This window comes from Pseudomonas pseudonitroreducens (genome assembly GCF_021603645.1).
In the GTDB taxonomy this organism is placed as follows: Bacteria; Pseudomonadota; Gammaproteobacteria; order Pseudomonadales; family Pseudomonadaceae; genus Pseudomonas; species Pseudomonas pseudonitroreducens.
The window spans coordinates 226204-283874 of sequence record NZ_BQHJ01000008.1 but is presented as its reverse complement, the minus strand read 5'-3'; the positions used below and the strand labels follow the sequence as shown (position 1 = coordinate 283874).

49 protein-coding genes (2 of these 49 only partly in view) are annotated in these 57671 nt (G+C 61.7%); 33 read left to right on the top strand and 16 right to left on the bottom strand.

Annotated features, from left to right (window positions below):
* Together L6D89_RS20745 and L6D89_RS20740 are read left to right on the top strand one after the other, a co-directional pair.
* On the top strand, positions 1–515 hold the final stretch of the coding sequence (locus L6D89_RS20745; RefSeq protein WP_236201022.1) for an MFS transporter. The gene continues 1069 nt to the left of window position 1, outside the view; only the last 515 of its 1584 coding nucleotides appear in the window; the start codon falls outside the window, past its left edge; it ends in the stop codon at positions 513–515.
* A gap of 71 nt (positions 516–586) precedes the next feature.
* Entirely contained in the window at positions 587–2614 is a 2028-nt protein-coding gene (locus L6D89_RS20740; RefSeq protein ID WP_236201021.1) for a methyl-accepting chemotaxis protein, read from the top strand.
* 120 nt (positions 2615–2734) lie between these two features.
* Here L6D89_RS20740 and L6D89_RS20735 read toward each other — a convergent pair whose 3' ends face one another.
* Positions 2735–3934 carry an amidohydrolase family protein gene (locus L6D89_RS20735; RefSeq protein WP_196912379.1) on the bottom strand — a complete coding sequence of 400 codons (1200 nt, stop codon included), beginning with the start codon at positions 3932–3934 and terminating at the stop codon, positions 2735–2737.
* A 215-nt stretch (positions 3935–4149) separates the two neighbouring features.
* On the opposite strand from L6D89_RS20735, the gene L6D89_RS20730 reads away from it, so the two are divergent.
* From L6D89_RS20730 to L6D89_RS20685, 10 genes are all read left to right on the top strand, one after another.
* Positions 4150–4887, top strand: coding sequence for an SDR family NAD(P)-dependent oxidoreductase (locus L6D89_RS20730; protein WP_196912377.1), 738 nt, complete (start codon positions 4150–4152; stop codon positions 4885–4887).
* A gap of 201 nt (positions 4888–5088) precedes the next feature.
* Entirely contained in the window at positions 5089–5604 is a 516-nt protein-coding gene (locus L6D89_RS20725; RefSeq protein ID WP_236201020.1) for a MarR family winged helix-turn-helix transcriptional regulator, read from the top strand.
* A gap of 107 nt (positions 5605–5711) precedes the next feature.
* A complete protein-coding gene (locus L6D89_RS20720; RefSeq protein WP_236201019.1) occupies positions 5712–6779 on the top strand; it encodes a phosphotransferase family protein in 1068 nt (355 codons plus the stop codon).
* Positions 6780–6823: 44 nt separating this feature from the next.
* Positions 6824–8122: an acyl-CoA dehydrogenase family protein gene (locus L6D89_RS20715; protein WP_236201018.1), complete on the top strand. Its 1299-nt coding sequence runs from the start codon at positions 6824–6826 to the stop codon at positions 8120–8122.
* Positions 8123–8137: 15 nt separating this feature from the next.
* The gene (locus L6D89_RS20710) at positions 8138–8896 is read left to right on the top strand and encodes an SDR family NAD(P)-dependent oxidoreductase (protein ID WP_236201017.1); all 759 of its coding nucleotides are present in this window, start codon (positions 8138–8140) and stop codon (positions 8894–8896) included.
* Positions 8897–8952: 56 nt separating this feature from the next.
* Positions 8953–9729: an SDR family NAD(P)-dependent oxidoreductase gene (locus L6D89_RS20705; protein WP_236201016.1), complete on the top strand. Its 777-nt coding sequence runs from the start codon at positions 8953–8955 to the stop codon at positions 9727–9729.
* 34 nt (positions 9730–9763) lie between these two features.
* A complete protein-coding gene (locus L6D89_RS20700; protein WP_236201015.1) occupies positions 9764–10609 on the top strand; it encodes an SDR family NAD(P)-dependent oxidoreductase in 846 nt (281 codons plus the stop codon).
* A complete protein-coding gene (locus tag L6D89_RS20695) occupies positions 10606–12258 on the top strand; it encodes an AMP-binding protein (protein WP_236201014.1) in 1653 nt (550 codons plus the stop codon). Before L6D89_RS20700 ends, L6D89_RS20695 begins: the two co-directional genes overlap by 4 nt.
* A 92-nt stretch (positions 12259–12350) precedes the next feature.
* Complete coding sequence (locus L6D89_RS20690; protein WP_196912367.1) at positions 12351–13676, top strand: MFS transporter; 1326 nt, start codon at positions 12351–12353, stop codon at positions 13674–13676.
* A gap of 10 nt (positions 13677–13686) precedes the next feature.
* Positions 13687–14139, top strand: coding sequence for a PaaI family thioesterase (locus tag L6D89_RS20685; RefSeq protein WP_236201013.1), 453 nt, complete (start codon positions 13687–13689; stop codon positions 14137–14139).
* A gap of 30 nt (positions 14140–14169) precedes the next feature.
* Here the strand turns inward: L6D89_RS20685 and L6D89_RS20680 are convergent, their stop codons facing one another.
* Complete coding sequence (locus L6D89_RS20680; RefSeq protein ID WP_236201012.1) at positions 14170–15198, bottom strand: FAD-binding protein; 1029 nt, start codon at positions 15196–15198, stop codon at positions 14170–14172.
* A gap of 159 nt (positions 15199–15357) precedes the next feature.
* Between L6D89_RS20680 and L6D89_RS20675 the strand changes: the two genes are divergently transcribed.
* Positions 15358–16221 (top strand): acyl-CoA thioesterase, encoded by an 864-nt coding sequence (locus tag L6D89_RS20675; RefSeq protein ID WP_196912364.1) that lies wholly within the window; start codon positions 15358–15360, stop codon positions 16219–16221.
* Between the two features lie 6 nt (positions 16222–16227).
* Here the strand turns inward: L6D89_RS20675 and L6D89_RS20670 are convergent, their stop codons facing one another.
* Positions 16228–17070: an alpha/beta fold hydrolase gene (locus L6D89_RS20670; protein ID WP_236201011.1), complete on the bottom strand. Its 843-nt coding sequence runs from the start codon at positions 17068–17070 to the stop codon at positions 16228–16230.
* Positions 17071–17164: 94 nt separating this feature from the next.
* Positions 17165–18790, bottom strand: coding sequence for an AMP-binding protein (locus L6D89_RS20665; protein ID WP_236201010.1), 1626 nt, complete (start codon positions 18788–18790; stop codon positions 17165–17167).
* Positions 18791–19093: 303 nt separating this feature from the next.
* On the opposite strand from L6D89_RS20665, the gene L6D89_RS20660 reads away from it, so the two are divergent.
* The 7 genes from L6D89_RS20660 to L6D89_RS20630 all read left to right on the top strand — a co-directional run bounded on the left by L6D89_RS20660 (position 19094) and on the right by L6D89_RS20630 (position 27182).
* Positions 19094–20275: a thiolase family protein gene (locus tag L6D89_RS20660; RefSeq protein ID WP_196912359.1), complete on the top strand. Its 1182-nt coding sequence runs from the start codon at positions 19094–19096 to the stop codon at positions 20273–20275.
* A gap of 51 nt (positions 20276–20326) precedes the next feature.
* The gene (locus L6D89_RS20655; RefSeq protein WP_236201009.1) at positions 20327–21529 is read left to right on the top strand and encodes an ABC transporter substrate-binding protein; all 1203 of its coding nucleotides are present in this window, start codon (positions 20327–20329) and stop codon (positions 21527–21529) included.
* Between the two features lie 89 nt (positions 21530–21618).
* Positions 21619–23295, top strand: coding sequence for a GMC family oxidoreductase (locus tag L6D89_RS20650; RefSeq protein WP_236201008.1), 1677 nt, complete (start codon positions 21619–21621; stop codon positions 23293–23295).
* A gap of 40 nt (positions 23296–23335) precedes the next feature.
* Positions 23336–24826 (top strand): aldehyde dehydrogenase family protein, encoded by a 1491-nt coding sequence (locus tag L6D89_RS20645; RefSeq protein ID WP_196912354.1) that lies wholly within the window; start codon positions 23336–23338, stop codon positions 24824–24826.
* 28 nt (positions 24827–24854) lie between these two features.
* Positions 24855–25622 (top strand): enoyl-CoA hydratase-related protein, encoded by a 768-nt coding sequence (locus L6D89_RS20640; RefSeq protein WP_236201007.1) that lies wholly within the window; start codon positions 24855–24857, stop codon positions 25620–25622.
* Between the two features lie 17 nt (positions 25623–25639).
* A complete protein-coding gene (locus tag L6D89_RS20635) occupies positions 25640–25852 on the top strand; it encodes a hypothetical protein (RefSeq protein WP_236201006.1) in 213 nt (70 codons plus the stop codon).
* 130 nt (positions 25853–25982) lie between these two features.
* Complete coding sequence (locus L6D89_RS20630) at positions 25983–27182, top strand: CaiB/BaiF CoA transferase family protein (protein WP_196912350.1); 1200 nt, start codon at positions 25983–25985, stop codon at positions 27180–27182.
* Between the two features lie 15 nt (positions 27183–27197).
* Here L6D89_RS20630 and L6D89_RS20625 read toward each other — a convergent pair whose 3' ends face one another.
* The 4 genes from L6D89_RS20625 to L6D89_RS20610 all read right to left on the bottom strand — a co-directional run bounded on the left by L6D89_RS20625 (position 27198) and on the right by L6D89_RS20610 (position 30579).
* Positions 27198–27809 (bottom strand): TetR/AcrR family transcriptional regulator, encoded by a 612-nt coding sequence (locus L6D89_RS20625; protein ID WP_196912348.1) that lies wholly within the window; start codon positions 27807–27809, stop codon positions 27198–27200.
* Positions 27810–27940: 131 nt separating this feature from the next.
* Entirely contained in the window at positions 27941–28768 is an 828-nt protein-coding gene (locus L6D89_RS20620; RefSeq protein WP_236201005.1) for an SDR family NAD(P)-dependent oxidoreductase, read from the bottom strand.
* Positions 28769–28792: 24 nt separating this feature from the next.
* The gene (locus L6D89_RS20615) at positions 28793–29653 is read right to left on the bottom strand and encodes a MaoC/PaaZ C-terminal domain-containing protein (protein WP_236201004.1); all 861 of its coding nucleotides are present in this window, start codon (positions 29651–29653) and stop codon (positions 28793–28795) included.
* A gap of 23 nt (positions 29654–29676) precedes the next feature.
* The gene (locus tag L6D89_RS20610; RefSeq protein WP_236201003.1) at positions 29677–30579 is read right to left on the bottom strand and encodes an alpha/beta fold hydrolase; all 903 of its coding nucleotides are present in this window, start codon (positions 30577–30579) and stop codon (positions 29677–29679) included.
* Between the two features lie 177 nt (positions 30580–30756).
* On the opposite strand from L6D89_RS20610, the gene L6D89_RS20605 reads away from it, so the two are divergent.
* The 4 genes from L6D89_RS20605 (at position 30757) to L6D89_RS20590 (ending at position 34910) form a co-directional block, all read left to right on the top strand.
* Entirely contained in the window at positions 30757–31908 is a 1152-nt protein-coding gene (locus L6D89_RS20605) for a thiolase (protein WP_196912341.1), read from the top strand.
* Positions 31909–31968: 60 nt separating this feature from the next.
* Positions 31969–32787: an enoyl-CoA hydratase-related protein gene (locus L6D89_RS20600; protein ID WP_236201002.1), complete on the top strand. Its 819-nt coding sequence runs from the start codon at positions 31969–31971 to the stop codon at positions 32785–32787.
* 58 nt (positions 32788–32845) lie between these two features.
* Positions 32846–33979: an epoxide hydrolase family protein gene (locus tag L6D89_RS20595; RefSeq protein WP_236201001.1), complete on the top strand. Its 1134-nt coding sequence runs from the start codon at positions 32846–32848 to the stop codon at positions 33977–33979.
* A 124-nt stretch (positions 33980–34103) separates the two neighbouring features.
* The gene (locus tag L6D89_RS20590; protein ID WP_196912338.1) at positions 34104–34910 is read left to right on the top strand and encodes a metal-dependent hydrolase; all 807 of its coding nucleotides are present in this window, start codon (positions 34104–34106) and stop codon (positions 34908–34910) included.
* Positions 34911–34966: 56 nt separating this feature from the next.
* Here L6D89_RS20590 and L6D89_RS20585 read toward each other — a convergent pair whose 3' ends face one another.
* The gene (locus tag L6D89_RS20585; RefSeq protein WP_236201000.1) at positions 34967–36046 is read right to left on the bottom strand and encodes a glycerol dehydrogenase; all 1080 of its coding nucleotides are present in this window, start codon (positions 36044–36046) and stop codon (positions 34967–34969) included.
* A gap of 219 nt (positions 36047–36265) precedes the next feature.
* Here L6D89_RS20585 and L6D89_RS20580 point away from each other — a divergent pair, with 219 nt between their 5' ends.
* From L6D89_RS20580 to L6D89_RS20565, 4 genes are all read left to right on the top strand, one after another.
* Entirely contained in the window at positions 36266–37060 is a 795-nt protein-coding gene (locus L6D89_RS20580) for an enoyl-CoA hydratase/isomerase family protein (RefSeq protein WP_196912334.1), read from the top strand.
* A gap of 5 nt (positions 37061–37065) precedes the next feature.
* Entirely contained in the window at positions 37066–37962 is an 897-nt protein-coding gene (locus L6D89_RS20575) for an alpha/beta fold hydrolase (RefSeq protein ID WP_236200999.1), read from the top strand.
* Positions 37955–38734, top strand: coding sequence for an enoyl-CoA hydratase/isomerase family protein (locus L6D89_RS20570; protein ID WP_196912331.1), 780 nt, complete (start codon positions 37955–37957; stop codon positions 38732–38734). The genes L6D89_RS20575 and L6D89_RS20570 overlap by 8 nt, the downstream gene beginning before the upstream one ends.
* A 105-nt stretch (positions 38735–38839) precedes the next feature.
* The gene (locus tag L6D89_RS20565) at positions 38840–39895 is read left to right on the top strand and encodes a dihydrodipicolinate reductase (RefSeq protein ID WP_196912330.1); all 1056 of its coding nucleotides are present in this window, start codon (positions 38840–38842) and stop codon (positions 39893–39895) included.
* A gap of 124 nt (positions 39896–40019) precedes the next feature.
* On the opposite strand, the gene L6D89_RS20560 is transcribed toward L6D89_RS20565, so the two are convergent.
* Genes L6D89_RS20560 through L6D89_RS20530 form a run of 7 tightly spaced genes read right to left on the bottom strand, consistent with a single transcriptional unit; the run spans position 40020 to position 49789 of the window.
* Positions 40020–40463, bottom strand: a complete 444-nt coding sequence (locus L6D89_RS20560; protein ID WP_196912328.1) for a nuclear transport factor 2 family protein — start codon at positions 40461–40463, stop codon at positions 40020–40022.
* A 26-nt stretch (positions 40464–40489) separates the two neighbouring features.
* Positions 40490–42718 carry an acyl-CoA dehydrogenase family protein gene (locus L6D89_RS20555; RefSeq protein WP_236200998.1) on the bottom strand — a complete coding sequence of 743 codons (2229 nt, stop codon included), beginning with the start codon at positions 42716–42718 and terminating at the stop codon, positions 40490–40492.
* Between the two features lie 28 nt (positions 42719–42746).
* Positions 42747–43760 (bottom strand): Rieske 2Fe-2S domain-containing protein, encoded by a 1014-nt coding sequence (locus L6D89_RS20550; RefSeq protein ID WP_236200997.1) that lies wholly within the window; start codon positions 43758–43760, stop codon positions 42747–42749.
* Between the two features lie 50 nt (positions 43761–43810).
* The gene (locus tag L6D89_RS20545) at positions 43811–45370 is read right to left on the bottom strand and encodes a class I adenylate-forming enzyme family protein (protein WP_236200996.1); all 1560 of its coding nucleotides are present in this window, start codon (positions 45368–45370) and stop codon (positions 43811–43813) included.
* Entirely contained in the window at positions 45363–46529 is a 1167-nt protein-coding gene (locus tag L6D89_RS20540; protein WP_236200995.1) for an acyl-CoA dehydrogenase family protein, read from the bottom strand. Before L6D89_RS20540 ends, L6D89_RS20545 begins: the two co-directional genes overlap by 8 nt.
* A 2-nt stretch (positions 46530–46531) precedes the next feature.
* The gene (locus L6D89_RS20535; RefSeq protein WP_196912322.1) at positions 46532–47734 is read right to left on the bottom strand and encodes an acyl-CoA dehydrogenase family protein; all 1203 of its coding nucleotides are present in this window, start codon (positions 47732–47734) and stop codon (positions 46532–46534) included.
* 45 nt (positions 47735–47779) lie between these two features.
* The gene (locus L6D89_RS20530) at positions 47780–49789 is read right to left on the bottom strand and encodes an oxidoreductase (protein ID WP_236200994.1); all 2010 of its coding nucleotides are present in this window, start codon (positions 49787–49789) and stop codon (positions 47780–47782) included.
* 572 nt (positions 49790–50361) lie between these two features.
* On the opposite strand from L6D89_RS20530, the gene L6D89_RS20525 reads away from it, so the two are divergent.
* From L6D89_RS20525 to L6D89_RS20505, 5 genes are all read left to right on the top strand, one after another.
* Positions 50362–52086, top strand: coding sequence for a DUF1302 domain-containing protein (locus L6D89_RS20525; RefSeq protein ID WP_236201079.1), 1725 nt, complete (start codon positions 50362–50364; stop codon positions 52084–52086).
* A gap of 36 nt (positions 52087–52122) precedes the next feature.
* Positions 52123–53505 carry a DUF1329 domain-containing protein gene (locus L6D89_RS20520; RefSeq protein ID WP_236200993.1) on the top strand — a complete coding sequence of 461 codons (1383 nt, stop codon included), beginning with the start codon at positions 52123–52125 and terminating at the stop codon, positions 53503–53505.
* Between the two features lie 104 nt (positions 53506–53609).
* On the top strand, positions 53610–54674 hold the full coding sequence (locus L6D89_RS20515) for a YCF48-related protein (RefSeq protein WP_196912318.1): 1065 nt from the start codon (positions 53610–53612) through the stop codon (positions 54672–54674).
* 34 nt (positions 54675–54708) lie between these two features.
* On the top strand, positions 54709–57213 hold the full coding sequence (locus L6D89_RS20510; protein WP_236200992.1) for an efflux RND transporter permease subunit: 2505 nt from the start codon (positions 54709–54711) through the stop codon (positions 57211–57213).
* Positions 57214–57343: 130 nt separating this feature from the next.
* Positions 57344–57671 carry the beginning of an SDR family oxidoreductase gene (locus L6D89_RS20505; RefSeq protein ID WP_236200991.1) on the top strand. The gene runs 467 nt beyond the window's last position, so the window shows 328 of its 795 coding nt (coding positions 1–328); it begins with the start codon at positions 57344–57346; its stop codon lies beyond the right edge, outside the window.

Genomic DNA, 57671 nt, shown 5'->3' with positions numbered 1-57671 from the left:
GGGCCCTGGCCATCGGTGGCGCAGCTTGGGGCGCGGTGGCGAGTCACTTCGGCACGCGCGTGGCGCTAATGCTGGCGGCGGCGGTCACGTTGCTTTCGCTGTGGGTGATGCAGCGCTATCAAGCGCGTTTGGGCGAAGAGTCCGAGGTCACTCCTTCGACAGGTGAACTTCCACTTTTCTCCTTCGCGCATCTTGAACCATCGGAGGGCCCGGTAGCGGTACAGATCGCCTACCAGGTGCGGCCGGAGGATCGCGAAGAGTTCCTGCGGCGCATCCAGGTCATGGGTATCCAGCGGCGGCGTGATGGCGCCGGGTTTTGGCGGGTCTACCGGGAGCTGGAGCGTCCTGCCTGGTACATGGAGCGCTTCATCGTCGACTCCTGGTCCGATTACTTGCGCCATCAGGCGCGAACCACCATGGCCGACCGCGAGGCAGAGGCGCGAGTGCGTGACCTGCATTGCGGAGAGCAACCGCCCACTGTCTCGCACTACATCAGCGAGGCCGCGGCGAGCTAACTCGCTGCAGCCGCGCCCCTGCTGCAGCCGGATTGCCGGCCATTCATAACAACAAGAACAAGGAGTTGCCCATGAAGGAGATACTCAAGCCTGGAATCCTGCTGATGAATCGCCTGAGCTTCGGCAAGAAGTTCGGGTTGATCTGCGTGCTCTTCCTGGTGCCGCTGGTGGCGACCAACTACTACCTGGTTCGCGACAGTCATCAGCGTTGGAGTGATGCCAGGCAGTTACTCGATAGCCTGCCGTTTCTTCAGCGGGCCGCGGCTTTGCACCGTCAGCTTGACCAGTTGAAAGATTTGAGCCTGGTGCGCCTGCGGGTCAGCCAGGTAGAAAAGAACAGCGACATCGACCAGCGTATCCGGGCCGGAGAGCGGGAAGCCCTGGCACTGGTCAAAGCACTCGCTTGGCAGGGTGGTGATGCTCTGCAGCGCAGCGATTTTCAGCGCAAACGTGATGAGCTGCTGCAAAGCGTTGAGCGTCTTGGCACGACTCCCGGGGCAGCGCCAAAGATGGAGCTGGCTGGGCAATTGGCCAAGCGTAGCGAGTTGTTTCTGGTCTACAGCGTCGGTCTTGTGGGATTGAATAAGGATGACCAGGCGCTCGTGCGTCAGGCTGGCGATTTGCTCAGTGTCAGCATGCCGACCTTGCAGCGTCTGCTGAGCGCCGTCCGTGGGCCGGGCTCGGCTGCTCTGGGGCAGGGCTTCGTCGGGTCCAACGACAGCGTCAGTCTCGACACGGCGGTGGTCGACCTCGGTCAGTTCAGTGCCGAATACTCGCTCAAACTGGACGACCTGGTGCTGGCCGCGCGCGGCCAGGAGTCATTGCAGGAATCTGCCAAGCGCAGTCTCGACAGCCTGGCTCAGGCCCGCAGCCTGGTAGATCAGCGGCTGCTCGATGGAGCCGAGCTAGATAGCCGTTGGACTGGTTTTTTCGACGAAATCACGCGTCTGGGTGACGCAGGCCAGCAGTTGCAGGAGCAGGCCTTCAATCTCCTGCAGGAAGATCTGCAGGCCAGGGTCCGGCTGGCTGGTCGGCAGACTCTGGTCTTGTTGCTGGTGCTGGTCACGGTATTCAGCGCGATTATCTATTTGTACTTGGCGTTTTATGCCAGCACCCGATCGATGATCGCAGGTCTGGGAGTGGCGTTGGCCAAGGTGGCGGCGGGTGACATGACCGCGCAGCTCAGTGTGCAGGGGCGCGATGAGCTGGCTGAGCTGGGACGGGTATTCAATGTCAGCATCGGGCAGATCCAGGATCTGGTGCGCCGGGTCAGCGTCGTGGCTTCCCAGGTGGGGACCCAGACCGAGCGCGTGCAAAGCGCTTCCGCCGAAAGCTCGCGGGCGGTGACTGACCAGCGGGGGCAGCTGGAGTTGGTAGCGACAGCCATGAATCAGCTATCGGCCAGTGCCCAGGAGGTTGCCCGCAGTGCTGTGGCTGCCGTTGATTGCGCGCGCAGTGCCAATGACGAAACGGTACGCGGCAGCGGGATGGTTCGCCAGCAGGTCGAGAACATCCAGGTGCTGGCGGGTGAAATCGACAAGTCCATGGGGGTGATCCACGAACTGGCCCAGGACAGCGACGCGATAGGCCAGGTGTTGGATGTGATCAAGAACATTGCCGACCAGACTAACCTGCTGGCCTTGAATGCTGCTATCGAGGCGGCGCGGGCTGGTGAGCAGGGACGAGGCTTCGCGGTCGTGGCGGACGAAGTGCGGACGCTGGCGGTGCGCACACGCAACTCCACCGCGGAAATCGAACAGATGATTGGCAGTCTGCGCAGTCGTGTCGCAGCGACAGTCAGGTCGATGGGGGAGAGCCACCAGATCGCCGGCAGCACTGCTAGCCAGGCGGGGGATGTGCAGGAAGTGCTGGAGCGCATTCTCGGCGCCATCGGTACCATCGTCGAGCAGAGTCAGCAGATCGCTTCGTCGGCGGAGCAGCAGACATCGGTCTCAGTGGATATCGACCGTAACCTGGTGGAGATCAGCCAGGCCAGCGAGCAAACAGCGCAAGGTGCCGAACTCGCAGAGCGCGCCAGTGAGGAGTTGCACGGTCAGGTTGGCCAATTGCGCCAAGTGATCAACACCTTCCAGTACTGATGGTTAAAGCGCTGTCGCTGCGCTGATAGCGCTGGCGTGGTTGCCAGGTGATGGATAGGTTGGGCCAACAAAAAGGGCATGGATCGCTCCATGCCCTTGATGTGCGCGGTGGGATCTGAATCAGTCGCGCACGCCCTCCAGCAGACCTTTCAGGTTAGTGCTCATCACCCGCTGTGCCTGGGCATCGCTGAGGTCTTCGATGTCTTTGAAGAAGTCCCAAGGATGGCTGAGGCCTTCTGGATGCGGCCAGTCGCTGCCGAACAGCACTCGGTTGTCGCCCATTACTTCGCAGATGCGCAGTACTGGGTCTTCGTAGAAGGGCGAGATGAACACGTGTTTCTTGAAGCTGGCCACTGGGTCCTGCTTGAAGGCCTTGGGCATCTTCTTGTAGTTGAGCGCCAGACGTTCGAGCAGGGGCTCCAGCCAGTTACTGCCGTTTTCCAGCGACGCTACACGAACATCGGGGAAGCGGTCGAACACGCCATGGCACACCAGCGACGCCAAGGTGTCGGAGATGGCGCGCCCCATCCAATCCAGGACTTCACCGAAAGGTTCCTTCTCGAACGGACGGAATTCGCCCTTGCCGCCGGCAGTCCACCAGCGATTGACCTTGTCGTAGCCAGAGTCGGAGACGTGCAGCATGACGAAGATCTTCGCTTCGTTGACCCGGGCCCAGAAGGGGTCGAACTCGGGGTGACCGGGAGCGCGCCCTTCCAGTGGATTCTTGGTACCAGCTACGGGAGCCGGACGGATGCCCACCACGCGTGCACCGCTCTTGAGCACGAATTCCAGCTCTTCGACTGCACGATCAACATCGTACAAGTTGACCATGGGGACCGGGAACAGCCGGTTTTCGCGGGCGAAGCCACAGCCTTCGGCGAGCCAGCGGTTGGATGAGTGCATCAGTGCGGCGATGACTTGTGGTTTGTCAGCCAGGCGCTCCTCGATGACCGACGCCAGGGTGGGGATGAACAGACCAGCGTGGATTTTCTGCTCGTCCATCACCTTCAGGTGCGCTTCTCCATCGAAGAAGGCCGGGTCAGAGGGGATCGGTTCGCCGCCGACTTCCCGCAGAGACAGGCCTTCGGGGTTATCTCCGCGATACCACTTCTCGTGGGAGCCTGGTGCGGCGACCACATCGAAGGTCGGGTTGGGGATGTAGTCGCTGAGAACACCGCCGACAGCCAGCTTGGTGCGGCCATTGACCTGCACGTATTGGAACTCCTTGCGGAACTCCTTCGGCAGGTGGGTCAGGAAGGCTTCCGGCGGTTCATAGAAGTGCCGGTCGACATCATAGATCGGGTAATTGACGTTGCGCATGCTGACCTCTTTTGTGGTCGGGGTTTGTAAGTAAAGCTGACTCTATGTTAGTTATTTGTCGTGGTCAACACTCACATATGGTGCGGTTATTGACCAGGATCAATGCCGCCTTCATCAGATTGAAAGCCCTCCTGTTGAAGCGGTGTTAGCTGATTGCTGATTATTTTTCCTAGTGGAACAAGTTCCACGCGGATGCCTGAGGAGAGGACTGACAGATGGGCATGGACCTGAGCGGTAAGAAAGCAGTGGTGGTGGGTGGTAGCAGTGGTATCGGTCTGGCAACGGTTTCGGCTCTGCTGGAGGCGAACTGCCAGGTGTGGGCAACCGGGGTAACTGAAGCGGAGATTCGTGCCTGCCGAGATGACGCCCGTCTGGCGAGCGTGTCGTTCGCTCTGCTGGATGTGCGCGACTCCGCGGCGGTGACCCGCTATTTCCAAGCGTTCGATGGCCTGGATATCCTGGTCAACTCCGCAGGTATCGGTCGCGGTGCTGCCGAGTTTGAGGAGGAGGGTTTCCTGCAGACGCTGGAGATCAACCTTAACGGCAGCATGCGTTGCTGCTATGCGGCTCGAGAGATGCTCGCGCGCAGCGGCGGGAGCATCGTTAACCTCTGCTCGGTGATGAGCTTCTTCGGCAGCCCGACTGCGCCGGCCTATGCGGTCAGCAAGGGGGGGGTGGCTCAGCTGACTCGCAGCCTCGCCGTGGCTTGGGGCAAGGATGGTGTACGGGTCAACGGGGTTGCCCCAGGCTGGACTGACACGCCGATGACCCGCGGCATTCAGGAGCACGCTTCTGAGCGCAACGCCCGGGTCTTGGCGCGTACACCATTGGGGCGTTGGGCGCGCCCGGAGGAAATTGCCGCGTGCATTCTATTCCTGGTTTCGCCAGCAGCATCCTTCGTCACCGGTACGGTGCTGGCAGCCGATGGTGGCTACATGGCGAATGGGCTCTGAGCGCTATTCTTGGATAACTGCTTTACCCAGACAGGTCCCGGTTCGCCGGGCTTTGTCGTTTCTGCCTGGTGGATGCGGCAACGGTTGCCCGGACGCCGCCCAGCACATACCGTGCTGCTGGTTCGCTGAGAATGGATTGGGGGAAATCTTGATGAGCTATAGTGACAATATATTGTCAAAGTGGAATAGGGGTGTCATAGTTTGAAGAAGACGTCCGGGAAGGGGTCGGAGAACACCTTCGACCATTCGGTGCACAGCGAGCAGGGCGCCTGCCTGGCTGAGCTGGTGGATGAAATCCTGCGTCTGCATGGGCGGGTGATGAGCGCGAGCAAGCCCGGTGCACTGGGTAGCTCGGCACAGACCATCGTGCTGGCGTCAGTGGTGCTGGCGGCGGAGCCGCCGACGGTGGCTCGCATAGCGCGTAGCCTGGGATACAGCCGGCAAGCGGTGCAGCGAGTCGCTGATGTACTGGCTGACGACGGCCATGTGGTTTACGCGGATAACCCGCACCACAAGGTTTCCAAGCTACTGGTTGCCACCGAGAAGGGGCGGGAGGCCTATGCCCAGGCCAACCGCGAGAGTGCGCAGTGGACCGCGCGCATCTCCAGGGGCCTGGAGACTGTCGAGTTGGAACAGACGTTGAGTGTGTTGAGGCAAATACGCCGCAACCTCGAGCAGGACAAGCAAGCGTCCGCAGGAGGGGCGGCCGAACAATAAGCCATGTGAGGGAGGTTGTAGATGGTCGCCGATTTGCCAATATGCCCCAGCCCCGCCGTATCCGTGTCGGCAGGTATGAAGCACGGATCGAGCGGGGGCAGCCCCCGATGACCAGCACACTTCCTGACTTCGACGGCCTGCTCGACTGGCGCACGCTGGGGCCGTGGATCGAAACCGCTGGCCTACCCGGTAGTGGTCCGGTCAGCGAGGTTCGCCAACTGACCGGCGGATCGCAAAACAACCTGTTCCTGATGCGGCGCGGTGAGGCCAGCTTCGTACTGCGCCGGCCGCCACGCCACTTGCGCAGTAACAGCAACGAAACCATGTTGCGCGAGGCTCGGGTCCTTAAAGCGCTGGCTGGCAGCGAAGTGCCGCATCCAGCCCTGCTGGCTGCCTGTGCAGATCCCGAAGTCCTCGGCGTCAATTTCTTTGTCATGGCGCCACTGGAAGGCTTCTCTCCCGCCGGACCGTTGCAGGGGCGCTACGCCACCGATGCCAGTTGGCGCCAGCAGATGGGCGAAGAGTTCGTTCGCGCTGCCGCCGCCCTGGGCCGTCTTGACCACCAGACTCTTGGGCTCATCGATTTCGGCCGGCCGGACAATTGGCACGGTCGCCAGGTTGAGCGCTGGCGTTCCCAGCTCGACAGTTATCGAGATACCCCCGGCTACGGCGGGAACTCCCTGGTCAACGTCGACCGGGTCGGTCGCTGGCTGACCGATAACCTGCCCCAGGACCGTCGCATCGGCATCATCCATGGTGACTTTCAGTGGCCCAACGTCATGTTTTCGTTGCAGACGCCGCGTATTTCCGGGCTGATTGACTGGGAGCTATCAACACTCGGCGATCCCTTGCTGGACCTGGCCTGGGTGCTCACCTCCTGGCGCGAGCCTGGTGATCCCGAGGTTGGCGGCGCAGGCAGCAAGCCAGTAGTTGAGCCCTGGAGCGGTTTTATGAGCCGTGCCGAGCTGATTTCCCTGTACGGCGAGCTCAGTGGCCGCGACATGGGTGCAATGCCGTGGTTCTTCGTGCTCGCCTGCTACAAGCTCGCCTGCCTGCTCGAGGGCACCTACGCCCGCTCGCTGATCGGCAAGGCGCCAAGGGAAATGGGCGCCTACCTGCACGATTACGCCACCTGGCTGATGGCCAAGGCCGACCAATTGATCGCTGCGGCCTGAAGCCGCTTCGCGTAAGGCATCCCGAACAGACGGAGAACGACACGATGTGGGGCTTTTCGACCGACCCTGAGTTTCAGGCCAAGCTGGACTGGATCGACCGCTTTCTGGTCGAAGAAGTGGAGCCGTTGGATGTGCTCTATCCCTCGGTGAGCGTGGTTTACAACACACGCCATGCGAAGTCGCGGGCCATCCTTAAACCGCTGCAGGAGAAGGTCCGCCAGCAGAAACTCTGGGCTTGCCATCTCGACCCGCACCTTGGTGGGGAGGGCTACGGCCAGCTCAAGCTGGCGTTGATGAACGAGCGCCTGGGGCGTTCACTGTGGGCGCCGACGGTGTTCGGCACCGCTGCACCAGATACCGGTAATGCCGAGATCCTCGCCATGTTCGGCACGACTGAGCAGAAGGCTCGTTACCTGCAGCCGCTGCTCGATGGCGATATCGTCTCGTGCTTCTCCATGACCGAACCTCAGGGCGGCGCCGATCCCAAAGTGTTCACCACTCGCGCCGTGCGCGATGGCGATCATTGGCTGATCAGCGGCGAGAAGTGGTACTCCTCCAATGCGCGCTATGCGGAGTTCATCCTGGTGCTGGCGGTGACTGATCCCGATGCACCGATCCAGCGACGCATGTCGATGTTCATCGTGCCGCGGGAAACCCCAGGGCTGGAAATCATCCGCAACGTGCCGCACATGGGCGAGCGCCTGGAGATGGATGAAGCCACCGAGGGCTACCTGCGTTACGACAATGTGCGGGTGCCGCTGGATCATATGCTTGGCGAGTTGGGCGGCGGTTTCGCCGTGGCTCAGGCACGCCTGGGAGGCGGGCGCATCCATCACGCCATGCGTACCGTTGGGCAATGCCAGCGAGCCCTGGACATGATGTGTGAGCGCGCGCTCAGCCGTTATACCCAGGGCACGCAGCTGGCCGAGAAGGGCACGGTGCAAGCCATGCTCGCCGATACCCAGATCGAGCTGGAACAGTTCCGACTACTGGTCCTCAAGACCGCCTGGATCATCGATGGAAGCCACGGCGATCCACGTCAGGCGCGCAGCCATATCGCCATGGTCAAGGTGGCGATGGCCAAGCTGTACTACGAGGTGGTGCGGCGGGCCATCCACCTGCACGGCTCTCTAGGCGCGACCTTCGAGACGCCTCTGGCCTACATGTGGAACAGCGTGCCGACCATGGGCCTGGCTGACGGCCCGACCGAAGTCCACCAGGTCACTGTGGCCCGTGAACTGCTGCGCAAGTACAAACCCGCCGCAGGGTTGTTCCCCAGCGAGCATCTACCGCCAAAGATTGCTGCCGCTCGTGATCGCTACGCCCACATTCTCGACGGCTGAGCCACGGATACCATGATGAGCAACGATGCGAAGACAGACCGCTGGTTTGATCTCAGTGGCAAGGTGATCCTGGTTACCGGCGGTAGTCGCGGTTTGGGATACCAGATGGTTCGGGCATTCGCCGAGCACGGCGCCGATGTGATCATCGCCAGCCGCAAGTTGGAAGCCTGCGAAGCGGTGGCTGAGGAGGTGCGTGCGCTTGGCCGGCGCGCACTGGCGGTGGCCTGCCATGTCGGAAAATGGCTCGAAGTGGAGCGCCTGGTCGAGGTTGCCTACGCCGAATTCGGGCATATCGATGTGCTGGTCAACAACGCCGGCATGTCGCCGGCGGTGCCGACCCACGAGGTCAGCGAAGAGCTGTTCGACAAAGTCATTGGGCTCAATTTCAAGGGGCCCTTCCGCCTCAGTGCGCTGGTCGCCCAACGCATGGTCGAGGGTGCCGGTGGCTCGATCATCAACGTCAGCAGCACGGGGGGGATTCGCCCTTCGCCGCAGATCATCCCCTATGCCGGCGCCAAGGCGGCCCTCAATGCCATGAGCGTCGGTCTGGCTCAGGAGTATGGGCCGAAAGTGCGAGTCAACACCATCTCCGCAGGCCCCTTCCTCACCGACATCGCCAAGGCCTGGAGCGAGGAGATGCGCCAGAGTTGCGCCAACGCCCTGGGCCGGCCAGGGCGCCCGGAGGAGGTCGTGACTACGGCGCTGTACCTGGCCAGCCCGCATTCCAGCTACACCACTGGTTCGCTGATCAAGGTTGACGGCGGCCTGCCCTGATTGTTGCTGCCATATAGATCATCGCTGCAAACCAACAAGAACAAGAGGACAGCGTCATGCTTCTCGAAGGCAAGAGAATCATTGTCACCGGCGGTGCGCGAGGTATCGGCGCCTGCGTGGTGAAAGCTTATGTGGAGGAGGGCGCGCGAGTTGCCTCCTTTGATGTGCTAGACGACCTCGGTCGCGCTGTGGTCGAGGAACTGGGCGCGAGGTTTAGCGGCCGTGTCCGCTATTTCCACTGCGATATCGCCGATGCAACGCAGGTCCGTGGAGGCTTTGATCAGGCAATCCAGTGGCTGGGCGGACTCGATGTGCTGGCCAACGTCGCTGCGGTCGAGCGCACCGCGCCGGCGGAGTCTATCGGCGGTGACGACTGGAATCTGATTTTCGACGTTAACGTGCGCGGCACCCTGCACACCAACCAAGTAGCCTTCCCCTTCCTGCGTGATGCCGGTGGAGGACGGATTATCAACTTCGGTTCGGCTGCCGGCCTAAACGGCATGCCGGGGGCGGCTCACTACGCGGCGTCGAAGGGGGCAGTGCTGGCGTGGACTCGTACCCTGGCTCAGGAGTGGGCGTGCCACGGGATCCGGGTGAACGCCGTAGCACCGATGATCTGGACACCCATGTATGACGCCCATCGGGCCAAGATGAGCGCCGATGAGCTGGCTGCCCATGACCAGATGATGAGTCGCATCGTGCCGCTGGGGGGCAAGCTTGGCGACGCAGAGCGCGATCTGGCCCCGGTAATGGTGTTCCTTGCCGGCGAGGGTTCGCAATTCATTACCGGCCAGACGCTGTGCGTTGACGGTGGCACCATCCCTATCCGCTGAAGGGCGGTAACTCGCACCTTTCGAGTGAATTCGCATGATCGAACTGAACCGCAAGACCGCCGTGGTGACCGGCGCTGCGAGTGGTCTGGGCTTGGCTATGGCACGTGCCTTCTGCCGTGAAGGGATGCGTGTGGTGCTCGTCGACTTACCCGGAGTGGCTTTAGAGCAGGCTCTGGCCAGCTTGCTAGAGGAGGGCGGCGACGCACTGCTGATAGCTGCTGATGTCGCCGATGCCCGCGCTGTCGAGGTCCTGGCAGAGCAAATCGATGCATTAGGCGGGGTCGACCTGCTGTGCAATAACGCTGGGATAACGGGCGACCGCCCGCGAGCCAGTTGGGCTCATGACCTGGGCAACTGGCGACGGGTGCTGGACGTCAATCTTATGGGTGTTATCCACGGCCTGCACAGTTTTGTCCCCCGAATGATCGCCAGCGGTCGCCCGGGACACATCGTCAATACCGCTTCGATGGGCGGGTTGATGGCGATTCCCTTCATTGCTCCGTACGTCGCTGCAAAAGCTGCGCTGGTGGCGCTTTCCGAATCCCTGGCCATCGAACTGCGCACTGAGGGCGCCGCCATCGGCGTCTCGGTGTTGTGTCCTGGCATGGTACCCAGCGGCCTGACCGGGCCAGGTCGCGACCACCCGCAATCCACCGCACAAGAACCTTCCGCGGCCGCGCGGCAGTTCCAGGCACGCACCCAGGAAACCCTGGAGAACGCCCGTCTGAGCGCCGATGACGTGGCGATAGCATTGATCGCTGCGATCCGCGAGGAACGGTTCTACGTACTGACCCATGAAGGCTCGCTGGAGCTTGCCGGGCAACGATGGCAGCGCCTCAACCAAGAACAGTCGACCCGCAACAGGAGTCAGCAAGCATGACCCGCTTCACTTACCCTCTGAATGACAAAGCGTTGCCCGGTTGGAGCATCGGCGAGCTGGACACTGTTAACGCGGTCGTGCGCCGAGCCGCGGAGGCCTATGGCGACCGGCCGTTCCTTGACGTGCAAGGGGACATTTATAGCTTCGCCGATATCCAGCGCGAGAGTTGCCGCCTGGCGAACGGCCTGGCTGGTCTTGGGGTTGCCAAGGGGCAGACGGTCGTCAGCATGCTCGACAATAGCGCCGATGCGGTGCTGCTCTGGTTCGCGCTGAATAAGTTGGGGGCGATCAGCGTGCCGGTAAATACCGCGCTGAAGGGTGAGTTCCTGCGGCACCAGGTCAGTGACGCCAATGCCACGCTGGTCATCACTGAGACCGAATACGCCGAACGCATCTCTCTGGTAGTCGAGCAGTTACCACACCTTCAAGTCATCGCCTATCGAGGCGCGGCGCCCACGGCAGCGCTGGCAGGTAAACGCCTGCTCTCTCTGGAGACCCTACGCAGCAATGATTGCAGTGACCCGCAGGTAGAAGTGCTACCGCGCGACTTGACCATGCTGATCTATACCGGCGGCACCACAGGGCCTTCCAAGGGTTGCATGATCAGCCACAACAATGCCTGCAATGAGGCTCGGCAGATCAACGAGGCGCATGGGCGTACCCCGCAATCGATCACCTGGACGCCGCTGCCGTTGTTCCATCTCAACGCCACCGTGACGACTGTATTGTGCAACCTGATGATCGGCGCCCGCGCGGTGATCTATCCACGCTTCTCCGTTTCCGGGTTCTGGCCAGACATCGAACGCAGTGGCGCCAATGAGGCCAACCTGCTGGCCTCCATGGCACCATTGCTTGCCGAGGCACCGGAGAACGATGCCATGCAGCGCTGCATCGGCCAGCTAAACAAGGTCTACAGCGCACCTTTTACCAGTGAAGTCCAGCGACGCTGGCGAGAGCGCTTCGGTGTGCGACATACCGTCGGCGGTGCCGGCTTCGGTCTGACTGAGTGCGCCATCGTCACCATGCTGCCATTCGGCGCGCCTGAGAAACCTGGTTGCGCGGGACGGCGTTGCGACTCCTTCGACATCCGGGTGGTGGACGACAACGATATCGAATTGCCCTATGGCACGCCTGGCGAGCTGATCGTCCGCCCGCTCAAGCCCCACGTCATGTTCGAAGGCTATTGGAACCGCCCTGCAGACACACTCAAGGTCATGCGCAATATGTGGTTCCACACTGGCGACATCGGCAAGATCGATGAGGATGGTTTCTTCTTCTTCCTTGATCGCAAGAAGGACTACATGCGTCGCGGCGGCGAGAACATCTCCGGATTCGAGATGGAAAGGACATTCATTGCCCACCCGGAAATTGCCGAGGTTGCGGTGCACGCGGTGTTCTCCGAGCTCTCTGAAGACGAAGTCAAGGTCACTGCAGTGCTGCACGAGGGTAGCCGCCTGGATGAGGAAGCGCTATGCCGCTGGGCCATCGAGCGCGTGCCCTACTATGCGGTACCGCGCTTCATCGAGTTTCGCCGCGAGTTACCGAAAAGCCCGGTGGGGCGAGTACTCAAGTATCAGCTGCGCGACGACGGAATCACCGCAAAGACCTGGGATCGGGTGCGTGCCGGCGTTACTTTCGACAAACGCTGAAACAGCTTGGTTGCGCAATAAATAAATAAGTGTCATTTATTGCGCGTCCCTGTATAGAATGCGAAAAACAACAATAACCGCGGAGCTGCCCCATGTCGCACTCGCAAGAGTCTCAGCGCCCGTCGATGGCTATCGACTTCACCGAATTCCATCTCGGGTGGAGAATCCTGATCCTGGCGCTGATCGGAATTCTCACCTCGGTCAGCGTCGCTCCGCTGTATTCGTTCGGCGCGCTCGTATTGCCCCTGCAAGATGCCTTCGGCTGGCCGCGCGCGGAAATCCAGCCGGCGATTTCATTCCTGTTTGCTGCTGCTGTCGTTTCGGTACAGATCAGCGGCTGGCTGATCCGTCGCTACGGCCTGCGTCCGGTGACGATCGGTTCGTTGCTGGCACTCTCGCTAGGCTATCTGCTAGTGACCTTCATCGATGGCCCGATCTGGCAGCTGTACATCGCCTATACCCTGTTGGCATTTGCCGGTATGGGCACTACTACCGTGACCTGGACGCAATTAGTCAATCTTTGGTTCGACCGCAATCGCGGATTGGCTCTGGCGATCATTCTCAGCGGCACTGGCCTGGCGGCATTGATCCTGCCGACGCTGATCAGTTGGGCTATTGGACACTGGGGCTGGCGGGCTGGCTACTGGGTGCTCGCCGCGCTGCCGCTATTGGTGACCCTTCCGCTGTCGTTGTTTTGGATGAGCAGCCAGTCGCCTTCAGTCGTCGCGGCACCTCGGGCGGAGGCGTCGCGCCCGAGGTTGCCGGGCTTGTCGCTCAGCGAAACTGCACGCAGCAAACGCTTTTGGCTATGTAACGTGGCGCTCTTGTTCTCAGTGACTTCGATGGTTGGGATGGTCACGAGCACTGTTCCCATGCTGCGGGACAAAGGGCTCTCCGCCAGTGATGCGGCACTGGCCTTCAGTGTATTCGGGATTTCGCTGATCTTCGGACGGGTGCTGGTCGGCTATCTGGTGGATCGCCTGTGGGCACCGGGTGTCGCTTTCGTGGTGTTGGCCCTGCCAGCTGTGGGCTGCCTGATTTACTCCACTGTCGACTCGCACATGTCCAGCTTGATGTTGGCCTCGGCACTGGTCGGCCTCGGGGCCGGGGCCGAGATGGATATTGCTGCCTTCCTTATGGCGCGCTATTTCGGTATGCGCGACTACAGCCGGGTGTTCAGCCTGCACATGGGAATCATTGGCCTGGGCGCCACCCTGGCGCCATTTTACTTCGCCTATCTGTATTCGCTGTCCGGTTCCTACAGCGGCATGCTGCTGCACTGCATTGTCACCTTTGCTTTGGGCGCGGCACTGATTCTGGCAATGGGTCGATACCCAAAATTCCAGGCACCGCTGGCACCTTCTGCACCGGCTGAGTCGTCTCAGGACGACGCTGGTGCTGTCCTTTCGCGTAGCTAGGAGAGCCACGATGGCTGAGAGAAACTTTCAGGAAGTGAATGCCTACGTGGCCAGCGTACCTCCAATGCGCGGCCTGGACCCGCTGCTGACGCACCTTGGCATCCTGGGTGCTCCGGAGTTTGACGAGGAGGGGGTATCGATGCGCCTGCAACTCGCTGAGCACCACATGAATGGTGGGGAAACGGCCCATGGCGGGCTGATTATGACCCTCATGGATGCGGTACTGGCCTGTTGCACCCTGGGTCACGGCGACGGCCGCCCCTGCGTGACCATCGAGTTGAAGACCAATTTCATGCGACCCGGTGGCAGTCCCGGCGAGGTGCTACATGCCCGCGGTAGACTGCGCACGAGCGGTGGGTCTCTGGCTTTCTGCGATGGCGAAGTCCGTAGTGAGAGCGGTGAGTTGGTAGCCACGGCTACGGGGACGTTCAAGTATGTCCGCCGTTCAATGTCGCTAGTCTAAGTATTCTTCGAGGTAAAGCGCTGCGGTAGCCTAGATTGCCGCAGCGCGCTCGCTGATGAGTGACTGCCCGAACACTCCCTGGGGATCGAGCCGGAGTTTCATCGCATTGTCGACCGTCGGTTCGACCCACATTGCACTTCTTGCATCAAAGCATCTGGCGTGGCCACCAAGAGCTTGGGCGGCACGGCGGATAGCGGCCGCCGGCGCATCGCTTTTCAGCCAACGACGACGCCCATTCCATTCCAATAAAACCTGCCCAGGCAGGCGAGTCAGTGGCGCACCCTCTGCAGCCGAAAGCTCCCAGAGTGGCCGTGGGTCACGAAAGAACGCCAGGCGCAGTTCGCGCAGATCCTCCCACAGCGTGGCGGACGCGCTGTCGCCGCCAAGCTGGTCGCACGCTCCGAGGACTGCCTCGCAATTGCCTTCCAGACGTAGATAGAGAGCCTCGCCGGTATGGCAGAACGCGTTGATAGGCGAGCGTAAGTCTGTCCATCGACCCTCCCGCTGGAGGGCGACACCAGGATCGATTTCAAGTCGTATAGTCCGGCTGTATTGCGGGCAGGGAACAATCCGCAGTCGGACCTCGGTGAGTAAGGCCAGCTTTCCAGCACTACCGGCGATGTGCCGGATCATCTCCGGGCCGGCGAATTCGTCTTTAGCGCCGATGCCGAACTCGCGAATTTGACCCAGGCCATCGATGAGCTCACCGCCCAACAGATTGTCTGCCAGATCGCCAGCCCAGGGGCGACGAGGGCCGACCATGCCGCGGGCTACCATGCTCCCGACCATGGTCTCGGCGCCGAAGTGAGGTGGCTCGAAGGGCAAGGTATAGCCGACCTTTTTCAGCGCCAGGTTCAGCTGTTGAAGTGGCGTGCCGGTGCGAACGTTGACGCTCCTGCCATCAGTATCGAGATCGAGGATGCCGCTGTGTCGTCGAAGGTCGACATCCAGGTCAGAAGGATTCTGGTCACTGAAGCGCCCTATAGCGAGATGCCGGCCCTGCTTGGCCGCCTGGCAAACCATTTCTTTCAGTGATGCGCTGATATCGCTATCCGTCATGCCTGACTCTCTTGTTTTGTTTTCTAGTGGAGGGCTGCTTCGGAAACAGTATCTGAATACACAATAATTGACTATGTGTCAGTTAATTGGGTAGTGTCCAGATCACTGAAAGAGCCTGAATACCGGCTTCGGATCAACATTAGAGCGGAGCCTCCAGCCATGACCATCCTGCCTCGAATTGTCCCTGCTGATACCTTGGCGCCGGATTTGCCGAAACTGTTCCAACTGCAGCGCCAAGCCGGCGGCGATCTGCTCGCAGTCAGGCATGACGCCAACCTGAATGGCCGTGCCTTCGGTGGCCAACTGCTTGGTCAGGCACTGATGGCGGCACGCAGCGCCTGTCCGGTGCGCCTGCCAGCATCGCTACACTGCCTGTTCCTGCAGGGCGCGCAGGTGGACCAGCCGTTGCGCTACCAGGTTGAGGTATTGCAGAGCGGCAAGCGCTTTACCAGCCTGCGGGTAAGTGGGTTGCAGGGAGAAAAGCGGGTGCTTGATGCGCAAGCCACTTTCCAAGTGGAGATGGGCGGCTATGCGCATGTGGAGGCGGCGCCCGACCTCCCAGGCCCCGATGCCTTGCAAGGCTTGAGCGAGCTGGATGAGGGGGCCTGGGCGCGTTTCGAAAAAGCTGGGCTGGAACTGCGCATTGTCAACGCGCGCGACTACCTGCAACGGACTCCCGAGCAGCCCGTCGTGGCTTACTGGGTTAAGTTGCGCGAGCCGTTGACAGATGATGCCGATGTGCATTGCTCCGCTCTGGCCTACCTCAGCGATTTTTGGATCAATAGCGCTGCTATCAGTTATCACATGCCAATTGAGCACGCGCGGGATCGCCTGTTTGTCTCCAGCCTCAATCACTCCCTGTGGTTTCACCAGGCATGTCGTGCTGATGGATGGCTGCTCTTCGTCTCCGACAGCCCCTGCATGCAGATGGGACGTGGCTTGTCGTTAGCCCGTATCTATGATCAATCGCGGCGATTGGTTGCGTCGGTTGCCCAGGACTGCCTGGTGACGGAACGCCAGTAGCGCTCATCAGGGCAAGGGAAAGGAGCGTTCGAGAAAGGACAGGATGGCGCTGTTGAAACGGTCGTTACGGTCGCCGGCGACCATGTGGCCCGCTCCCTCGATGTCGACGAATTCCAGTTGAGGTATCAGGGCGCGCAGTTCACGGACCCCCTCCAGGCTGACTACGTCGCTTTGCTTGCCGCGGACGAGCAGCGTCGGGATTTCCACATGGGTAGCGAGCTGCCCCATCCGCTGGCTGATATGGTCGACCTTCGACTGGTGATCACCCTCCATGAAGCGCGGGTCCCAATGCCAGTACCAGCGACCGTCGTCCCGTTGCCGCAGATTCTTCGCCAGGCCCGCATTGCTGTCGACCATCCGTCGATTCGGGTTGTATGCGGCTACCGCGTCGGCCGCCTGTTGAAGCGTCTCGAAACCATCGATATGGCGTTTCATGAAACCGATGATGTGTTCGATGCCTCGGGCCTCCAGGCGAGGTGTGACATCCACCAGCACTAGAGCGGAAGCAATGCCTGGGTGTAGTCCGCAGGCCATCAGCGAATAGGTTCCCCCCATGGAGGCGCCAACCAGGGCGGGACTGCCGCCGACCTGGTCGATCAGAGCAAGCACATCAGCGACTTGCGCTTCCAGGCTGTAGTTGCCATCGGCGCTCCAGTCTGAGTCGCCATGGCCACGGGCATCTACCGAAATTGCCCGGTAACCTTGGGCCGCCAGTTCGCGGTGGGCTCGGGCCCAGGAATGGCGGGTCTGCCCTCCGCCGTGGAGGAGCAACACCACTGGTGCATCTTGTGGGCCTGATACATCGGCGGCCAGGCGATTACCCGATGCACCTAGGAAGCTGGTATTCATTGCAAACCCCTTGCGCGGCAGAAGGGTAGGCTGCGACCGAAGGCTTCGCGATGATCTGCGAAGCCCCGGCTCAGCGATCAAAGCTTACGGGTGCTCAGCGTTTGGCCAATTTGAAGCCGGCTTTCTCCCGGTCCCAAGTGGTACTGGTAACGCCTTCGTCCCGTAGCTGGAATTTATAGACGCGACCCAGAGGGCTCTTCGGCAGTGCGCTGCGGAACTCGATGTAGCGCGGTACTGCGTAATAGGGCATCTGGTCGGCCGCCCAGCGGCAAAGATCTTCCTCGCTCAGGCTGATTTCGGCCTTGAGGGTGATGGTCACCTTCAGCTCATCCTCTCCCAGGTCGGAAAGCACCGCATGAGCAGCGACTTCGTCTACCGCCTGATGCTGCAGGAAGGCGCTTTCGACCTCGAAGCTGGAGATGTTCTCTCCCCGGCGACGGAGATAGTCCTTCTTGCGGTCGAGGAAATAGAAATAGTCATCCACATCGAACATACCGATGTCGCCAGTGTGGAACCACATGTTGCGCATGACCTTGAGGGTATCCTCCGGGCGGCGCCAGTAGCCCTCGAACATGACGTGTGGTTTGCGCGGGCGGACGATGATCTCGCCGGGGGTATTGGGTGGCAGCTCGACATCATTGTCGTCGACGATACGCACGTCGAAGTACTCGGTGTTGCGTTTGCCGGAGCTGTTGGCACGCATTGGCGTGCCAAACGGTAGGATGGTTGGCAGCGAGCATTCGCTCAGACCGAAACCGCCGCAAATGGTGTGAGTAACACCGAAACGTTCCTTCCAGGCATTCTGTACTGCCTCCGGGAAGGGGGCGCCCCAGACTGCTTTGAGCTGACCATAGCAACGTTTCATGGCGTCATTTTCGGGGGCGCCAGCCAGCATCGGCATCATCGAGGCGAGTAACTGGACTTCATTGGCACCGGTGCGTTCGATCTCTGGCCAGAAGTTGGACACCGAGAAGCGTGTGTAAAGCGCGACCTGGGCGCCAGCGATCAGGTTGGACAGCACTGTGGTAGCCACAGCGTTGAAGTGGAACAGTGGCAATGGCGACCAGGTAATGGTGTCTTCCTGACGGTTGGTGATCACCAGCATCTGACGTGCGAGGCTACAGGCATAGTTGTGGCTGATCATGCAGCCCTTCGATGGCCCGGTGGTGCCGCCAGTGTAAATAAGCATGGCGAGATCGCCGGGCGCCACGTCCACCTCTGGAAGGCTGGTGTCGTCGCTGCGAATCGCCGTCCAATCGAGTAACGGCTTGTTCAGCACCAAGTCCGGCACCGCACCACGATAGACCAGCGTTTGCAGCTTGGGCAGGCGCTCGGCGATAAGGGCTACGCGCTCGGCGTAGTCGCTTTCGGCGATGATCACCGCAGCGTCGGCGTCGGAAACCTGATGGCGGAGAAACTCGCCTTTCAGTGCGGTATTCACCGGTACGCTGATGGCGCCCAGCTTGTTGATGGCCAGCCAGATGAAGACCGCATCAGCTGAGTTGTCGAGTATGGTTACCACTGTCTGACCCTTGCTCACGCCCAGGCCTTTCAGACCATTGGCCAGGCGGCTGGACTCTCGGTCCAGGTCGGCGAAGCTGTAGGTGTCACCGAGAACGTCAAGGAACTTGCGCTCTCCATACCGCTCGGTGGCGCGCTTGAGCACCGCATTAATAGTGTCGACCTGGTCAGTGCTCCAGCCGGGTTCGCGTGTAGACATGAATCTTGACCTCGCTGTTGTTGTTATAACCGCCCCATCGTCAGGTGGCGTGGGGCTGTCTCGATACCATGGCCTTTCGATCAGTTTCCGGTGCCGCATTGCAGGGGCAACGAAAGACCAATAACTGACTGATTGACATTTTTTAGAGTCTGCCGCAGTGTGAATGAGGGGTCAATACTTGATGGCAGACCTTCTGCGAACCCATCCCAGAATGATGCGCCGGGAGTCCGTCGTGGGGAAATGCCCTGTGGTCGGCCTATTCACCCTATCCAACCCAGCCTGCAAGCCTAATGAGGAAGACACATGGCGACCGCTCCCGAACGTGCAGCAATAATTTCCGGTATCGGTCAGTCGGCCGTGGGGCGCCGCCTCGGGCGCAGTGGTTTGGACCTGACCCTGGAAGCGGTGCTTGCTGCCTTGGGCGACGCCGGGCTGGATCGCTCGCAAATTGATGGGGTCGCCAGCTGGCCGGGCTACCGTGCCGACATGCCGGCGTTCTCGCCGGTGTCTATCGGGCAGGTCAAGGAGTCCCTGGGTTTGGAGCTCAACTGGTACAGCGCTGGCAACGAGGCGACCCAGATGAGCGCGCTAATCAACGCCTGCATGGCCGTGGTCTCCGGGCAGGCGCGGCATGTATTGGTCTACCGCACGGTCACTGAGTCCAGTGCCTTGGCCGAAGGCATCCGCTCCAGCACGGTGGGCGGCACACAACGAGTTTCTGGTTTCGCTGAGTTCCTTGTACCGTTCCAGGCGGCTTCGGCAGCAAACTGGGTGGCGCTGGTCGCCAGCCGCTATTTTCATGAGTTCGGTGCGACTCGCGAGCAGTTGGCGGCCGTCGCCCTGAACGCACGGCACAACGCTGGGCTGAATCCCAAGGCTGTTTATCGCGAGCCACTGAGCATGGAGCAATATCTGGCAGCGCGGATGATTTCCACGCCGCTGTGCCTGTACGACTGCGATGTGCCCGTCGATGGTGCTACTGCACTGATCGTTTCTCATCGCGATACCGCAGTGGACCTGCGCAGCAAAGCGGTCACTATCGAGTCCATCTGCGGCCCCTTCAGTGGCCGCGATGCCTGGGACCAGATGGGTGACCTGACACGCTACACCGCGGAGGCCGCCGGCAAGCGCCTTTGGAGCCGAACCGACTACAAGCCCAAGGATGTCGACGTCGCCGAGCTCTACGACGGATTCAGCTTCCTCACCCTTCTGTGGCTGGAGGGCCTTGGCTTTTGCGGTCGTGGGGAGGCCGCGGCCTTCGTCGAAGGGGGGCGGCGCATCGCTCTGGACGGTGAGTTGCCATTGGCCACCCATGGTGGCCAGCTATCCGCCGGCCGCCTGCATGGGTTAGGCCATGTACACGAGGCCGTCGTGCAACTGCGCGGCGAAGGCGAGGCTCGCCAGGTGCCGGGACAGCCGAGGCTGGCAGTCGCGGCCAATGGCGGCGGCCCACTGGCAGGTGCCGTGCTGCTATCTCGGGACTGACCAAGGCCGTTCTCGGCGAAAATACATAACGACAAGACTGAGGAGTGCGGGATGCGTGCTGTGTACTTGGCAGCCCTCCTGGAGCTTGCCTGCGCGCCGAGCTTGGCGCTGGCTGTAGAGCCCTGGGTGATCGGCCTGAGTTATCCGAGCACCGGTAGTCACAAGTGGGAAGGCGTTTCGCAGATGCGTGGAGCTCTACTCGCGGTGGACGAGATCAACGCCGCCGGTGGTGTGCTTGGGCGTCCGCTCAGGCTGGTCAGCCGCAACAGTGGTGGCCAGGCAGCGGCGGCTGTCGACAACGTCAATCAGCTGGCCGCGCAGGGGGCAGTGATGCTCATGGGGGGAGCATCCAGCGATGAGGTAATTGCCGCCGGGGCGCAGGCGCGAAAGTTACGCCTGCCTTACTTCGTGCCCATGGCCTATGCCGACCGGGTGACTGGTCGCGAGGGCCAGCCGAACCTGTTCCGCGAGGGCGCCAGTGCGAGGATGGCTAGCAATGTGCTGATGGAGTACCTGGAGACCACCTACCCGGGCAAACGTTACTTCATCATCTCCAGCGACGATGTCATCAGCAATGGCCGTAGCGGTAGTCTCGCAACCCTGTCCCACGCCACCGAAGGGTTCGGCCTCAAGTATCACCGGGAGGCATTGACCCAGGCCGCGGACAGCGACGCCGATGTTCTGGTGTTGATGCTTTACGGGGCGGATGTGGTGAACGCCATGCGCATGGTTGGCGAATTGCGCCTGAAGGAGCGCATGTTGGTGGTAGTGCCGAACCTCAACCAGGACCTGGTTGAGCAGGCCGGTCCCGCGTTGATGGCCGGCGTGCTGGGTAGCGATACCTGGACCTGGCAAGTACCGAAGCGGGTGGCCAGCGCACGTGGAGAAAAATTCGTTGCCGACTACATCAGCCACTATCAGGCCTACCCGTCCAGCGCCGCGGCTTCGGCCTTCGACATTCTCTACCAGTGGCGCGATGCGGTGTCCCGCGCCGGCACTGTTGACACTGCAGCGCTGATCCCGGCGCTCGAAGAACACCCCTACAGCCTGCTCAAGGACTCGCAGAAATGGCGTGCCCTTGACCACCAGAATGTCCAGAGCATGTACGTGGTTAAGGTGAAACCTCGCGAGGAAGTGCTCAAGGATCCACTCAAGCAGGATTATTTCGAGATTCTCTATTCGATGGATGGAGACATTGCCGTACCCAGTACGAAGCAGGTGCTGTGGGAGCGGAGTCCTGAAGGCGCTGACTGAATAGTGCCGATAGGGTTATTTCGAATTGTCAAAAGCTGATATTGTGTTATTTTCTTCGGGCGCAAAATAACGATAACAAGGTGCGTGCCATGCAACAGCGATACGACTACATAGTCGTCGGTGCGGGTTCGGCTGGCTGCGTCCTGGCCAATCGTCTCTCGGCCGATCCTTCCTGCAGCGTCCTGCTGGTGGAAAGCGGCCCCGCCGACCGTGATCCAATGATTCGCATGCCGCGCGGAATCGGCAAGCTGCTGGTCGCCGGCAATAGGCACGTCTGGGACTACCGAATCGAACCGGGTAATGACCAGCCCTCCGAGTTGTGGTTAAAGGGGAGGGCCCTGGGCGGCTCCAGCTCGATCAACGGCATGGTTTACGTACGCGGCGCACCTGCCGACTACGATGCCTGGGAAGCGGCTGGCTGCACCGGCTGGGGCTGGAGCGACATTGGGCGGCAGTTCGTAGCGCTGGAGGATCATGTCCTTGGAGCCGCCGACGGCCGTGGCGTTGGTGGTCCGTTGAAGGTGACCATTCATCCTTCCGGCTCGCCATTGTGTGAAGCGGTGATTGAGGCGGCCCAGCAAAGCGGGACGCCCCGCGTGGCCGACACCAACCATGTCGACACAGTGGAGCAGGGGGCTTTCGGCTACCAACCACAGAACACCTGGAATGGCCAGCGCTTCAGTGCCGCGAGGGCCTTTCTCGATCCGGTGCGGAGTCGCCCCAACCTCAGCATCCTCACCAGCACCGATGTCGTGAAGATCAACTTCGATGGCACCCGTGCGACCAGCGTAAGTATTCGTGAGAAGACGGGCCTGCGCGAGATCGGCATCGGTCGCGAAGTGATCCTCAGTGCCGGGGCCATCGAGTCGCCGAAGCTGTTGCAGCTCTCCGGGGTTGGTCCGGCAGCGCTGCTGCGCGAGCACGGCATTGCGGTGGTCGCTGACCGCGCGCAGGTCGGGCAGAACCTACGTGAACATCTCTGCCTGCCCTTGCAGTACCGGGTGCGCAGCGGCAGCCTCAATTACGCTTTTCGCGGCCTGGGACTGCTCGGCTCGCTCTGGAGCTACTACGTGCGTGGCAGCGGCCCGTTGACCCATGCCGCGCATGAGGCCGGTGGTTTCGTGAAAACCCGCGCCGACGCCGAGCGTGCCGATGCACAGATCGGCGTCAGCCTGCATTCACTGACCGTCAAGGCCAACAACCAGGTGGTTCCCGAGAAGGAACACGGCCTGACGTTCTATTGCTACTTCACGCGCCCGGAAAGCCGCGGAGAGGTGGCGATCGCCTCGGCGGACCCCGCCGTCGCGCCAAGGATCAGCGCCAACTACTTGTCGGCACAGATCGACCGGGACTCTGCAGTTTCGCTGATTCGCTGGGTACGGCAGCTGGTGGCGCAGCCCGCACTGGAACCCCTGGTGGTTTCCGAGGAAGTACCCGGAGCGCGGTACCAGAGCGACGCGGAGCTGCTCGATGCGGCTCGGCAGATCGGTCGGACCGCCTATCACGTCTCCTGCACCTGCCGCATGGGCAGCGACGACGACGCGGTGCTCGACCCCGAATTGCGGGTGAAGGGCGTCAGCGGTGTGCGGGTGGTCGACACCTCGATCATGCCGAGCCTTCCTTCGGGTAACACCAACGCTCCGGCAATGGCTATCGCCCTGCGCGCGGCGGAGATCATCACGGGCAGACAGGCCGACGGGCAGCCCATGCCGACATCCCCGGTGACGGTTTCCAGCCCGGTATCCGAGCTGTCCAGCCACTCCTGACGCATTCGACCAACCCACATCCAGATAGAAGGGCCGATCCATGTCCGTTCCCTACACCGACAGCAAGGAATTCTTCATTGGCGGCGAGTGGGTGCTGCCTTCTCAGGGCTATGAGCCGATTCTCAACCCAGCCACCGAAGAGATCATCGGCGAGGCCCCGCTGGCCGGCCGAGCCGAGGTCGACCAGGCACTGGCGGCGGCCCGTCAGGCGTTCGACGAGGGGCCATGGCCAACACTGCCGATCGAGGCACGGATCGAGGCCATCCAACGTTTCCGTGCCGCCATCGTCAAACGCGAGAGCCTGATCCAGCAGTTGCTGATCGCCGAAGTGGGCGCGGCGCAGCTGCTGATGAACAGCGCACAGTACAAGGGCGCGCTGGAGGCTATCGACTACGCGATCAAGCTGGCCCAGCGCCTGGAGCCGGAAAGCGTGGCCATCGAGCTCAAGGCCAACCCATTCGATCCAGGGGCGGGCGAGTTGTTCGGCTCTGGCGTAGTAGTACAGGAGCCCTACGGGGTGGTGGTTGGCATCACGCCTTATAACTATCCCTTCCTGCTCAACGTGGTGAAGGCGGTGCCGGCGTTGCTGACTGGCAACACGGTGGTGCTCAAACCCTCGCAATTCACGCCCTTCAGCGGCCTGTTGCTGAACGAGATCATTGTCGAGGCGGGGCTGCCCCCTGGCGTGCTCAGCGTCATCAATGGTGGACCGGAGGTCGGTGCGATTCTTACCGAAGACCCGCGAGTCGATCTGGTGACCTTTACCGGTTCGGATAAGGTCGGCCAGGCGATCCTGCGCCAGTCGGCGAACACCCTGAAGAAAGTTCACCTGGAGCTGGGCGGGAAATCTGCGCTAATCGTGCGGCATGACGCCGACGTGATGAAGGCCGCAGCGACCGCGGCGTTCAGTCTGTCTCTGCATGCAGGGCAGGGTTGCGCGCTGCTCACCCGCTACCTGGTGCATAACTCGATACGTCCAGCCTTCGTCGAGGCCGTGAAGGGCGTGCTGGGCTACCTGAAGCTGGGCAATCCGGCGGACCCCACCGTGGTGGTCGGCCCGCTGATCCGCGAGAGCGCGCGGCAGAAGACTGAGCAGTTCGTGCAGATCGGCATCGATGCCGGTGCCACGCTGGTCTGCGGAGGCAAGCGCCCGGCGCACCTGACCCGCGGCTTCTTCCACGAGCCGACGCTATTCGACGATGTCGACAACGCCTCGCCCCTGGCCCAGGAGGAAGTCTTCGGCCCGATCGGCGTGGTGATCGGCTTCGACAGCGACGAAGAGGCGATCCGCCTGGCCAACGCATCGAAGTTCGGCCTCAGCGGCGCCGTGATGTCCGCTGACCGCCCGACGGCCTTCCGCATGGCGATGCGCTTGCGCACCGGTGGGGTAGCGATCAATGGCGGTACCGGCGACTTCTTCGTCAAAGCGCCTTTTGGTGGCTACAAGCATTCCGGCATCGGCCGCGAACTGGGCAAGGATTGGCTCAAGGAGTTTCTCCTGGAGAAGTCCATCACCTATCCGATTGGTTGAGCAAGCTTGTGATTGTTCGGAGAGATGTATGTCCGTTCTGTTGAGTCAACGCGAGGGAAAGGTCGAAATATTGACGTTGAACCGTCCCGAGCAGCGTAACGCGCTGAACAGCGAGTTGATGGAGGCCTTGTCCGCTGCACTGGAATCAGCCGAGCTTTGCGCCGAGGTGCGCGTGGTGGTTCTGACCGGGGCTGGAGACAAGGCGTTCTGCGCCGGTATGGACCTGAAGGATTTCGCCGCCGGCCCGGGCGATCGTGTGCCGCGCTCTACCCAATACTTCGAAGCGCTCATTGAAGGACGCTTTTCCAAGCCGGTGATTGCGGCAGCACAGGGGACTGCCGTGGCCGGCGGCTTTGAACTGATGCTCAGCTGCGACCTGGCGGTAGTATCGCGGACGGCGCGTTTCGGTATTCCTGAGGTAAGGCACGGTTTGTTTCCCGGAGGGGGAGGCGTCCTGCTGCCCGCGCGGATTCCCCTCGCCGTTGCGTTGGAACTGGGCCTGACCGGCGAAACCATCGACGCGCAGCGGATTGAGCAACTGGGCCTGGCCAATCGAGTAGTAGCACCGGAGGCAGTACTCGCCACGGCCCTGGAGTTGGCCCACAAGGTGGCCGCCAATGCCCCGCTGGGTGTGGCCGCGACCAAGCGGCTGATGTGGGCCTGCGTGCAGGACGGGGTCGCATCGACGCGGCCGGAGGTGCAGAAGACCATCAGCCAGGTGTTCAACAGCACGGACGCGCAGGAGGGCGCTCGGGCTTTTGCCGAGAAGCGCCCCCCACGCTGGCGCGGAGTCTGAGTGAGGCGGCGATCGGCGTGAACATCGGTCAGTGGGCGCGACGCAATCCCGCTGCGAGCCGGCAAACTCTGCTGGACCTGCAGACGTTGATTGCCGGCGGCAGGCTCGTTCCGCACGTCGTGCGTACCTGCGATCTGCCCGACGGCAGTGCCGCACTGCGCTCGATCCTCAATCGGAAAGTGGTCGGCAAGTATCTGCGGACCACTGAACTGGGCAAGCGGAGCGCCTGAGCGGAACCCCCGAAGACGAAGTGCGATATCGCTTGTTGCGTGCCGCCCAAGGGCTCGCGTGGCAAGCCTCCGGCAGCTTTGCCGGTCGTTTCACCAATCCATGCGACGTGGCGTCCAGCCAGGAGGAATCATGTACGACGTAATGAACGGAGTGCGGGTGATTGAGGTGGCCGAACATACCTACGTACCAGCCGCTGCGATGGTACTGGCCGACTGGGGGGCCGATGTGATCAAGGTGGAGCGCGCGCAGGGTGGCGACGCTTCAAGACACATGCGCCTGCCGGGCGCCGATGGCAAGGTCAATCCGTTCTTCGAAACTGGCAATCGCGGTAAGCGAGGCATTGCTTTGGACCTCACGCACCCCGAAGGACGCGAACAGCTGTACCGGTTAATCGACGGTGCGGATGTATTCCTGACCAACTTGCGTGCCGACGCTCGGGCGAAGCTCGGCATCGAAGCCGAGGATCTGCAAAGTCGCAATCCCCGGCTGATTTATGCCCGTGGCACAGGCTATGGATTGCGCGGGGACATGGCCAATGACGGCGGGTTCGACTACCCGTCCGCTTGGTGCCGGGCCGGTGCCGGCTTCAACCAGACGCTGCCTGACGCGGCGCCTCCCAAGCAGCCCGGTTCGATTGGCGATCTTGGCGGAGGCGTGACGCTGGCCGGCGCCATCGCTGCGGCATTGTTCCGGCGCGAGCGGACGGGCAAGGGCGCGGTGGTCGACAATGCGTTGTACATGGTCGGTACCTATCTCATGTCGCAGTCGCTGTTGGCCACCAGCATCGGCGTGCCGACCATCCCGATCGAGGCGCAGAAGGATAGCTCCTTCGCGCTTGCCAACAATTACCGGACCCGCGACGGCCGCTGGATTGCGTTGTGTCTTCTGATGGAAAAGTGGTGGCCGGACTTTGTCGCCCATATCGAGCGCCCAGAGCTGCTCGAAGACTTTCGCTTCAAGGATGCTGCTGCGCGCCATAATAATTCGCGGGCGCTGGTCGGTGAGCTGAATGAAGTGTTTGCCACCCGCGATTACGCGGACTGGTGTGCACGCTTGAAGACTCTGGAGGGGGTCTGGGCGCCTGTCCAGAGCCCAGCTGAAGTACTCGTCGATCCACAAGCATTGGATAACGGTTTCGTCAGCCGAGTTGAGATCGATGAACATGACCATTACCTGGTCGGAGTCTCTCCGGCGCAGTTCGATCAACAGCCCATAGGGACGCTCAGAGCCGGCCCACGATTCGCCCAGCACACCGATGAGGTATTGCGCGAGACAGGGCTGGATGACCGACGGATCGCCGAGTTGCGCGAGGCAGGGGTCATTCGCTAGGAAGCGGCACCGCGCTCAGTCGGGGCGCGGCGCATAGCCGGCGAGAAAGAAACGCACCAGTTCGCGCAGGTACGGTTCCACGGTTTCCGTGGGTATCACCACCCCCATCAGCCTTTCCAGAGGCCGCCCCGTGAGGGTCGAGAAGATCACTGCGGCTTCCGCCGCATCGGCAATCTGAACGATGCGTTGCTCGTTGAGCCAATGGAAGTACTCAGTGATCGGCCCCATGAAGCCTTTCCTCACTTCTTCGCGGAAATGCAGGATCAGTTGGGGAAAGCGGGCACTCTCGAAACCGATCAGGCGGGTCATGGCCACGACCTTGGGGGTCGCCAGCTTGTCGTGGAATACGCGCGCCAAGTCGTACAGAGCTTCCGAGGGAGGGCGTTGGCGATCGAGAAAGCCAAGATCCAGTTCGAATTCACGGGCCAAGTGTTCCAGGGTCGCCTCGAACAGGGCTTCCTTGCCGGGATAGCGCCGATACAGTGCCTGCTTGGTGGTGTTGCCCGCCGTGGCAATGCGCTCGATGTTGGCATCGGTGTAGCCGTGTTCGAGAAACTCCGCCGAGGCGGCCTCCAGCAGTGCGGCATCCAGCTCCTTGCGGGGGCGACCTCTGGGTCTGACTACCATGGGCGTTTTCGATCCTTGAGCGATGCGGGCTACACAATATTCTGCCAGCAACCGGCGAGGGTTGCTGTCATCTCTTGCGGTGAAACGGCATGCCCCTTTGCGTCGCTGGCGCTGGCCTAAGGGGCTGTCCGTCAGTCGGGGTGATACAGATCCCAGGCGCCGGTGTGCGGTGAGCGGGTCCAGCCGCTGGAGGCAATGGCGCCGCCGTCTACCGGCAGGGTCAGGCCGGTGACATAGCTGGCCAGGCTGGACACCAGGAAGATGACCACTCCGGCCAATTCGTCAGTTGAGCCCAGGCGGCCCATGGGGATGTAGCGGTTACGCGCGGCGGTGCCGGTTTCCCCAGCGGCATCAAAATAGGGTTTCAGGCCAGGGGTGAGGATCATGTCTGGCGCCAGCGCGTGCACGCGGATGTCGTGCTCGGCAAGTTCCAGCGCCATGGAGCGGGTAAAGCTGATCATCCCGGCCTTGCAGGCAGCGTACACCGCAAATCCCGGCGCGGCTCGCAAGCCTTCGCTGCTGGCGATATTGATGATGGTGCCTCCGCGCTGGCCGGCGACCATCACCCGTGCCGCAGCCTGCGTCGCGGTGAGGGTACTGATCAGGTTGAAGTCGATGTGCTTGCGCCAGCTCTTCTCTGTTTGCTCCAGAAACGCTGTGCGGCGCACACCGCCAGCATTGTTGACCAGGATGTCGAGACGACCGAAGTGTTCGGCGGTGCGCTCAACCGCGGCGACTATCTGCTCGGTCTGGTTGACGTCAGTGGGCACGAACAGAGCATCGCCGCAGCGCTCGCGGATTCTCGCGACCAAGCGTTCACCTGCCTGGGCGTCGATGTCGGCAATCGCCACGCGGGCGCCGAAGTTGGCCAGGTTCTCGGCAATGCCGGCGCCCAGACCACCTGCGCCACCCGTGATGAAGGCAACCTTATCGTCCAGGCGAATGTCATTGGGGGTCATCGCTGTTGCTCCTATGCAATGGGGTTAGTCGCGCAATTCGACTCGACCGTTGTTGATGACCAGGACGTCGCGCTCCAGAGCGCGCACGCGGAATGATACGAGTGGACCATCGACCCATATTTCCGTGCGGAAGGTTTCGCCTGGGTAGGCCGGGGCTGTGAAGCGTCCGAAGATCGAGGCAATGCGGCTTCCGTCGTACCCGCAGACCGCTTGCATGATCGCCCGGCCGGCTACGCCCCAGGTTGCCAGACCATGGAGAATCGGACGCTCAAAGCCGGCCTTGCGTGCAACTTCGGGATCGGCGTGCAGCGGATTCCAGTCGCCATTCAGGCGATAGAGCAAGGCCATGTTGGCGTGAGTCGGCAGGTCGATGATGTGCTCGGCGACACGTTCCGGTACCGCTGGCGGCGGCGGCACGCTGCGCTGCGGACCGCCAAAACCACCGTCTCCGCGGGCTAACATGGTCTGCGTGATGGTGCACAGCGGCTCGCCGCTGACCGCGTCGAGAATGCGCCGCTCATAGGTGATCAGTGCACCCTTGTCGGCGCCCTTGTCGATGATCTCCACCACTCGCGACTTGCCAATCACGCTGGCCTCGGCCGGGAGCGCTCGATGCAGGGTCAGGGCTTGCTCGGCGTGGACGATACGGACCCAGTCCAATCCGGTGTCCAGGGTGCGCGGCCAGTAGCCGGGGTGGGCCAGCACAACCCCCATGGTCGGTATTGCCTGCAGGTTCGCCTCAAACACCAGAGGCAGTTGCTGCGCGTCCAGCGGGTCGCTGGCGTAGCCCAGGCTCAAGGCATAGAGAATGCTGTCCTTATGGGTGTAGCTGTGTCGGGTATCGGGGATCTGCAGGTCGAGCAGCTTTTGGTAATCGATGGCCATGCTGGGCTCCTTGGGGCGGCGGTTCAGGTTTTGACGCTGCTGGCGAGCAGGGCGCGCAGGGTACTGATCAGAGCGATCGGCTGATCGAACATCAGGTGGTGATGTCCGCTGGGGATGACGATGGGGCCATTGCCCCGCGGCAAGGCGTCGACGATACGTCGGGCGCGTTCGGCGCTGACAACCACGCTGGCCTCACCGCACAAGTAATCGACTGGGCAAGTCACGCGGCCGAGCATCTGGCCGCCGTCGGTTTCGCGCGCGCCGCCTGGTGGCAGGTTGCTGTCGAACTTCCAGCGCACCCCCGTTCTCGTCCAGCACAGTGAGTGTTCGGCGACATGACGGACCAGGCACGGAAGGCTGTCGGGTTGTGTGGGGAGCAGACGAAAGCGCGCCAGCGCGCTGGCTTGGTCCGGGTACTCGCGGTCGCCGCGGATGCGAGGGGGTTCCTGGGGCGGAGGTTCGCCCTCGAAGATCACATAGCTGTCGATGATCAGCAGGCGAGCGAACAACTCCGGGCGCTCCGCGCAGGCCCGCAATACCCGCGAGCCGCCGTAGCTGTGGCCGATCGCTATGACGGGTGCAGGGCCGAGCAATTCGGCAACGGCTGCTACGTCACGGGCCAGGGTGGCGGACTCGTATTGCTCGCGATGTTCACTATCGCCCATACCGGATAGATCAAGCGCGACGACACGGAAATCGGCACTGAAGAAAGGCGCGATAAAGTCCCACCAATGTGCGTGACCGCGGAAGCCGTGGACGAACAGCAGTGTTGGTTTGTCGGTGGCCTCGAAGTTCCAGGACAGAAAGTGCAGCCGGGCGCCATTGGCATGGACGAAGTGCGAGCGTCCGGGGCGCTGCAGAGCCCACTCCAACCAGGGCGGGTTCGTTTGCCCAACGGCGGGATGGCGCAGAGATATGTCGTTCATGAGCAAAGCCTTGTTCCGGGAAAGGAGTCTGAACGTTGTCGTGGCCGGATTCTCGTCGTGTTCTTGCGCCGGCTTCGGGCATCGGGTAGCTTAGTCTGTAACTGATGGTATGTTAGTTATTGTCGTCGAGTCCAGATCATTACGCCGGTTGCCAACCGGCCGCAACGGAGCAGTGCAATGGAGCGATTTCCTCGTGGAGCAGTGGCCATCGTAGGTGCCGCCACCTATGGCATGGGTGAGTCGCCGGGCATGCGCCCGCTGGACCTGGCAGCGAAGGCCGCTCTCGCGGCACTGCAGGATGCCAATCTGGCGTTGTCGGATGTTGATGCGCTGTTCGTCTGTACTCCCGATGATGCGCTGTCCGGACTGAGCGCGGCGGAGTACCTGGGGATCACTCCTCGCTTCACCGATAACAACCGCACTGGAGGCTCGGCGTTCCATTCTCATGTGATCGCCGCTGCGCTGATGCTCGAGGCGGGATATTGCGAAACTGCCCTGGTGATGTACGGCAGTAACCAGCGCACCGCCTCAGGCGGTCTGGTCTCGATGCGCCTGCCATCACCTTACGAAAAGCCCTACCGTCCACTGACGCCGCTTTCCTCGTACGCGCTCGCCGCTTCCCGACACATGCACGAGTACGGCACCACCCGAGAACACCTGGCGGCAGTGGCGGTGGCGGCGCGCAACTGGGCCAAGCTGAATCCGCAGGCGTTCGCCCGTGACGACCTGAGCATTGAGGATTGCCTGAGCGCGCGCTTGGTGTCCGATCCGCTCAGCGTACGCGACTGCTGCCTGGTGACTGACGGGGCTGCGGCCATCGTGCTGACCCGAGCAGACCGCGCCCGCGACCTGCAGGCCAAGCCGGTCTATATCCTTGGTGCTGCTGCGGCCACCTGGTATTCGGGGGTCGATCAGGCCTCCGATCTGACGGTGACTGCCGCCCGAGAGTCGGGCCAGCGGGCATACGCCATCGCTGGCGTCGGTCCGCAGGATATCGATGTGGTGCAGCTTTACGACGCCTTCACCATCAATACCTTGTTGTTCCTCGAAGACCTTGGCTTCTGCCCCAAGGGCGAGGGTGGGCGTTTCGTCGCCGACGGCACTATCGGGCCTGGCGGCTCTTTACCGGTGAATACCAACGGTGGCGGTCTGTCGTGCTGCCATCCGGGCATGTATGGCCTGTTCACCATGGTCGAAGCGTGCCAGCAGTTGCGGGGCGAAGCCGGTGAGCGCCAGGTCGCAGGCGCGCAGCTGGCGTTGGCCCATGCCAATGGCGGGACCTTGTCCAGCCAGGCAACCATGATCCTCGGCGCCGCCGCCACGCTATAGCGTCGTCCGCCATCCCCGCGCGCCGGCCGATACGGTGCGCCAGCTCGACCAGGAGAAGCCATGAGTACGCCTGCCAGCCTCGCCGGAATGCGCCACGTGCGCACAGAGATACGCGACCGGATCGCCACCGTCACGCTCGATCGGGCGCCGGTCAACGCCCTGGATTCGGTGGCCATTCGCGAACTGACCAACACCTTCCGCACATTGGGCCAGTCCACTGAAGCCAGCGTGATCGTCTTCACCGCGCCCGGGGACCGCCTGTTCTGCAGCGGTATCGACCTGCACGACTCGGCGCGCCGCCACGCGCGGCAACTGACCGAGGGGGACACAACTGTCGACCTGCTCGATCCCGGGGCGGTGGTGCGTGACTGCTTCTGGGCGATCCTGGATTGTCCCTTACCAGTGATCGCCGCGGTGAATGGCAAGGCGATCGGCGCCGGTCTGGTGCTGGTGGCCAACTGCGACATCATCATCGCCTCGGAAAACGCCAGCTTCTCTGTACCCGAGATCAAGGTCGGTGTACTCGGCGGGGCTCGGCACCTGCAGCGCCTGGTCGGAACGTTCAAGACTCGGCGCATGTTCTTTACCGGCGAGGCGGTTTCGGCCCATGAGTTCCACCGCCTGGGGGCTGTGGAGGAGGTCGTGCCGCCGGAGCAACTGATGGACACGGCGCTGGCACTGGCGGCGCAGATCGCCCGCAACAGCCCGATAGGCCTGCGCCTGGGCAAGGAGTCACTGGGCCGGGTCGAGGACCTGTCGTTGCGCGAGGGCTATCGCATTGAGCAGGACTACACAGGTCGAGTGACCCGCTACAACGACTCCGCCGAGGCGCGCAACGCTTTCATGGAGAAGCGCGCCCCCGAGTGGAGCTGGAGCTGACCGAGCAAGCAGGCTTGCGCCTGCGGCCCTCAGGTAAATTGGACTGGAGAAAACAACAATGAAAACGTTCCAGGTAGAGTGGAGTCAGGCCGAGATAGACCGTGTGGTCGCCAAGGTCGCCGGCTGCCGACTGCCGCCGGCGCCCGCCGGCAGCGGCTGGTCATTGGGTTGCGACGCGGAGTTCCTCGCTGGCCTGCAGCGTCACTGGGTCGATGGTTTTGATTGGCAGGCGTGCATGGCTCGGCTCAATCGCTACCCGCAGTACCAGGTGGAGATTGACGGGCAGCTATTGCACTTCGTCCATGTCCAGGGGGAGGCGCAGGGGCGTCGGCCGCTGCTGTTGACCCATGGCTGGCCGGGTTCGCACTTCGAGTTCTGGCAAGTGATCGAGCCACTGGCCTACCCGTCGCGCCATGGTGGTCGCGCCGAGGATGCATTCGACCTGGTGATCCCAAGCCTGCCGGGCTTCGGTTTCAGTGGAAAGCCTGCCGGGGTCACCTCGCAGCGGCGTACAGCGGGGCTATGGAACCGCTTGATGACCGAAGTGCTCGGTTATCCCCGGTACCGGGCTCAGGGCGGCGACTGGGGCGCCATCGTCACTTCCTGGCTGGCGCTGGACCATCCCGAGTCGGTGGAGGCAATCCACCTCAACCTGCTCGGTTTCCGTTCGCTGACACCGCCGCGCGACGACGCCGAGAAATCCTGGCAGGGTCGTGCCGAAGCTGCGCAGCGAGCCTATAGCGGCTATGCGGCAGTGCAGATGACCCGGCCGCAGTCGATCGCATGGGCGGCGGCCGACAACCCACTGGGCCAGGCGGCGTGGATTCTCGAACGCTTCCATGACTGGTCCGATCTGCGCACGCGCTCTTTCGAGGAAGTGCACGACCGCGACAGCCTGTTGACCAACATCCTTCTCTACGTGATGACCGACAGTTTCACTAGTGCGGCGTGGTTCTACCCGGGCGTGGTTCAGGATGGCTTCACCATCCTGCCGCCGGGGACTCGCTGTGAGGTACCCACGTACTTCGCTGCCTACTCGGGCGATGCCCTCGCACCGGTTCCACCGCGCAGTCGGGTCGAGCTGGTGTACAACGTCGTCGGCTGGAGCAATCCCGAGGAGGGCGGCCACTTCGCCGCAATGGAAGTGCCTGCGCTGTTTTGCGAGGACCTGCGTCGCTGGGGACAAGCCTGACCGGCGGTCGCACGAACGATTGACGTAGAAACGCTATGGGCATACAACTGACATTTAGTCATTTATGTTGCCCGCCAGTTTCCTTCGCCCGCAGCACCACAAAGACAATAAGAGGAACACCGGGATGAAAGTCCGCCAACCCGACTTCGACTTTTCCAGCATCCGCCCGCATTGGGCGCCAGTACGTGAGTTCGCTCAGAGCTACAACGCCTTCTCCACGGTTCCGGCACACATCGAGCCGTTTCTGGTGAAAGTGATGATGCGCGTGAAGGAGAGCCTGGGCGACAAGCACCCAGCGTTGCGCGAGAGCATCGAAATATTCAACAAGCAGGAAGTGCAGCACTGCAAGCAGCACGTAGCCTTCAACAAGATGCTCTACCGGTCCGGCTATGCCGGTATGCAGGAACTGGAGAAGCCCTACCGGGACGATTACGCGAGCTTCCTGGAGAATAAGTCGCTGCGCTTCAATGTGGCCTACTGCGAGGGCTTCGAGGCAATGGGCTCGGCGGCGGGGCAGGTGTTCTTCGAGGAGCTGGACGAGTATCTGGAGGGTGCCGACCAGGCTGCTGTCGATCTGTGGAAGTGGCACCTGGCCGAAGAGTTCGAGCACCGTGAAGTCTGCTTCCAGGTCTACGAAACGCTTTATGGCAAGGGACTTTTTGCCTACCTCTACCGGGTCTGGGCGTTCATCTATGCGGTAAAACACATTGGCACCCACACTGCCAAGGTTTCCGCCTATCTGAATGACATGGATCGCGAGAAGATGACTCCCGAGGAGCGCGATCGCTCTCTGGAGCGACAGAAGATCCTCAAGTCGAAGATTTCCAAGGCCAGTCGTTCGCGGCTGCTGCGTGTACTGTCGCCGTTCTACAACCCAGGAAAAATGGTGCCGTCGCCCGGCATGGCGGCACTCCTCGCACGCTTCTCCTGATACGTGGAGCGGCAGAATCGGGGAGCTGCGGCTCCCCGATTGCATTTCCTGCAGCCTCAGTCGCCGGTCAGTGCCTCCACCTGATGGATCGCTGCTTCCAGCTGATCGGCATCTACTGGCGGGGCGAAGCGCGAAGCACTCGGGCTGACCATGGACTTCTCCGCAAGCTCGCGGATTTCTTCGCGGCTGGGAGAGATCAGGCCAAAGTCGGCCAGGCGGGTGAACAGGCCGATCTCCCGGTAAAAGGTGCAGAGCTCGCCGATGAATGCCGGCTCACGTTTTTCCATCATCAGTTGCACCAGCAGGCCGTAGGCGACGTGGTCACCATGCAAGGTGCCTTTGGCTCGTTCGAGGTAGGAGAAGCCACGGGCAAGGGCATGGGCCAGCGACAGGCCGCCGTTCTCGAAGCTCAGCGTGCTGAGTAGTACGGTTGCCTCGACCAGGGCCTCCAGGCTGGAATCGGCCTGGCGCCTTTCCACGGCGCGCAGTGCGGCAGGGGCATGCTCGCGGATGATCCGGTAGCAGGCCTCGGCGGCCATCAGCCCGGTCAGTGATGCCGGCGTGCCAAGCAATGTGTGGGCACCTGCCGCGGCGCAGGCCTCCGCTTCGAACTTCTTCGAGATTGCGTCGCCGATGCCGGCGCGAAGGAAGCGCACGGGGGCATCGGCAATGACCTGGGTGTCGACCAGCACCAGCTCCGGATTGCGCGGCAGTTGCAGAATGTCCTGCATGATGTGTTGTTCGTCGTAGACGGCGATGGCCGCGCTGGCCGGGCCATCATTGGAAGCGATGGTGGGCACGCTGACACTCCGCGCACCCAGCTTCAAGGCCACGCCCTTAGCGGTGTCCAGCGCCTTGCCGCCACCCAGGCCAACCACCATCTCGGCGCCGAAGTCGCTGGCGGTGCGGGCGAGGGCGGCGATCGCTGCATGGGTGATTTCGCCGGGGAAGACCTCCAGCGCACAGGCCAGGCCTGCGACGTCGAAGCTGGCGACCACCCGCTCGCCGAGCAGGCGTGCCATGTCGACATCCGTCACCACGAACGCGCGAGCCCCCAGTGGCTGGCAATGCTGACCCAGGTGGTCCAAGGCACCGGCACCCTGAACGTAGCGAGACGTTGCCGCGAATATCCTCATCGAAAGCTCCTTAGGCAGGTTGGGTCGTTTCCTGGTACGGGAGTGGTCTGCACCAGGCGGTTGCTGATTCAGGAATCGCAAGCTCTATAACTGACGAGTAATTAATTCATCAGGTCCGATTGCTTGCAAGGCCGTGATCACTGCTATACATTCTACACATAACTGATCACATGTCAGTTTTATCCTGAAGAGAACGCCAACCTGCTCTGGAGTGCGACAATGAATTTCGCTGACTACAAGACGATGTCCTTCGAACGCCGCGGTCGCGTTCTCACCGTGACATTCAACCAGCCGGAAAAACTCAACAGCTTCGCCGGCCCGTCGCATACCGAATTGTCCTGGCTGTTCTACGACCTGGTGGAAGACAAGGACAGCGACATCATTGTCCTGACCGGTGCCGGCCGCGCCTTCAGCGCCGGTGGTGACATCGAGTACATGCAGTGGCTGCATGACAATCCCGCGGAGTTCTATCGCTGCGTGCGCGAAGCCAAGCGCATCGTCAACGGCATGCTTGAGTGCGACAAGCCGATCATCTGCAAGGTGAATGGCGACGCCATCGGTCTGGGCTCCACCGTAGCGGTGTTCAGCGATGTGATCTTCGCCGCCGATACCGCGCGCTTCGGCGATCCGCACAACAACGTCGCTCTGATCAGCGGCGACGGTGGCCAGATCATGTGGCCGTACCTGATGGGCTATGCACGCGCCAAGCACTACCTGTTTACGGGTGAGAAGCTCACTGCCGCCGATGCCGAGCGCTTTGGCCTGATCAACAAGGCCATGCCGGCCGCCGAGCTGGATGACTACGTCAACGCCTATGCCGACAAACTCTGCGCCATGCCGGTCCAGTCGCTGCGCTGGAGCAAGTCGACCATCAATGTTCCGCTGCGGCAGATGGCGGCGAGCATGATGGACGTGGGCATGGCCTACGAGGCCATGTCATCTCAGACCCCGGACCACGTGGAGGCTATCGCCGCCTTCCGCGAGAAGCGCAAACCCTCGTTCAATAAGCGGTAAGCGCCATGGGCAGCATGCAGGAGCTGGACCCGGCGGCTGCGCCCGCCTGGTTCGACTGGGCGCAACGCCATCCCGGCCGGTCCCGCTTCGTCGAGGTGGACGGTCGCCGTTTGCACTACCTGGAATGGGGCAGTGCAGCGGAAAGTGCGCCAGTGCTTCTGCTGGTGCACGGTATGCGCGGTCACGCGCACTGGTGGGACGGCATAGCGCCGTTCTTCAACGAGGGATATCGGGTGGTTGCGCTCGACCTGTCAGGGATGGGCGACAGCGATCCGCGCCCGCAGTACCCGAACGAGTACGGCGCGCTCGACATCATCGACCTGATCGAGCACGCCGCCCTCGGCCCGGTGATTGGCATTGGGCATAGCTATGGTGGATCACGCCTGCTGCGTGCCTGTGCCGATCGTCCCGAGCTGTTCCAGCGTCTGGTGGTGCTGGATTCATTCTTGCTGCTGCCCGGCGTCGAGATTCCCATCGACAATGCCAGTAACACCGGCAAGCGCTTCTACCCCGATCTGGCCAGCGGTCTGGGTCGCTATCGCTTGATGCCGCCGCAGCCTGATCCGGTCGAGGCAGTGTTGGCGAACATCGCCCTGAACTCATTGCGTGAAGAAGACGCAGGCTGGTGCTGGAAGTTCGATGTCAACCTGCCACGTGGAGTAGAGCAGGAAGACCCTGCCGTCGAGCTGCTGCCCCGTGTAATGCGCCCGGTTGACGTCGTCTATGGCGAATGCAGCGCTGTGGTTTCGCGCACTGCCGCCGGTCAGGCGGTGGCTCTGCTGCCCAAGGGGCGCGGTCCGTTCGGTTTGCCGGGGACCCACCATCACATGATGATCGACCAGCCCCTCGCGGTGATTGCGATGCTGCGAGGGCTGCTGGCCGCAGGAGTGGAACATGAGTGATCTCGTCTTGCTGGAGCGACGTGGCCCCGTGGCCATTGTCACCCTGAACAATCCCAAGACCCGCAACGCCCTCTCACGCGATTTGCTGCAGGTGCTCGCCGAGCGCCTGGAACAGCTGAACGAGGATCCGCAGTGCCGTGCGATCGTGCTTAACGGCGGTAGCGGGCATTTCTGTTCGGGTGGCGATGTCTCGGGTATGTCCGCCGAGCGCCCACTGCCGGTAGGACGCGGGCGCATGGTGCTGGGGCACCGTGTGGTACGGGCGCTGGTGGAAGGCAGTAAGCCGGTGGTGGCTGCGGTAGAAGGCTATGCCGCAGGCGCTGGCTTCTCCCTTGCAGCGGCGTCGGACTATGTGGTTGCAGCGCCCAGCGCCAAGTTCGTTTCGTCCTTCTCCAAGGTTGGCCTGGTGCCAGACCTGGGTTTGCTCTGGACGCTCCCGCAGCGTATTGGCCTGGCCCAGGCACGGCGGATTTTCTACAGCGCCCGAGTGGTTGCCGCGGATGAAGGTGAGGCGCTGGGAGTAGTCGACGAGTTACTGGGAGAGGGTGATGATTTGTTGGCCCGCGCTATAGCCATTGCTGAAGAGTTCACCGCTCATGCACCGCTGTCGGTGGCTCTGGTGCGCGCGGCGTTGGCCCGTGGGATCTCGACCCTGGACGACGCCCTGGCCTATGAAATGGACAACCAGGCAGCGCTGTACCTGACCCGTGACCATCGCGAGGCGGTGGACGCATTCCTCAACAAGCGCTCGCCCAACTTCACCGGGCTTTAGTTACCGCATCTGCCGCTCTATAACGCAACGCCCGGCTTTGACCGGGCGTTGCGTTATGCGGAGTAGCGGAGACTCGTTGTGTAATCCCTCTATAGGACAAGAGCCATGAGCCTGCGAGTAATCGTTTGCTACACCGGTGGTGTGGGTAGCGAAGTGGTGCGACAAGTACTGAAGGCGCCGGACCTGGAACTGGTCGGTGTACTGGTGCATAGCGTGGAGAAGGAGGGGCGAGATGTCGGAGAGTTGGTCGGTGTTGCTCCAATCGGCCTGAAGTCCACTCGCGATGTGTCGGCGCTGCTGGCATTGCGTGCCGATGTGATGGCCTGGCACGGCCTGCGCTGGGTTCCGGAGGTGGTCGCCGAGTTTCTCCGCGGCGGTACTAGTGTCTATTCGGGCATTGGCGGCTGGTACCTGCCGACCCAGCCAGAGTACCGGCTGTTGCAGCAGGCAGCGATCCAAGGTGGTTCGACTTTGATCGCTGGGGGCAACATCCCGGGCCTGATAAGCGACGTACTGCCGCTGTTCTGTTCCGGCTACTCCCGCGATATTCGTCTGATCCGATGCATGCAGCGCAACCATATCCCGCACTATCCTTCGGCACTCCAGATGGGCCAATACCTGGGCATCGGCCAACCAATGCCCGAGCGCCCATTCGACCCCGGCGCAGAGCCCGGGGAGATCGATCGCCTTTGGATGTGGGGCATTGCTCAGTCGGCCGCGCTAGTGGCCCAGGGCCTTGGGATAACCTTGGACGAACTGCGGTTGACTAATAAGGAGTTCGGTGCGGCCAGGAGCGAAAGGCTGCTGCAGCCTAGCGGCCTGAGAGTGCCCAAGGGCAGTGTCGCAGGCGTGCGTTGGACTTTCACGGCTTTCTCGGGCGGGCGACCGTTCTACGAGTTGAGTAACGAGCAAACCACGCGACTGGACATCGGTCCCGGTTGGCGCGATTCGGAACAACTGCCCAACTGGCGGGTAGTGATCGAGGGCTCGCCGACGATTCAGTGTGAGCTGGGGCTGCTGGCTGACCCCGCCGCGCCTGACCATGTGGCGGCGTTGAACGCGGCCCGTGCGCTTAACTTTCTGCCGCGGCTGGCGGCGGCTGCTCCTGGCTGGCGCAGTGTCCTGGATGTCCCGGCGCCGGTGGGCAGGCCGGTCTTGTGAGTCAGGCAAGGCCGTGCGTTCGCAGGAGACGAACGCCGGCCAGAGGAGGGTGCCGATACTTATCAATGAGTATTGCTGGGCTCTACTCACGTCTTCCTGCGAACACTGGAAGAAACGGCTGTGCTCAGTAGCCTGGGTAGGTTTTGCCGTGGGATGGCGTCATGCCGCGATAGAAGGGAATAAACCTTCGATGGGTAAAGCGCCAACCTTCTGGATAGCGAGTCAGGCTGTCCTCGTAGCTGCCGAAGCAACAGCCCAACTCCTCCCGATCCTTGAATTTGTAGTGCTCGGTGATCGTCCAGCTTGCAGTGGCGGTATCACCTTGTACATCGATGATGCCCGCGGAGGCCACCTGGCAGATGAACTGGAGGGGTAGCAATGCCGAGGTCAGGGCATCGGCTATCGCTTGCCGGCCTACAATGTCGGGCGCGTAAAAGGCCGAGAGCACTCCGTCGGCAGTATAGGTTAGCGCCGCGGCGTTACCGTCACGGCGCATCACTGCCTGGCTGTAGGTCGCGGTGAGACGCTGGATCTCACTTTCCGCGGCGATACGTTCGCTGTGTTGCATCATCAGTCCCCAAGGGCGGCGGTGATCTAGGTTCGCGAGCGCGGCATGCCCAGACCCTGCTCGGCGATCAGGCTGCGATGGATTTCACTGGTTCCGCCATAGATGGTCATGCCGATGGATTGCCGGTAGCCAAGCTCCACCAGGCCGACGCCGTGTTCCGAGGGGAACAGCGACCATGGCGCGAGAACCTCCATCAACTCGGCGGAGTCGCGCTGATACTGCTCGGTGGAGAACAGCTTGGACATCGGCCCGTAAGCGGCTCTGTTGGGTGCCTGGGCTTGTACCGACCAGGTGGCGCGGTAGCACAAGTCTTTCGCCACCGTGGTATGCACGGCGACCCGTGCCAGGCAGCGACGTACTTGAGATTCAGCCAGTAGAGGTTGGCCATTGCGCAGCGTGCCGCGGGCAAAGGCGAGTGCGTGCCGAAGCATATTGCTGAAGCTGATGCGGTATTGGTCGCCGCTATGCTCCAGTTCCAGGGTGGCCGCCATCACCGAGGTGCCGGCGTTTACGGCACCCACACGGTAGCGGTCATCGACCCGCACGTTACTGAAATAGGTGATGTTGGTGCGTTCGTCCTGGAGCGTGTACACGGGGTGCACCTCAATTCCAGGCAGCCCCATCGGTACCAGGAACAGGGTCAGTCCAGCATGTTTAGGGGCCTCCGGGTCGGTGCGGGCAAGGAGGAAGCAGTAGTCGGCGAGATTGCCGGCAGTGGTGAATATCTTCTGGCCCTCGATCAGCCAGTCGCCTTCCTCAGTGCGGATCGCGCGGGTACGCGCGGCGAACACGTCGGAGCCGCAAGACGGCTCGCTGAAGCCCAGACATGCCAACGCCTCGCCACGGGCGAAGCGGGGCAGAGCTTCGGCCTTGGCCTCTTCGCTGGCGAAGCGCATGACGATCTGCGCCACCTGATTGGTGACCGGGCCGGTGATGCGCTGCCAATTGAACTCCTCGAAGACCTCCTGCAGGGCGTGCATGTCGAAAGGCGTCTTGCTGCGCCCGCCCCATTGATCGGGCCAGTGTGGGAAGAGCAGGCCGGCGGCGGCCAGCTGGCGATTGAAGCCAGCGTGGTAGCCGTCCACCGAATGGTGGGCGTGGGCCTTGAGCTCGTCGTCCAGGTTCGCGCGGAAGAAGTTGCGGACTTCCTCGGCGAAGGCTGCGGCTGTGGCGCCGAAGCCGAACTCAACGGTCGCCTCACCGGCATCCGGTAACGGGTGCTCGGTGTCCTCGTTCCACAGACGCTCGGCGATGCGATCCAGCTCGTCGGCGGGGTTGCCGGCCAGCAGTGACCAGGCGCGAGCGCGGCGGTAGTACAGCTGAATATCGTACTCCAGGGATACGCCGTAGCCTCCGAAACTGTGCAATGCACGGGCCACGGCGCGGCAGGCGGACTGCCCTGCCCACCACCAGGCCATGGAGATCAGGGAAGCAGCGTCCGCCTCGCTGCGGGCAATGGACGAAGCCGCATGCCAGACCAGCAACTGTGCGCCGTCGCATTCCGTGATGGCGTCCGCCAGGGGATGGGCGATGCCCTGGAAGCTGCCGATGGCCTTGCCGAACTGCTTGCGTTCGCAGGCATAGGCGGCGGCCATCTTAACAGCCTGGCGGGATAACCCCGCCAGCATGGCAGCCTTGAGCAGCTTCCACTCTTCGATGGCGGCCAGGAAGGCGTGACGCGCGCTATCGCCAGAGGCAAGATGCAGGCGCTCCAGGCGATCCAGATCAGCGATTCCGATCAAACGGCTACCGTCCCCTCCGAGACTGGCAGCGGAGGCTTGCAAGGCCGCGCCGCTTAGCGCGAACACCCGCTTGCCGTCGAGCACCAACACGGCATCGCTCTGCATGGCGGCGGGAATCAGTAGCGGCGCGTTAGGCTCCTGGGGGGAGGGGACCAATGTGACGACGGCTCCCTGGCTGATTCGTTGCAACAGATCGAGTGCGTCGGCGCCGCCGAGGAGGGCCAGCAGGCGTGCTGCCGGCAGGCTCTCGGCTAATGGCACGCTGGCCAGGTAGCGGCCGGCCTCTTCGGCAACCAATGCCGCTTCCAACAGGCCCATGTCGGTGCCGCCGGCATCGGCCGGCACTCGCATGATGGTGATCCCCAGGTCCAGCAGGGATTGCCACAGGCGCCTGTCGAAGCCGCCATGTTCGGCTTCCGCCGCGCGTACCCGTACAGGCGTGGATTCGGCCGCGAACAGGCGGGTGACCGATTCGCGCAGCATCAGTTGTTCTTCGGACAGTGACAGATTCATGCGCAAGCCTCGATCAGGGTGGAGCTATTCATGTCTCGTCCTCCATGACTTTCAGTGGCCCGCGGGGATATCCCTCGGCCTCATAGAACTGCTTGCACCATTCGCGCAATGCGCGGTAACCGGCCACGTCGCGCCTGGCGAAGATCGGCTGCTGGCGGAAGCGCTGGTGGCGCCACATTCTCGCGTCCTCCTCGAACAGTTCCTCGGTCTGCCGAGCCAGGGCGCGGACGTGCTCTGGCATGATTTCGGGGGACTGCGGGTCGCGCGGGAAGAAGTAGCTCACCCGCAGGTCGGAGCTGTCGTCGTCCACCGGCGTGCAGGACAGCACCAGACGACGGCCCAATGCGCCATGTTCGAAGATGGTGAATGAGAGTCCGACCCCGGCATTGCGCGCATGCAGGCGCAGGGCGATTTCCTTGCTGTGCTTGTTGAGGAAGCCCATCTGCGAGCGCCAAACCGGCGTGCTGGTGTCGAAGTCCAATAGCACCGGGTCTTCGGGGGCGTGATGGGTGAAGCGGAAGTGCGCAGTATCTGCCGCGTTCTCGGTCATCAATTGCGGGTGGATGCGCTCGTCGGGCTTGAACACGACAGCATCCGGGTAGCAGGGGTAGAAATCCTGCGGATCGGCCGGCAAATCGGGGTGCTCGAACAGGTCCGGTAGTTCCCAGCCCTCGCGTGGTGCGCCGCCGGCCGGGTCGTGCCAGAGGAAAAGCAGACCATGGCGCTCGATCACGTGCCACTTGCGAATCCTCTTCGGAATGCGGCGTTCTTCGCCAGGAATCAGGGTGTTCTCGCCGCCGGTATTCCATTGCCAGCCATGGTAGGGGCAGGCAATACAGTCGCCCTCGACCTTGCCGCCATAACCCAGATGCGCGCCCATATGCGGACAATGGGCGTCGAGCACCGAGAGTTCGCCGCGGTCACTGCGAAATGCCACCAAGTCGTGGCCGAAGTACTTCAGCGGCTTGACGCCGCCTGGTGGAATTTCCGCACTCCAGCCGATCTGGAACCAGCCGGTGGGCTTCATGGACAGGTTGAGCATGGCATATTGCCTCTTCTTGTTGGTCTGTGGCGGCGGTAGGGTGCGGACCGCTATATAGCGGGCTGGGCGTACAGGTTGCGCAGTTCGATCTTGTTGACCTTGCCGGTGACCAGCTTGGGCAGGGCTTGCACCGCGATGACCTTCTTCGGTTTTTTGTAGCTGGCGATCAAGCCGCGAGCGTGTTCGATCAATTCGCCTTCACTGGCGCTGCGGCCTGTCTTGAAAGTCACTACCGCGCAGACGTTCTCGCCCCACTTGGGATCGGGAATGCCAATGACCGCACACTCGGAGATCGCGGGGTGTTGCAGCAGCGCCTCCTCGACTTCGCGGGAATAGACGTTCTCACCACCGGTGATGATCATGTCTTTCTTGCGGTCGACCAGATAGAGGAAACCGTCTTCGTCGAAGCGGCCCATATCGCCGGTATGGCACCAGCCGTCGCGCAGCGTCTCCAGGGTGGTTGGGTGATTGTTCCAGTAGCCGCGGAACATCGCGCTGCTCTTGGCGAGGATCTCGCCAGGCTCGCCCACCGGGCACTCGTTCCCCTGCTCGTCAACTACCTTGGCCAGAAGGTTGGGGTAGGGCTTGCCCACCGAACCGAGGCGTTTGCGTTCCTGCTCGCTACCATCGGGGCGATGTTGCTCCGGCGACAGGCAGAACATGCAGACTTCGCTCTGGCCGAACAGGTTGACGAAGCCGCAGCCGTCGAACACTTCAATAGCGCGTTTGAGCACTGGAACGGGCATTGGTGCGGCTGAGTAGATGATGGTCCGGACGCTGGAAAGGTCGGCTTCGCTGACATACGGGTGATCGAGGACCATCTGCACCATGGTTGGCGCGAGCAGCAGGATGCTCAGGCGTTCCTTCTCGATGGCCTTGAGCACGTCGAGCGGTTCGAACTGCCGCTGCAAGTAAGCCGCTCCCCCTCGCACATGCTGCGAGAGGCTGATCACCATGCCGCCGAGGTGGAACATCGGCATGACGATCAGCGTGGTGTCCGGTTGCTGCATGTCGCACAGCCAGGTGTCGACCTGGATCAACTGGCGGTACTCCCGGTGTCCCCAGATCACCCCCTTGGGCTTGCCGGTCGTTCCGCTGGTGTAGATCAGGCAGCAGATGTCTTCTTCGCGGGCGCGAATAGGTGGGCCCGCTTCATTGCCTGTGGCGATGAAGTCCTCGTGGTTCAGCGCCCATTCGCTCTCGCCACCGATGCAGATGTAGGTCTGCACGGAGGGCAGCTCATGCCGCAATTGCTCCATGATTGGCAGGTACTGAGCCTCGAAGAAGAATAGCCGCGGTGCGCTGTCGCGAATGATGCTGGCCATCTCTGCTGGCGCCAGGCGGAAATTGACCGGAGCGAGAACAAAGCCTGCCCACTGAGTGGCGGCCATGATTTCGCCGAACTCGATGGAGTTCATTGAGAGGATGCCGACGCGATCCTGGCGACGCACCCCCGTGTTGTATAAGGCCGAACCGATCAGCTTGGCGCTGACCAACAAATCGCCGTGGCTGATTCGCCGTTGATCCTGGATGTAGGCCGGGTCGTTAGCGTAGAAGCGAGCACGCTGTTCAAGATCGTCGGCGAAGGACAGGGGCAGGTAGTTATGCATACAAGGCACCCCGTAGACGTTGACCGTCGGCGAGACGGAGGTCGGTATTGGACCGGTCAAGATGGAACTCGCTGTCGCCGAAGCGCTTGTCGTACATGACTGCCGCCTTGTAGTGATGGCCCACGACGTACTCGTCGGTGGTACCGATACCGCCATGTAGTTGGATACCCTGGCCGCTGACGAAGTACTGGGCGCGGGCGACTATCACCTTGGCTCCGGATGCGGACTGCCGGCGTGCAGCTGCATCGCCGGATTCAAAGGCACGGATTGCGCTGTAAAGCATCGAGCGCGCCTGATCGGTCTCGACAAACATTTCCGCCATGCGGTGTTGTAGGGCCTGGAATTGCGCCAGTGGCTTTCCGTATTGGATGCGAGTCTTCAAGTAGTCTGCAGTGAGCGCCATAACGAACTCCATGGAGCCGAGGCAGGCGGCGCTCATTGCCAGAATCGCGTAGTCGAGAGCTTCCTCCAGGGCTTCCTGGGTAGCCTCACCCCGCAGCAGTAGGGCGGATTCGGCGACCATCACGTGATCGAATACGATGTCCGCGGCCCGGCTACCATCGATAAGCTCGTAGCTTTCCAGGTTGGCGCCAACAGGGTGGCGGTCAACCAGGAACAGAGCCAGATCGCCGGTACCTTCGATTTCCGCGCTGACCAGCCAGTGGTCGGAGCTGCCGCCGTGGAATACCCGGTGTTTGACGCCGCTCAGGCTCCAGCCGCCGGCAACCGGACGCGCCTTAGTCAGCACTTCGGTGTCGTATTCGTGCCGTGAGTGGCCTTCCTGGTGCGCCAGGGCGAGCACGACCTCGCCAGCGGCGATGCGTCCGAGCAGACGTTCGCGCAACTCGAGATTCTCGCTAGCCTGCAGGAGGCGGGCGCAAAGGATCGCGGTGTCGACGACCGGCTCCACCACCAGGCCACCGCCCAGTTGCTCCATCAGCAGGGCCTGATCGAAAGCGCTGCCGCCCAGGCCGCCACATTCCTCCGGGATTCCCAAGGCAAGCCAGCCCATGTCGGCAAAGTGTTGCCATTGCTGGCGGGAAAAACCGTTGGGGTTGCTGAAGACGTGCCGGCGCTCCTCGAAGGGATAGCGGTCGCGGATATAACGCTCGGCGCTGTCGGCGAGCATTTTCTGCTCATCGGAGAGATCGAAGTTCATGGTCAGAATCCGAACGCCAACTTGGCGATGATGTTTTTCTGGACTTCCATTGCACCGCCATAGATGGTGCAGGCCCGCAGGTACATGAGGTCGGTGGTGACCCCTGGCGTGTAGGCTGGCCACAACGGATTTTCGGCCGGTGCGGCATAGGCTTCATCACGGCGGTACTGGCGCAGGCTGCGCTGGCCGAGGGCCTCGACCATGGTTTCGGTGAGCTTCTGCTGCAACGCGGAACCACGGACCTTCAGCACGGAGGCGCAGGCGGCGATGGGGTGACGGCTGGGTGCTTCGTGCATGACTCGCAGCACCGACCACTCCAGCGCCTCGACTTCCAGGCGCAGCGCGGCGAAGCGTCGGGCGAAACCTGGGTCCAGGAGTAATGGGCGGCCGTCCTTCTGTTCCGCGCTGGCGATGTTGCGGATACGCTCCAGGTCCCCTCGCGCCTTGTACAGGTCAGCGCTGGAAGTGCGTTCGTTCGAGAGCAGGAACTTGGCCTGATTCCAGGCAGCACCTGCTTCACCGATCAAGTTGCTGCGCGGCACTCGCACATTGTCGAGAAAAACTTCGCAGGTTGAACCTTCGCCATTGATCATCGGAATCTGGCGCACGGTTACTCCCGGGCTGCGCATATCGATGATGATCATGGATAGGCCTTTCTGCGGTCGATCACTCTGCTCCGTGCGGACGAGGAAGAAGCCTTGCTCGCAGTATTGTCCTTCGGTCGTCCAGAGTTTCTGCCCATTGATGACGTAGTCGTCGCCGTCAATCACTCCACTGGTTTTCAACGACGCCAGATCAGAGCCCGCACCAGGCTCGGAAAAGCCCTGAGCCCACATTTCTTCGCCTTTCAGGATCGACGGCAGGTAGCGAGCTTTTTGTTCCGGACTGCCAAATGTGTAGAGGACCGGACCGAGCAGGCGCAGACCTTGCCAGCGCAATTCAGGGGCGCCGGCCAGCCAGCATTCGTATTCGAAAATGTGCTCCTGCAGATGCGTCCAGCCGGGGCCGCCGTATTCCACCGGCCAGTGCGGCGCGGCCCAGCCTTTGTCATGCAGGACGCGATTCCACCAGCGGCGATCATCCTCGTTCGGCGGATGCATCCCGGTGCGGCTGCGGCGGATGACGTCGGACGGCAGCGAGGCCTTGAGGAAGTCGCGGACCTCCTCACGGAAAGCCTCATCGGCCGGGGATAGGGTCAGTTGCATGGCGGTTTCCTTCGACGGTTCCAGTTCTTATTTTGAGGCGCCGGCTCAGCAGGCCAGCGGGCGCAGCGGGGCCGAGCCCGCGCAAAGGGTGTGGATGGTCCGGTAGGCGTCGTGGACAGCGTCGCCGATTCGTCCGCCGCGACGTGCATCACCAATCGCCGCCACGGGCACCTGGGCTTGCAGCAGTGCCTTGAGCAGACTGTCGTCCGGGCGGCGCCCCTGGGCGATGAGCACGGCCCCGGTATGCAACTCGCTGCGTTGACCGGCGGCGTCCTCGAGTACCACCAGGCCATCGTCCTGAATGAGCACCACGGCGCTGTTGTCGATGATGCGAATGCGTGGGTTCGCCAGGAGGCGTTCGATCAATACGCCGCGGTAGATCATTTCTGCCGAGCGCGCCAGCTGGATGGCCGGCGAGCGGCTGACCAGGATCACTTCGTGGCCCTGCTCGCTGAGTAATTCGGCGGTTTCGCAGCCGGTTTCGCCGCCGCCATAAACCAGTACTGGCAGGTCCGGATTGGTGCTGAGCGTAGGGTTATCGCCCATCAGCAGTTCGTAGGCGTCTTTCACCGGTTTGCTGTCAATGCCTTCCACGGGCAGGCGGATCGCTCGTCCTCCGGTGGCCAACAAGACAATCGCCGGGGGCGACCCCTGATCCAGTGCCGCGAAATCGAACTGGCTGTTCAGGTGGATTTGCACCGCGCTGGCCTCCAGCTGGCGTTGCAGATAGTCCTGATACCAAGTGAGCTTGTCCTTGAACGGTGGGGCCGCCGAGGCGATTAGACCCCCGCCGAGACTGCTGCGAGATTCGTGGAGCTCGGTGACGAAACCGGCTTGTTCGAGCATCAATGCTGCCGCCATACCACCGGGGCCACCACCGATCACGACGGCGCGCTGGCCTCGGCGTGCGCCGGCGTCCGGCATCCGGTCGAGCTCGTGGCCGCTGCGTGGGTTCTCGGCGCAACCGATCATGCCGTGCTCTCCCGAACTGATGGCCACGCAGTAGTTGCAGGACGTGCACGGACGGATGTCCTGGGGCGCACCGCGGCGTGCCTTGTTCGCCCACTCCGGGTCGGCTAGTAGCGGCCGGCCCAGGGCGATAAGGTCGGCGTCGCCGTCGCGGATAGCATGCTCAGCTGTCTCCGGCCAACGGATCTGACCGACGCTAATCACCGGAACGCCGGTAGCCGCGCGTATCCGCCTGGAGTAGGGCAGGCGCCAACCCTCAGGCGTAGACATTGGCTCGATCACCTTGTCGAAGCTAGTCCAGCCCAGGCCGATGGAAACGTGCAGGGCGTCGACCCCAGCGGCAACCAGCTTGGGCGCGATACGTTCCATATCGTCGATAGTCAGCCCTTTCGGGGTGAACTCGTCAGCCGAGATGCGGTAGATCAAGGGGCGGTCGCCGATGGCCTGGCGAACACGCTGGATCACCCGGCGCGGGAAGGCCAGGCGCCTTTCCTCGTCGCCACCCCAACGGTCGTCTCGCTGGTTGGAGTAAGGGGAGAGGAAGGAGGTCAGCAAATAGCCGTGGGCGCCGTGGAGTTCCACTGCCTGGTAGCCGGCCTGTATACCCAGCTCGGCTGCTTGGCCGAAACTTTCAATCAGGGCTTCCGCTTCGTCGTCGGTCATCGCTCGGGCCATCAGACGGCCGGAGCGGCTGAGTACGTCGCTGGGGGCGATCGGCATACCACCGCGCACCAGGTCGCGCTTGGCGCCCTGACCACCGTGCTGCAACTGCAGGCAGGCGACCGCGCCAGCGGAAGTGATGGCTTCCACCAAGCGCTGATGCCCAGCGACCTGAGCAGGGGCTTCGAGGGTCAGTTGTCGATGTTCCGAGCGACCGGTGGTGCCGTCAACGCAGCAGAACTCGACGATGATCATGCCGGTTCCGCCGAGCGCCCGCTCACGATAGAAAGCGATCTGTTCTGCGGTTACGAACCCTTCTGGGCTGCCGAGGTTGGTCGACATGGGTGCCATGACGATGCGATTGGGCAGTGCCAGATTGCGCAGGGTAAAGCCCTGGAACAGATGGGGGAACGTGGGAGCGGGCATGGAATACCTCTTCTTGGATGGGGCGCGCCTGGCTTTCGGAAAACGGGAGTTGTGCGCTTTGCTTCTTTGGTAAAGGGCGTTCGGATATAGCTGACGATATATCAGTTATTGTGTCAATGCTAGTTATTCGAGGGGGTGCCGGACGCTTGGGCGATGGATATTTGCGGCAGGCGGCTGTGTGTAACGAGAAGAATTCAGCGCGCGCCATCTTCGCGGGTTGCTGCCCGGCAGCCGGCGGATGACTGAGCGTGCCGTCAACCGCGGTGCTTGTAGCTGGGCTGCTGGCCGAGACGGGTGATCATCTGGCGGAGCGTGGGGGCTTCAGGGGAGGGCAGCTAGAGAATGTCGCTGCTGCGGCTTGTGATGAAGGTTAACCGATTGAATGCAAAGGGAAACATCAATAGCTGACGTTTTTTCCGTTCAGAGGGGTTGCTAATAGCTGACTATATGTTAGCTTGTGGTTGAGAGTTCTGGCGTAGCCGTAGACGTGCAACGAGACAGGTGCTGAACTCTCGAATGCATTGCCAGGCCAGAAAAATAAAACCGATCTGAATCGGAGAGGCAGCAACGTGATGAGAACAAAAACAACAATTGCCTGTGGCGGTAAGCACTGGCCTAAGCCTTCGTACCTCGCTTACTCGATCGCCTTGATGATAGGGGCTATGGGGGCGGGCTCCGCCGGAGCCATGCCAATCGAGACAGGCAATCCGGACCTTAATATCAACTGGGACAATACCATTCGCTACAATGCCGGTTGGCGAATGGAAGGCCGGAACAAGGATTTCAACAACTCGCCTGCGTACGACGATACTGAGCACAAATTCGATAGCGGTGACATGGTCACTAATCGACTGGATGTCATCACCGAGTTTGATGCGATTTGGAAGAATACCTATGGCGTGCGCGTCAGTGCCGCCGGGTGGTACGACGACGTATACCAAGATAGTGCCGAGCCCAATCCTGCGCTGGGGCGTAGTGGCAACTACCGCAATAACCATTACAACGGCTATACCGACCGTTACATCTCTGGCCCCTCTGGTGAGTTCCTGGACGCGTTCGTGTTCGGCAACTACCAGCTGGGTAGCATGACCGGTAACCTCAAAGTTGGGCAGCATAACGTCTACTGGGGTGAGTCGCTGTACTCCATCGGTAACAGCATCGCTTACTCTCAGGGGCCGGTGAACACCATCAAGGCGGCGACCAGCCCAGGGTCCGAGGCCAAAGAACTGTTCATGCCGCTGAAGCAGATCTCCACTCAGCTGCAGTTGACCGATGACCTATCTATTGCGGCGCAGTACCTGCTGGACTGGAAGCCTTTCCGGCTGGTGCCTGGTGGTACCTACTTCGCTCCTTCCGATGGTTCCCGCTCGGATCTTGGCAATACTGCGGCATCCGGCTTTGAGATCCCCAATGGTCATGACGTAGAGCCCGATCACAAATCCGGCGACTTCGGTCTGAATCTGCGTTGGTCGCCTTGGTGGTTGGGCGGAACAGTTGGTGCGTACTACCGCCGCTTCGATGAGAAGTTGCCGTGGAGCTTCACTCAGCTGCAGCGCCGCCAGTTCGCGCCTGGTGTCGTGGCGGTGGTACCGAGTGCAGTTCGCTTGGCCTACGCGCGGGATACCGAGCTTTACGGCCTGAGTATCTCCCAGACTGTGGGGACGGTAAGTGTGGCGGGTGAGCTCTCATACCGCAAAAACACTGCTCTGAACTCGGTTTCTGGTTTCACCGTGTTGCCAGGGAATAACTCGTCGCCCACCTACAGCGAGGTTGAGGGTGCGCGCGGCGATAGCTGGCATGCACTGGTCAATGCCATCTACCTTCTGCCGCAAACGGCGTTGTGGGATGGTGGCACCCTTCAGGGGGAAATTGCCTACAACCATCTGGACAAAATTACCGATAACCCGGATCGTTTCAACGCCCGTGGTTATGGCTGCACCTCCGGGTACTCGAAGAATTGCGCAGACCGTGGTTCTCTCGGTACGCAGATAGGCTTCACTCCGCAGTGGCCGCAACTCTTCCCGGGCTGGGACGTGTCTATGCCGATGAGCCTCGCCTATGGCATCAACGGTAACAGTCCGACTCTTGGTGGAACGAACGAGGGAGCTTACAACTATTCAGTTGGTGTCTCGGGGGTCTGGAAGAACCTGCATACCTTCAGCCTGACCTGGCTGGATTCCCACGCGGAATACAAGAACGATCCAGCGAAAGGTTATGCCACCAACAGTTACACCAATGGTTCTGCAGTGCAGAACGACCATGGCTGGTTGTCGTTCACCTACAAGACGACCTTCTGATTTCGTTTCCTGAACCTGCCAATGAAGGAACAGTCCATGAATTATAAGAACAATACGCTATGGCTGGGTCTGGCCGGTGTGCTCCTTAGCGGGCACGCCATGGCCACGCCAAGTGATGCGGAGATCAGCCAGTTGGACAATACCTTGACCCCCTTGGGAGCGATCAAGGCTGCCAATTCTGACGGCAGTATCCCCGCCTGGGACGGTGGCCTATGCACCGCTCCCGCCGACTACAAGCCGATCATGGGCGCTAAGGGCGGCTCGCCCTATGTTGACCCCTTCGCCAATGAGAAGCCGCTGTTCCAGATTACCGCAGCGAACCTGGCGCAATATAAGGACAAGCTCGACTTAGGCACCTTGGAACTCTTCAAACGCTATCCGGAGAGTTTCCGCGTCGATGTCTATCCGACTCACCGTACCGCCTGTTACCCGCAGTGGGTGTACGACAACACCATCAAGCGTGTGAAGAATCCCAAGCTTGATGGGCCTGCGCCGGGTCTGTCGGGCGCCCATGCGCAGATTCCGTTCCCAATTCCTAAGGATGGCTATGAGGCCATGTGGAATGCGAACACTAAGTTCGAGCTGCCCTATAGCGAAGGCACTCAGGCGGCTTATCTGATCGACAGTTCCGGTGGCGTGACTCTCAGCAGTATTCAGAAGATTGAGAACCGCAACTTGTTCTGGGACAACAGTCTCGACAAGGTGCCGGACAACCAGCCGTACTGGGCGCTGATCGCCTCTACGACCGCGCCGGCAGCATCGGTTGGCGTCAAGCAGATGCGCTACAACTTCCTCGAAACCAGCCAGCGTGATGCTATGGCCTGGTCGTACATTCCCGGTCAGCGGCGTGTGCGTCTGGCTCCGGAGTTCAAGTACGACACCGTGAGTACCTCCAGCGGAGGTGTGCTGTTGTTCGACGAGATCAACGGCTTCGACGGCAAGATGGACAAGTTCGACTTCAAGCTGCTCGGTCGTAAGGAAATGTACGTTCCTTACAACACCTACAAGGCCTGGTCCGTGGATCCGACGGTGGCTAACACGCCGAAGCACCTCAACCCCGATGTATTGCGCTGGGAGCTACACCGCGTATGGGTGGTTGAAGCAACTCTCAAGCCGGGTGAGCGTCACGTGCAGAAGGTCAAGCACTTCCTGCTCGACGAGGATAGCTGGAGCATTCTGGCCTACTACTCGCTAGACCAGGCTGGCAAGGTGCACCACCTGATGTACCAGCCGTCGATCCAGCAATACGAGAAGCCCGCCTACCGCAATGGTCAGTATGTTCTGTACGACATGACCAAGGGCGCTTACAGCAACGGGTCTCTGATGGGGGCGCCGAAGATGACGGGTTTCTACCAGGTTGATCCCTATCCGGCCGCCTATTTCACGCCGGGCTCCCTTGCCGGGAGTGGCGTGCGCTGAACTCCATGCAACACAGTTGAGCGTTATCAGGGGGGAGTGATCCCCCCTTTTTTCCGGTCGCCTGCCCTCGTAATTCAGGGTGGCGTGGCCTGCTGGAGGATGTAATGGCTGCATTGCGCAATCGGCTGCTAGTCGCGCTGCTGTTTTTTGCCCTGGCGCCCTGGGCAAGAGCTGATGATGGCTTCATCGATCCCCTGGATCGCCCCGCATCCCAAGTGGGTAATCTTCTTGGCGCGCAGTTCAATGCGATCACTGTGGTTGGAAAGAGGCTGGTAGCCGTAGGCGCCCGCGGACTCATTGCGGTCTCCGATGATGCCGGATCCACTTGGACACAGATGGCCTCACCAGTTTCGTCCGACTTGCTCGCTGTGTATTTCCCTACCCAGACTGATGGATGGGCGGTGGGGCACGAGGGCGTGGTGCTGCATAGCGATGACCACGGCAAATCCTGGATTAAACAACTGGACGGGCGAGATGCCGCCAAGTTGCTGCAGGAGCATTTCGAACAGCTCGCAGCTGCCGGCGATAGCAATGCCGCCAGTTATCTAAACGGGGTCAGGCTCAATTACCAGGATGGTCCTGAGCAGGCACTGATGGGGGTCTGGTTCGTCGATGCCAAGGTCGGCTATGTCGCAGGCACCTTCGGTACGTTGCTGGCTACTCACGATGGGGGCAAAACGTGGGAGTCATGGATGGAGCGTGTCGACAATCCCGAGTTGCTCCATTACCTGGGCATCAGCGGTTACGGCAACGATCTGTTCCTCAGCTCTGAACGCGGCACCGTTTACCGCCTGAATCCGCAGAGCGGACGCTTTGAGACCTTGGAGACTGGCTACAGCGGCAGTTTCTTCAGCATCAAGGCGCGGCCTGGTGCCGTCATTGCAGTTGGGCTCCAAGGGAGTGCCTACCGCTCTCTGGATCATGGCGCCAGTTGGGTTGTGATGCCGACTGGAATCAGCGTGGCGCTGAGTGATCTTCAGCTGGCCGAAGGGGGGCGCTTCATTGCCTCCAGCGTCGATGGGCGAGTGCTGCAGACAGATTCCCAGTTGAGCGCTTTCAAGGTGGTGCCCGGCAGCCGTCCCGGACGCTTCACCAGCCTGGTGGCCCTGCCGAAAGGGCAAGCCGTTACGGTTGGCTATTCCGGTGTGAGACCGGTTGCCCTGCAGTAGCTGTTTCGTTATTCAAGAATAAATAGAGGCGAACATGGCTTTTTCCAACGCTCTCGACATGCCCGTGATTTCCGATCCCAGTCAGTTCGACAGATCCAGCGGAAACTGGCTCGAGCGCCTGGTATTCAACCATCGCGCGGCGGTCATCGCTCTGTGCGCGCTGCTGACTCTGTTCTTTGGGTGGCATGCCCTGAAACTGCCGGTGAATACCAGCTTCGAAAAGATGATTCCGCAGTCGCATCCCTACATCCAGAACTACTTCAAGCACCGAGACGCCTTGCGCGGTATGGGCAACTCGACGCGTATCGTCGTTGAGAACACTCGCGGAGACATTTTCGACAAGGACTATCTGCTGACTCTGCAGAAAGTTAACGATGCGGTTTACCTGATGCCAGGTGTTGACCAGGGTTGGATGCGTGGGCTGTGGACCAGCAGCCTGCGCTGGACCGAAGTCACCGAGGCTGGCTATCGCGGTGGTCCGGTGATTCCGGATCGCTGGGATGGTGGTGAGGAGTCGATGGATCGCTTGCGTGCGAACATCAATCGCGCCGGCATCGTCGGAAGCTATGTCGCCAACAACCTGCGTTCATCGATGATCTTCGTACCCTTGCTTGATATCAATCCTGAGACTGGAAAGGCTCTGGACTACGCCGACTTCTCTCATCAGCTTGAGCAAAATGTGCGATCGCTGGAAAGCGACGGCATCCGCATTCACATCATCGGCTTCGCCAAACTGGTGGGTGATCTGATTGATGGCCTGTATTCGGTGATGGCGTATTTCGCCTTCTCGGTGATTATCGCAAGCGTGCTGATTCTGCTCTATACCCGTTGCCTGCGCAGCACCCTGCTGCTGGTGTTCTGCGCGCTGCTCGGCGTCGTCTGGCTGCTGGGGCTGCTCAGCGTGCTCGGCTACGTGCTCGACCCGTACTCGATCCTGGTGCCTTTCCTGATCTTTGCCATCGGCCTGTCCCATGGCGCGCAGAAGATGAACGGTATCATGCAGGACGTCGGCCGCGGCACGCACAAATATGTCGCCGCGCGCTATACGTTCCGCCGGCTATTCATGGCTGGCTTGACGGCATTGCTGGTGAACATCGTCGGCTTCGCCGTGCTGGTGATCATCGATATCCCTGTGATCCGGGACATGGCGCTGACCACCAGCCTGGGCGTGGCTATCCTGATCTTCACCAAATTGTTCCTGATCCCCGTGCTGCTGTCGTATTTCGGTGTCAGCGAGAGTGCCGCTCGGCGTAGCGTGCAGAGTGCCTCGCAGCTGGAAGCTGGCCGCAGCCCGCTGCAGATGATCCGCGCCTGGCTGGTCCGGCTGACCGAGCGGCGCCGTGCGACCGCCGCAGTATTGGGTGCCCTCGCATTGGCCGGTGCGGGGTTCTCGATCAGCCATCACGTCCAGTTCGGCGACCTCAATGCCGGCGCCCCGGAGCTGCGTCCGGAGTCCCGCTACAACCGCGATGTGGCATTCGTCAGCCAGAACTACGGGCTTTCTACCGACCAGTTTGTCGTGATGCTGAAGACCCCACCGGGAGAGTGTACGAAGTTCGCCTCGTTGATCGAGTCGGACCGACTGGCTGCCAGGTTGCGCGAAATTCCAGGAGTTCAGACCACGTTTTCGCCGGCCGATGGCGTGCGCCTGGCGACCTCGGGGATGTTCGAGGGCAATCCGCGATGGCAGGCAATTCCGCGCAACAACAGCAACCGTAACCAGGCTTTCCAGATGTTTTCTACTGATCGACCGGAAATGGCCGATCGAGGATGCGCTATCACGCCGATCATCGCCTATCTCAGCGATCACAAGGCAGCGACCCTGGACCGCGTGGTGGAGGAGGTCGAGAGTTACGCAAAGCAGTACAACACTCCGGCCCGTGAGTTCATGCTGGCCGCGGGTAGCGCTGGAATCGAGGCCACCACCAATATAGTGGTCAAGCGCAGCTTCTGGACTTTGCATTTGGTGCTCTACGGAGCGGTAGCGCTTCTCTGCTTCATTACCTTCCGTAGTTGGCGGGCGGTGGTGGTGGCGCTGGTCCCTCTGATTATCACCTCAGTGCTTTGCGAAGCGCTGATGGTACTGCTCAACATCGGCATCAAGGTCGCCACCTTGCCAGTGATCGCGGTGGGTGTCGGCGTCGGGGTCGACTACGCGCTGTATCTGCTCAGCGTACAACTGAACATGCAACGCCAGGGCATGACGCTAGCTCGTTCCTACGAGGGCTCGTTGGACTTCGTCGGGCGCATCGTTGGCCTTGTCGGCCTGACGATGGCGGCCGGTGTGATCCCATGGATCTGGTCGCCGATCAAGTTCCAGGCTGACATGGGCATCCTGCTCAGTTTCATGTTCCTGTGGAACATGATCGGTGCCTTGGTGCTCATCCCGGCGCTGTCTTACTTCCTCCTGCCCAAGATGGCCAGCCGAGAGGTGCCAAGCGTTCCCTCGTCGCCCGCCGAACCATTGCCAACATCTTATGCAGCAGATGAGCCGGTGATACCTGGGCACCAGGCAGCTCGGTACCGGGTAAGGGGCTAAGCCAGAACCGGCACCTGCAACGGGTGTCGGTTTCACTTTATTCAACTCACGTCCATTCACCGATCGTGTCAGCCGCGCGGTAGCCCCGTGGGCGTCATTTGGCGCTATGGCGGGCATGAGGAGCCAAGTCATGAAACTGGGAATAGAAGGGCGCGTCGCGCTTGTATCGGGTGGCAGCAAAGGCATCGGTCGTGCCTGCAGTGAGATGCTCGCCGCCGAAGGCTGCCGGGTCATGGTCGTGGCGCGAGGTGCCACGGCGATCGAGGAGGCGGTCGAGGGCATCCGCGCGCGGGGTGGCATCGCCCAGGGGGTTAGCGCCGACCTCACCAGCGAAGATGAGATTCGGCGGGCGGTTGCGGCAACGCGTGCTGCCTTCGCCGCCCCGGACATAGTAATCAGCAACGTGCACGGTGGAGAGCCGGGCGATTTTCTGGAGGAAGGTGCCGAGCGTTTCCTCG

Bases quoted from the DNA above. Each gene is read 5' to 3' on its own strand.
- L6D89_RS20740 (WP_236201021.1), top strand. From the start codon at position 587: ATGAAGGAGATACTCAAGCCTGGAATCCTGCTGATGAATCGCCTGAGC.
- L6D89_RS20735 (WP_196912379.1), bottom strand. From the start codon at position 3,934: ATGCGCAACGTCAATTACCCGATCTATGATGTCGACCGGCACTTCTAT.
- L6D89_RS20730 (WP_196912377.1), top strand. From the start codon at position 4,150: ATGGGCATGGACCTGAGCGGTAAGAAAGCAGTGGTGGTGGGTGGTAGC.
- L6D89_RS20720 (WP_236201019.1), top strand. From the start codon at position 5,712: ATGACCAGCACACTTCCTGACTTCGACGGCCTGCTCGACTGGCGCACG.
- L6D89_RS20715 (WP_236201018.1), top strand. From the start codon at position 6,824: ATGTGGGGCTTTTCGACCGACCCTGAGTTTCAGGCCAAGCTGGACTGG.
- L6D89_RS20710 (WP_236201017.1), top strand. From the start codon at position 8,138: ATGAGCAACGATGCGAAGACAGACCGCTGGTTTGATCTCAGTGGCAAG.
- L6D89_RS20705 (WP_236201016.1), top strand. From the start codon at position 8,953: ATGCTTCTCGAAGGCAAGAGAATCATTGTCACCGGCGGTGCGCGAGGT.
- L6D89_RS20700 (WP_236201015.1), top strand. From the start codon at position 9,764: ATGATCGAACTGAACCGCAAGACCGCCGTGGTGACCGGCGCTGCGAGT.
- L6D89_RS20695 (WP_236201014.1), top strand. From the start codon at position 10,606: ATGACCCGCTTCACTTACCCTCTGAATGACAAAGCGTTGCCCGGTTGG.
- L6D89_RS20690 (WP_196912367.1), top strand. From the start codon at position 12,351: ATGTCGCACTCGCAAGAGTCTCAGCGCCCGTCGATGGCTATCGACTTC.
- L6D89_RS20685 (WP_236201013.1), top strand. From the start codon at position 13,687: ATGGCTGAGAGAAACTTTCAGGAAGTGAATGCCTACGTGGCCAGCGTA.
- L6D89_RS20680 (WP_236201012.1), bottom strand. From the start codon at position 15,198: ATGACGGATAGCGATATCAGCGCATCACTGAAAGAAATGGTTTGCCAG.
- L6D89_RS20675 (WP_196912364.1), top strand. From the start codon at position 15,358: ATGACCATCCTGCCTCGAATTGTCCCTGCTGATACCTTGGCGCCGGAT.
- L6D89_RS20670 (WP_236201011.1), bottom strand. From the start codon at position 17,070: ATGAATACCAGCTTCCTAGGTGCATCGGGTAATCGCCTGGCCGCCGAT.
- L6D89_RS20665 (WP_236201010.1), bottom strand. From the start codon at position 18,790: ATGTCTACACGCGAACCCGGCTGGAGCACTGACCAGGTCGACACTATT.
- L6D89_RS20660 (WP_196912359.1), top strand. From the start codon at position 19,094: ATGGCGACCGCTCCCGAACGTGCAGCAATAATTTCCGGTATCGGTCAG.
- L6D89_RS20655 (WP_236201009.1), top strand. From the start codon at position 20,327: ATGCGTGCTGTGTACTTGGCAGCCCTCCTGGAGCTTGCCTGCGCGCCG.
- L6D89_RS20650 (WP_236201008.1), top strand. From the start codon at position 21,619: ATGCAACAGCGATACGACTACATAGTCGTCGGTGCGGGTTCGGCTGGC.
- L6D89_RS20645 (WP_196912354.1), top strand. From the start codon at position 23,336: ATGTCCGTTCCCTACACCGACAGCAAGGAATTCTTCATTGGCGGCGAG.
- L6D89_RS20640 (WP_236201007.1), top strand. From the start codon at position 24,855: ATGTCCGTTCTGTTGAGTCAACGCGAGGGAAAGGTCGAAATATTGACG.
- L6D89_RS20630 (WP_196912350.1), top strand. From the start codon at position 25,983: ATGTACGACGTAATGAACGGAGTGCGGGTGATTGAGGTGGCCGAACAT.
- L6D89_RS20625 (WP_196912348.1), bottom strand. From the start codon at position 27,809: ATGGTAGTCAGACCCAGAGGTCGCCCCCGCAAGGAGCTGGATGCCGCA.
- L6D89_RS20620 (WP_236201005.1), bottom strand. From the start codon at position 28,768: ATGACCCCCAATGACATTCGCCTGGACGATAAGGTTGCCTTCATCACG.
- L6D89_RS20615 (WP_236201004.1), bottom strand. From the start codon at position 29,653: ATGGCCATCGATTACCAAAAGCTGCTCGACCTGCAGATCCCCGATACC.
- L6D89_RS20610 (WP_236201003.1), bottom strand. From the start codon at position 30,579: ATGAACGACATATCTCTGCGCCATCCCGCCGTTGGGCAAACGAACCCG.
- L6D89_RS20605 (WP_196912341.1), top strand. From the start codon at position 30,757: ATGGAGCGATTTCCTCGTGGAGCAGTGGCCATCGTAGGTGCCGCCACC.
- L6D89_RS20600 (WP_236201002.1), top strand. From the start codon at position 31,969: ATGAGTACGCCTGCCAGCCTCGCCGGAATGCGCCACGTGCGCACAGAG.
- L6D89_RS20595 (WP_236201001.1), top strand. From the start codon at position 32,846: ATGAAAACGTTCCAGGTAGAGTGGAGTCAGGCCGAGATAGACCGTGTG.
- L6D89_RS20590 (WP_196912338.1), top strand. From the start codon at position 34,104: ATGAAAGTCCGCCAACCCGACTTCGACTTTTCCAGCATCCGCCCGCAT.
- L6D89_RS20585 (WP_236201000.1), bottom strand. From the start codon at position 36,046: ATGAGGATATTCGCGGCAACGTCTCGCTACGTTCAGGGTGCCGGTGCC.
- L6D89_RS20580 (WP_196912334.1), top strand. From the start codon at position 36,266: ATGAATTTCGCTGACTACAAGACGATGTCCTTCGAACGCCGCGGTCGC.
- L6D89_RS20575 (WP_236200999.1), top strand. From the start codon at position 37,066: ATGGGCAGCATGCAGGAGCTGGACCCGGCGGCTGCGCCCGCCTGGTTC.
- L6D89_RS20570 (WP_196912331.1), top strand. From the start codon at position 37,955: ATGAGTGATCTCGTCTTGCTGGAGCGACGTGGCCCCGTGGCCATTGTC.
- L6D89_RS20565 (WP_196912330.1), top strand. From the start codon at position 38,840: ATGAGCCTGCGAGTAATCGTTTGCTACACCGGTGGTGTGGGTAGCGAA.
- L6D89_RS20560 (WP_196912328.1), bottom strand. From the start codon at position 40,463: ATGCAACACAGCGAACGTATCGCCGCGGAAAGTGAGATCCAGCGTCTC.
- L6D89_RS20555 (WP_236200998.1), bottom strand. From the start codon at position 42,718: ATGAATCTGTCACTGTCCGAAGAACAACTGATGCTGCGCGAATCGGTC.
- L6D89_RS20550 (WP_236200997.1), bottom strand. From the start codon at position 43,760: ATGCTCAACCTGTCCATGAAGCCCACCGGCTGGTTCCAGATCGGCTGG.
- L6D89_RS20545 (WP_236200996.1), bottom strand. From the start codon at position 45,370: ATGCATAACTACCTGCCCCTGTCCTTCGCCGACGATCTTGAACAGCGT.
- L6D89_RS20540 (WP_236200995.1), bottom strand. From the start codon at position 46,529: ATGAACTTCGATCTCTCCGATGAGCAGAAAATGCTCGCCGACAGCGCC.
- L6D89_RS20535 (WP_196912322.1), bottom strand. From the start codon at position 47,734: ATGCAACTGACCCTATCCCCGGCCGATGAGGCTTTCCGTGAGGAGGTC.
- L6D89_RS20530 (WP_236200994.1), bottom strand. From the start codon at position 49,789: ATGCCCGCTCCCACGTTCCCCCATCTGTTCCAGGGCTTTACCCTGCGC.
- L6D89_RS20525 (WP_236201079.1), top strand. From the start codon at position 50,362: ATGAGAACAAAAACAACAATTGCCTGTGGCGGTAAGCACTGGCCTAAG.
- L6D89_RS20520 (WP_236200993.1), top strand. From the start codon at position 52,123: ATGAATTATAAGAACAATACGCTATGGCTGGGTCTGGCCGGTGTGCTC.
- L6D89_RS20515 (WP_196912318.1), top strand. From the start codon at position 53,610: ATGGCTGCATTGCGCAATCGGCTGCTAGTCGCGCTGCTGTTTTTTGCC.
- L6D89_RS20510 (WP_236200992.1), top strand. From the start codon at position 54,709: ATGGCTTTTTCCAACGCTCTCGACATGCCCGTGATTTCCGATCCCAGT.